The 57,671-nt window shown below is 68.6% G+C and carries 51 protein-coding genes and 4 tRNA genes (2 of these 55 running past the window's edge); 30 read left to right on the plus strand and 25 right to left on the minus strand.

The genetic code is table 11. From position 1 onward, the window contains the following. The 4 genes in view from fdh to ACWPOC_RS21250 are tightly spaced (at most 33 nt apart) and all read left to right on the plus strand, a layout consistent with a single transcriptional unit that may run on beyond the window. Window positions 1-2,784: the 3' portion of a formate dehydrogenase gene (fdh, locus tag ACWPOC_RS21235; protein WP_455409279.1), read on the plus strand. The gene continues 588 nt to the left of window position 1, outside the view; the window shows 2,784 of its 3,372 coding nt (coding positions 589-3,372); the start codon falls outside the window, past its left edge; its stop codon occupies window positions 2,782-2,784. After that, window positions 2,781-3,692, plus strand: coding sequence for a 4Fe-4S dicluster domain-containing protein (locus ACWPOC_RS21240; RefSeq protein WP_024100544.1), 912 nt, complete (start codon window positions 2,781-2,783; stop codon window positions 3,690-3,692). Before fdh ends, ACWPOC_RS21240 begins: the two co-directional genes overlap by 4 nt. Next, a complete protein-coding gene (gene nrfD / locus ACWPOC_RS21245; RefSeq protein WP_120282162.1) occupies window positions 3,692-4,711 on the plus strand; it encodes an NrfD/PsrC family molybdoenzyme membrane anchor subunit in 1,020 nt (339 codons plus the stop codon). The genes ACWPOC_RS21240 and nrfD overlap by 1 nt, the downstream gene beginning before the upstream one ends. Before the next feature lie 33 nt (window positions 4,712-4,744). Then, a complete protein-coding gene (locus tag ACWPOC_RS21250) occupies window positions 4,745-6,049 on the plus strand; it encodes an L-lactate MFS transporter (protein ID WP_120282161.1) in 1,305 nt (434 codons plus the stop codon). Between the two features lie 22 nt (window positions 6,050-6,071). Here ACWPOC_RS21250 and ACWPOC_RS21255 read toward each other — a convergent pair whose 3' ends face one another. After that, entirely contained in the window at window positions 6,072-8,456 is a 2,385-nt protein-coding gene (locus tag ACWPOC_RS21255; RefSeq protein WP_455409280.1) for an ATP-binding protein, read from the minus strand. 177 nt (window positions 8,457-8,633) lie between these two features. On the opposite strand from ACWPOC_RS21255, the gene ACWPOC_RS21260 reads away from it, so the two are divergent. Continuing rightward, window positions 8,634-10,277, plus strand: a complete 1,644-nt coding sequence (locus tag ACWPOC_RS21260) for a flavin-containing monooxygenase (RefSeq protein ID WP_455409281.1) — start codon at window positions 8,634-8,636, stop codon at window positions 10,275-10,277. Window positions 10,278-10,315: 38 nt separating this feature from the next. Continuing rightward, window positions 10,316-11,263 carry an alpha/beta hydrolase gene (locus ACWPOC_RS21265; protein WP_455409282.1) on the plus strand — a complete coding sequence of 316 codons (948 nt, stop codon included), beginning with the start codon at window positions 10,316-10,318 and terminating at the stop codon, window positions 11,261-11,263. Between the two features lie 25 nt (window positions 11,264-11,288). Here ACWPOC_RS21265 and ACWPOC_RS21270 read toward each other — a convergent pair whose 3' ends face one another. The 3 genes from ACWPOC_RS21270 to ACWPOC_RS21280 are packed head-to-tail and all read right to left on the minus strand — an operon-like array spanning window position 11,289 to window position 13,848. Further along, complete coding sequence (locus ACWPOC_RS21270; protein WP_120282158.1) at window positions 11,289-11,531, minus strand: hypothetical protein; 243 nt, start codon at window positions 11,529-11,531, stop codon at window positions 11,289-11,291. Then, complete coding sequence (locus ACWPOC_RS21275; protein ID WP_159418665.1) at window positions 11,509-12,765, minus strand: fatty acid desaturase family protein; 1,257 nt, start codon at window positions 12,763-12,765, stop codon at window positions 11,509-11,511. Before ACWPOC_RS21275 ends, ACWPOC_RS21270 begins: the two co-directional genes overlap by 23 nt. A 39-nt stretch (window positions 12,766-12,804) precedes the next feature. Beyond that, window positions 12,805-13,848, minus strand: coding sequence for a ferredoxin reductase (locus tag ACWPOC_RS21280; RefSeq protein WP_455409283.1), 1,044 nt, complete (start codon window positions 13,846-13,848; stop codon window positions 12,805-12,807). A 229-nt stretch (window positions 13,849-14,077) separates the two neighbouring features. Between ACWPOC_RS21280 and ACWPOC_RS21285 the strand changes: the two genes are divergently transcribed. Then, window positions 14,078-14,731, plus strand: coding sequence for a TetR family transcriptional regulator (locus ACWPOC_RS21285; RefSeq protein WP_455409284.1), 654 nt, complete (start codon window positions 14,078-14,080; stop codon window positions 14,729-14,731). Between the two features lie 78 nt (window positions 14,732-14,809). Continuing rightward, window positions 14,810-15,643, plus strand: coding sequence for an alpha/beta fold hydrolase (locus tag ACWPOC_RS21290; protein WP_455409285.1), 834 nt, complete (start codon window positions 14,810-14,812; stop codon window positions 15,641-15,643). Between the two features lie 23 nt (window positions 15,644-15,666). Here ACWPOC_RS21290 and ACWPOC_RS21295 read toward each other — a convergent pair whose 3' ends face one another. Then, the gene (locus tag ACWPOC_RS21295; RefSeq protein ID WP_120282155.1) at window positions 15,667-16,203 is read right to left on the minus strand and encodes a TetR/AcrR family transcriptional regulator; all 537 of its coding nucleotides are present in this window, start codon (window positions 16,201-16,203) and stop codon (window positions 15,667-15,669) included. A gap of 134 nt (window positions 16,204-16,337) precedes the next feature. On the opposite strand from ACWPOC_RS21295, the gene ACWPOC_RS21300 reads away from it, so the two are divergent. Then, window positions 16,338-17,159 (plus strand): acyl-CoA thioesterase, encoded by an 822-nt coding sequence (locus ACWPOC_RS21300; RefSeq protein WP_455409286.1) that lies wholly within the window; start codon window positions 16,338-16,340, stop codon window positions 17,157-17,159. An 87-nt stretch (window positions 17,160-17,246) separates the two neighbouring features. Continuing rightward, complete coding sequence (locus ACWPOC_RS21305) at window positions 17,247-18,137, plus strand: SGNH/GDSL hydrolase family protein (protein ID WP_455409287.1); 891 nt, start codon at window positions 17,247-17,249, stop codon at window positions 18,135-18,137. Between the two features lie 6 nt (window positions 18,138-18,143). Here ACWPOC_RS21305 and ACWPOC_RS21310 read toward each other — a convergent pair whose 3' ends face one another. Then, a complete protein-coding gene (locus ACWPOC_RS21310) occupies window positions 18,144-19,475 on the minus strand; it encodes an MFS transporter (protein WP_455409288.1) in 1,332 nt (443 codons plus the stop codon). A 132-nt stretch (window positions 19,476-19,607) separates the two neighbouring features. On the opposite strand from ACWPOC_RS21310, the gene cmrA reads away from it, so the two are divergent. Next, complete coding sequence (gene cmrA, locus ACWPOC_RS21315) at window positions 19,608-20,414, plus strand: mycolate reductase (protein WP_120282151.1); 807 nt, start codon at window positions 19,608-19,610, stop codon at window positions 20,412-20,414. Between the two features lie 27 nt (window positions 20,415-20,441). On the opposite strand, the gene ACWPOC_RS21320 is transcribed toward cmrA, so the two are convergent. Beyond that, window positions 20,442-21,983, minus strand: coding sequence for a helicase HerA-like domain-containing protein (locus tag ACWPOC_RS21320; RefSeq protein WP_455409289.1), 1,542 nt, complete (start codon window positions 21,981-21,983; stop codon window positions 20,442-20,444). Between the two features lie 273 nt (window positions 21,984-22,256). Between ACWPOC_RS21320 and ACWPOC_RS21325 the strand changes: the two genes are divergently transcribed. From ACWPOC_RS21325 to ACWPOC_RS21335, 3 genes are all read left to right on the plus strand, one after another. Next, the gene (locus tag ACWPOC_RS21325; RefSeq protein WP_455409290.1) at window positions 22,257-23,780 is read left to right on the plus strand and encodes a flavin-containing monooxygenase; all 1,524 of its coding nucleotides are present in this window, start codon (window positions 22,257-22,259) and stop codon (window positions 23,778-23,780) included. 72 nt (window positions 23,781-23,852) lie between these two features. After that, complete coding sequence (gene orn, locus ACWPOC_RS21330; RefSeq protein WP_024100533.1) at window positions 23,853-24,452, plus strand: oligoribonuclease; 600 nt, start codon at window positions 23,853-23,855, stop codon at window positions 24,450-24,452. An 86-nt stretch (window positions 24,453-24,538) separates the two neighbouring features. Continuing rightward, window positions 24,539-24,611 (plus strand) — tRNA-His (locus ACWPOC_RS21335). Window positions 24,612-24,772: 161 nt separating this feature from the next. Here ACWPOC_RS21335 and ACWPOC_RS21340 read toward each other — a convergent pair. Both ACWPOC_RS21340 and ACWPOC_RS21345 read right to left on the minus strand, forming a co-directional pair. Further along, window positions 24,773-25,918: a lipase family protein gene (locus tag ACWPOC_RS21340; RefSeq protein WP_120284146.1), complete on the minus strand. Its 1,146-nt coding sequence runs from the start codon at window positions 25,916-25,918 to the stop codon at window positions 24,773-24,775. A gap of 17 nt (window positions 25,919-25,935) precedes the next feature. Continuing rightward, on the minus strand, window positions 25,936-27,156 hold the full coding sequence (locus ACWPOC_RS21345; RefSeq protein ID WP_192378747.1) for a L,D-transpeptidase: 1,221 nt from the start codon (window positions 27,154-27,156) through the stop codon (window positions 25,936-25,938). Between the two features lie 258 nt (window positions 27,157-27,414). On the opposite strand from ACWPOC_RS21345, the gene ACWPOC_RS21350 reads away from it, so the two are divergent. Together ACWPOC_RS21350 and ACWPOC_RS21355 are read left to right on the plus strand one after the other, a co-directional pair. After that, window positions 27,415-27,487: transfer RNA gene (locus tag ACWPOC_RS21350), tRNA-Lys, on the plus strand. A gap of 96 nt (window positions 27,488-27,583) precedes the next feature. After that, a tRNA-Lys gene (locus ACWPOC_RS21355) sits at window positions 27,584-27,656 on the plus strand. A gap of 147 nt (window positions 27,657-27,803) precedes the next feature. Here ACWPOC_RS21355 and ACWPOC_RS21360 read toward each other — a convergent pair. After that, window positions 27,804-28,028 carry a DUF3618 domain-containing protein gene (locus ACWPOC_RS21360; protein WP_060651180.1) on the minus strand — a complete coding sequence of 75 codons (225 nt, stop codon included), beginning with the start codon at window positions 28,026-28,028 and terminating at the stop codon, window positions 27,804-27,806. Between the two features lie 89 nt (window positions 28,029-28,117). On the opposite strand from ACWPOC_RS21360, the gene bcp reads away from it, so the two are divergent. Then, window positions 28,118-28,591 (plus strand): thioredoxin-dependent thiol peroxidase, encoded by a 474-nt coding sequence (gene bcp, locus ACWPOC_RS21365; RefSeq protein ID WP_159418674.1) that lies wholly within the window; start codon window positions 28,118-28,120, stop codon window positions 28,589-28,591. Between the two features lie 24 nt (window positions 28,592-28,615). Here bcp and ACWPOC_RS21370 read toward each other — a convergent pair whose 3' ends face one another. After that, window positions 28,616-29,986, minus strand: coding sequence for a M20/M25/M40 family metallo-hydrolase (locus ACWPOC_RS21370; protein ID WP_455409291.1), 1,371 nt, complete (start codon window positions 29,984-29,986; stop codon window positions 28,616-28,618). Continuing rightward, window positions 29,983-30,744 carry a TetR/AcrR family transcriptional regulator gene (locus tag ACWPOC_RS21375; RefSeq protein WP_120282146.1) on the minus strand — a complete coding sequence of 254 codons (762 nt, stop codon included), beginning with the start codon at window positions 30,742-30,744 and terminating at the stop codon, window positions 29,983-29,985. Before ACWPOC_RS21375 ends, ACWPOC_RS21370 begins: the two co-directional genes overlap by 4 nt. 88 nt (window positions 30,745-30,832) lie before the next feature. On the opposite strand from ACWPOC_RS21375, the gene ACWPOC_RS21380 reads away from it, so the two are divergent. From ACWPOC_RS21380 to ACWPOC_RS21390, 3 genes are all read left to right on the plus strand, one after another. Then, window positions 30,833-31,780, plus strand: coding sequence for an ABC transporter ATP-binding protein (locus ACWPOC_RS21380; RefSeq protein WP_455409292.1), 948 nt, complete (start codon window positions 30,833-30,835; stop codon window positions 31,778-31,780). Next, window positions 31,777-32,562 (plus strand): ABC transporter permease, encoded by a 786-nt coding sequence (locus ACWPOC_RS21385; RefSeq protein ID WP_120282145.1) that lies wholly within the window; start codon window positions 31,777-31,779, stop codon window positions 32,560-32,562. Before ACWPOC_RS21380 ends, ACWPOC_RS21385 begins: the two co-directional genes overlap by 4 nt. A 79-nt stretch (window positions 32,563-32,641) precedes the next feature. Beyond that, window positions 32,642-33,442, plus strand: coding sequence for a TetR family transcriptional regulator (locus ACWPOC_RS21390; protein WP_120282144.1), 801 nt, complete (start codon window positions 32,642-32,644; stop codon window positions 33,440-33,442). Between the two features lie 10 nt (window positions 33,443-33,452). On the opposite strand, the gene acpS is transcribed toward ACWPOC_RS21390, so the two are convergent. After that, entirely contained in the window at window positions 33,453-33,860 is a 408-nt protein-coding gene (gene acpS, locus ACWPOC_RS21395) for a holo-ACP synthase AcpS (RefSeq protein ID WP_019288997.1), read from the minus strand. Between the two features lie 14 nt (window positions 33,861-33,874). Continuing rightward, complete coding sequence (locus tag ACWPOC_RS21400; RefSeq protein WP_455409293.1) at window positions 33,875-43,156, minus strand: fatty acid synthase subunit beta domain-containing protein; 9,282 nt, start codon at window positions 43,154-43,156, stop codon at window positions 33,875-33,877. Window positions 43,157-43,568: 412 nt separating this feature from the next. On the opposite strand from ACWPOC_RS21400, the gene ACWPOC_RS21405 reads away from it, so the two are divergent. From ACWPOC_RS21405 to ACWPOC_RS21425, 5 genes are all read left to right on the plus strand, one after another. Beyond that, complete coding sequence (locus ACWPOC_RS21405) at window positions 43,569-44,099, plus strand: HNH endonuclease signature motif containing protein (protein ID WP_006554755.1); 531 nt, start codon at window positions 43,569-43,571, stop codon at window positions 44,097-44,099. Beyond that, entirely contained in the window at window positions 44,096-44,593 is a 498-nt protein-coding gene (locus ACWPOC_RS21410) for an HNH endonuclease (protein WP_006554754.1), read from the plus strand. The genes ACWPOC_RS21405 and ACWPOC_RS21410 overlap by 4 nt, the downstream gene beginning before the upstream one ends. A gap of 17 nt (window positions 44,594-44,610) precedes the next feature. Beyond that, window positions 44,611-44,695: transfer RNA gene (locus ACWPOC_RS21415), tRNA-Leu, on the plus strand. 69 nt (window positions 44,696-44,764) lie between these two features. Further along, complete coding sequence (locus ACWPOC_RS21420) at window positions 44,765-45,181, plus strand: transcriptional regulator (protein WP_120284141.1); 417 nt, start codon at window positions 44,765-44,767, stop codon at window positions 45,179-45,181. Beyond that, on the plus strand, window positions 45,178-45,555 hold the full coding sequence (locus ACWPOC_RS21425; protein ID WP_006554752.1) for a DUF3817 domain-containing protein: 378 nt from the start codon (window positions 45,178-45,180) through the stop codon (window positions 45,553-45,555). The genes ACWPOC_RS21420 and ACWPOC_RS21425 overlap by 4 nt, the downstream gene beginning before the upstream one ends. Before the next feature lie 78 nt (window positions 45,556-45,633). Here ACWPOC_RS21425 and ACWPOC_RS21430 read toward each other — a convergent pair whose 3' ends face one another. From ACWPOC_RS21430 to ACWPOC_RS21440, 3 genes are all read right to left on the minus strand, one after another. Further along, window positions 45,634-46,074 (minus strand): response regulator, encoded by a 441-nt coding sequence (locus tag ACWPOC_RS21430; protein ID WP_016693400.1) that lies wholly within the window; start codon window positions 46,072-46,074, stop codon window positions 45,634-45,636. Continuing rightward, window positions 46,071-47,636 (minus strand): sensor histidine kinase, encoded by a 1,566-nt coding sequence (locus ACWPOC_RS21435; protein WP_120282142.1) that lies wholly within the window; start codon window positions 47,634-47,636, stop codon window positions 46,071-46,073. Before ACWPOC_RS21435 ends, ACWPOC_RS21430 begins: the two co-directional genes overlap by 4 nt. A 70-nt stretch (window positions 47,637-47,706) precedes the next feature. After that, the gene (locus tag ACWPOC_RS21440; RefSeq protein WP_225623817.1) at window positions 47,707-48,891 is read right to left on the minus strand and encodes a PP2C family protein-serine/threonine phosphatase; all 1,185 of its coding nucleotides are present in this window, start codon (window positions 48,889-48,891) and stop codon (window positions 47,707-47,709) included. Between the two features lie 158 nt (window positions 48,892-49,049). Here ACWPOC_RS21440 and ACWPOC_RS21445 point away from each other — a divergent pair, with 158 nt between their 5' ends. Further along, window positions 49,050-49,424, plus strand: coding sequence for an STAS domain-containing protein (locus ACWPOC_RS21445; protein ID WP_174247056.1), 375 nt, complete (start codon window positions 49,050-49,052; stop codon window positions 49,422-49,424). Window positions 49,425-49,479: 55 nt separating this feature from the next. Continuing rightward, a complete protein-coding gene (locus ACWPOC_RS21450; RefSeq protein ID WP_120282139.1) occupies window positions 49,480-49,947 on the plus strand; it encodes an ATP-binding protein in 468 nt (155 codons plus the stop codon). Window positions 49,948-50,031: 84 nt separating this feature from the next. On the opposite strand, the gene ACWPOC_RS21455 is transcribed toward ACWPOC_RS21450, so the two are convergent. Further along, window positions 50,032-51,273: an oxygenase MpaB family protein gene (locus tag ACWPOC_RS21455; protein WP_120282138.1), complete on the minus strand. Its 1,242-nt coding sequence runs from the start codon at window positions 51,271-51,273 to the stop codon at window positions 50,032-50,034. Window positions 51,274-51,329: 56 nt separating this feature from the next. On the opposite strand from ACWPOC_RS21455, the gene ACWPOC_RS21460 reads away from it, so the two are divergent. Beyond that, window positions 51,330-51,953: a TetR/AcrR family transcriptional regulator gene (locus tag ACWPOC_RS21460; protein ID WP_230787769.1), complete on the plus strand. Its 624-nt coding sequence runs from the start codon at window positions 51,330-51,332 to the stop codon at window positions 51,951-51,953. A 140-nt stretch (window positions 51,954-52,093) separates the two neighbouring features. Further along, complete coding sequence (locus ACWPOC_RS21465) at window positions 52,094-52,459, plus strand: DUF3349 domain-containing protein (protein WP_225623760.1); 366 nt, start codon at window positions 52,094-52,096, stop codon at window positions 52,457-52,459. Here ACWPOC_RS21465 and rdgB read toward each other — a convergent pair. The 7 genes from rdgB to clpS form a co-directional block, all read right to left on the minus strand. Beyond that, window positions 52,456-53,067, minus strand: a complete 612-nt coding sequence (gene rdgB / locus ACWPOC_RS21470) for an RdgB/HAM1 family non-canonical purine NTP pyrophosphatase (protein WP_268655740.1) — start codon at window positions 53,065-53,067, stop codon at window positions 52,456-52,458. The two genes, ACWPOC_RS21465 and rdgB, sit on opposite strands and share 4 nt — an antisense overlap. A 7-nt stretch (window positions 53,068-53,074) precedes the next feature. After that, entirely contained in the window at window positions 53,075-53,863 is a 789-nt protein-coding gene (rph, locus tag ACWPOC_RS21475; RefSeq protein ID WP_159418679.1) for a ribonuclease PH, read from the minus strand. A 34-nt stretch (window positions 53,864-53,897) separates the two neighbouring features. Continuing rightward, window positions 53,898-54,659, minus strand: a complete 762-nt coding sequence (locus tag ACWPOC_RS21480; RefSeq protein ID WP_088897424.1) for a cyclic nucleotide-degrading phosphodiesterase — start codon at window positions 54,657-54,659, stop codon at window positions 53,898-53,900. 143 nt (window positions 54,660-54,802) lie between these two features. Further along, the gene (locus ACWPOC_RS21485) at window positions 54,803-55,429 is read right to left on the minus strand and encodes a rhomboid family intramembrane serine protease (RefSeq protein ID WP_159418680.1); all 627 of its coding nucleotides are present in this window, start codon (window positions 55,427-55,429) and stop codon (window positions 54,803-54,805) included. Window positions 55,430-55,455: 26 nt separating this feature from the next. After that, window positions 55,456-56,550 (minus strand): P1 family peptidase, encoded by a 1,095-nt coding sequence (locus ACWPOC_RS21490; protein ID WP_455409294.1) that lies wholly within the window; start codon window positions 56,548-56,550, stop codon window positions 55,456-55,458. Next, window positions 56,547-57,125 carry an oxidative stress transcriptional regulator AosR gene (gene aosR, locus ACWPOC_RS21495; RefSeq protein WP_120282132.1) on the minus strand — a complete coding sequence of 193 codons (579 nt, stop codon included), beginning with the start codon at window positions 57,123-57,125 and terminating at the stop codon, window positions 56,547-56,549. The genes ACWPOC_RS21490 and aosR overlap by 4 nt, the downstream gene beginning before the upstream one ends. Before the next feature lie 24 nt (window positions 57,126-57,149). Further along, on the minus strand, window positions 57,150-57,506 hold the full coding sequence (gene clpS / locus ACWPOC_RS21500) for an ATP-dependent Clp protease adapter ClpS (RefSeq protein WP_159418683.1): 357 nt from the start codon (window positions 57,504-57,506) through the stop codon (window positions 57,150-57,152). 69 nt (window positions 57,507-57,575) lie between these two features. Here clpS and ACWPOC_RS21505 point away from each other — a divergent pair, with 69 nt between their 5' ends. Beyond that, on the plus strand, window positions 57,576-57,671 hold the 5' portion of the coding sequence (locus ACWPOC_RS21505; protein WP_455409295.1) for a nicotinate phosphoribosyltransferase. The gene runs 1,236 nt beyond the window's last position; only the first 96 of its 1,332 coding nucleotides appear in the window; the start codon lies at window positions 57,576-57,578; its stop codon lies beyond the right edge, outside the window.

Below are 57,671 nucleotides of genomic sequence, written 5' to 3' on the forward strand. Positions count from 1 at the left end.
GGTCTGGGGACCAGCTTCGGACGCGGCGGCGCCACCGGCTACACGGCCGACCTTGCAAACGCTGACTGCATCATCATCCAGGGTTCCAACATGGCCGAGGCCCACCCGGTGGGCTTCCAGTGGGTCGTGGAGGCCCAGAAGCGTGGTGCCCGCGTCATCCACATCGATCCGCGCTTCACCCGTACCAGCGCAGTGGCGGACAAGCACGTCCCGATCCGGGTAGGCAGCGACATCGCCTTCCTCGGAGGCATCGTCAACTACGTCCTGAGCAACGAGCTGGACTTCCGCGAGTACATGGTCAACTACACGAACGCCGCGGTGCTCGTCAGCGACAAGTTCGAGGACACCGACGATCTCGACGGGCTCTTCTCGGGCTTCGACCCCGAGAAGCGGACCTACGATCCGACGAGCTGGCAGTACGACGTGGAGGACGAATCCGGCGACCTGCACAAGTCGCAGGCCAACGGCTCCGACGAGCACGCCGAGCACCGGGAGACCGCCGCGGGCCTGCAGAACGAGTCCCACGGCATGCAGACGTCGAGTCATCCGAGGCGCGACGAGACGCTGCAGCACCCGCGGTGCGTCTACCAGGTGCTCAAGCGGCACTTCGCCCGCTACACCCCCGAGGTGGTCGAGCAGGTGTGCGGCGTCTCGCAGGAGGACTTCCTCGACGTCTGCCGCGCGTGGACCGAGAACTCCGGCCGGGAGCGGACGACGGCGCTCGTCTACAGCGTGGGCTGGACCCAGCACAGTGTCGGTGTGCAGTACATCCGCACCGGCGCGATCCTGCAGCTGCTGCTCGGCAACATGGGCCGCCCCGGCGGAGGCATCATGGCGCTGCGTGGTCACGCCAGCATCCAGGGCTCGACCGACATCCCGACGCTGTTCAACCTGTTGCCCGGCTACCTGCCGATGCCCGACGCGAACAAGCACCACTCGTTCACGGACTGGGTCGACAGCGTGCGCAACCCGGGCAGCAAGGGTTTCTGGTCGAAGGCCGACGCCTACGCGGTGAACCTGCTCAAGGCCTACTGGGGCGACGCGGCGACCGCCGACAACGACTACTGCTTCGACTACATGCCGAAGATCACCGGCGACCACGGCACCTACCGTTCGGTGCTCGACATGATCGACGGAGAGGTCAAGGGCTACTTCCTCCTCGGGCAGAACCCGGCCGTCGGCTCCGCCCACGGGCGCGCCCAGCGGCTCGGGATGGCGAACCTCGACTGGCTCGTGGTGCGCGACCTGTTCGAGATCGAGAGCGCCAACTTCTGGAAGGACTCCCCGGAAATCGAGACCGGTGAGATCGTGACCGAGGAGTGCCCCACCGAGGTGTTCCTCTTCCCGGCGGCCTCCTACGCCGAGAAGGAAGGCACCTTCACGCAGACCCAACGGATGCTGCAGTGGCGGGAGAAGGCCGTCGAACCACCGGAGGACTGCCGCTCGGAACTGTGGTTCTTCTACCACCTCGGCCGCATGATGCGGGAGCGTCTGGCCGAGTCGACCGACGAGCGCGACCGGCCGCTGCTCGACCTGGCGTGGGACTACCCCGTGCACGGCGAGTACGACGAGCCCAGTGCCGACGCGGTGCTCATGGAGATCAACGGCTACGACGTCGCGACCCGCCGGCCGCTGTCGTCGTTCACCGAGATGAAGAACGACGGCTCCACCCTCGGTGGCTGCTGGATCTACACCGGGGTCTACGCCGACGGCGTCAACCAGGCCAACCGGCGCAAGTCCCGGCACGAGCAGTCGTTCGTGGCTCCCGAGTGGGGCTGGGCGTGGCCGATGAACCGCCGCATTCTCTACAACCGGGCCTCCGCCGACCCCGAGGGCCGGCCGTGGAGCGAACGCAAGGCCTACGTGTGGTGGGACGACGACGCGCAGCAGTGGACGGGTGCGGATGTTCCGGACTTCGAGAAGACGAAGCCGCCGAACTACCGCTCCCCCGAAGGCGCCGACGGTGTCGAGGCGCTCGAAGGGATCGACCCGTTCATCATGCAGGGCGACGGCAAGGGCGCCCTCTACGTGCCGCAGGGGCTCGTCGACGGTCCGATGCCGACGCACTACGAACCGGTGGAGTCGCCGTTCCGCAACCCGCTCTACGCGCAGCAGGCCAACCCGACGCGCAAGGAGTACCGGCGTGACGACAACCCGATGAACCCGGCGCCGCCGGAGGACCACGTCGACGTGTTCCCCTTCGTGTTCACGACGAGCCGTCTCACCGAGCACCACACCGCGGGCGGGATGAGCCGCTATCTCGAACATCTCGCCGAACTGCAACCGGAGATGTTCGTGGAGGTCTCCCCTGCCCTGGCGGCCGAACGCGGACTCGAGCACATGGGCTGGTGCCACGTCGTCACCGCCCGCTCCGCGATCGAGGGCCGGGTGCTGGTGACCGAGCGGTTGCGCCCGCTGAAGGTGGAGGGACGGACCGTCCACCAGGTGTGGATGCCCTATCACTGGGGCAGCGGCGGCATGGTGACCGGCGACTCGACCAACGATCTGTTCGGCATCACGTTGGACCCCAACGTGCTCATCCAGGAGACCAAGGTCGGTACGTGCGACGTCCGGGCAGGACGCCGACCGTCCGGAACGGCACTGCGGGAGTACGTCGAGGGATATGCGCGGCGGGCCGGGGTAACCGACCACGTGTACCCACCCATCGTGACCGTCCCGGACGGTGATACGGCCGCGGACGACCCACGTGCCCCGGAGGCCTCGGACGACCCACGTGCCCCGGAGGCCTCGGACGACCCACGTGCCCCGGAGGAGGACGAGTGACCGGCCCCAACAGCTTCTTCGGACCGATCGACCCGGCACCCGATGCCGGGTACGAGGATCCGCCGGCTCGCAAGGGCTTCTTCACCGACACCAGTGTGTGCATCGGGTGCAAGGCCTGCGAGGTGGCCTGCAAGGAGTGGAACGACGTCCCCGAGAACGCATTCGCGATGCTCGGTACCTCGTACGACAACAGTCATTCGCTCAACGCCAACCAGTGGCGGCACGTCGCCTTCATCGAGCGCCCTGCGGAGTCGAAACCCCCGGTCTCGCTGGGGATGCCGACCGTCGGCGCGACCCCGACGGAACTTCCGGAGGAGGAGAAGCCGGACTTCCGCTGGTTGATGTCCTCGGACGTGTGCAAGCACTGCACCCACGCGGCGTGCCTCGACGTGTGCCCGACCGGGTCGCTGTTCCGCAGCGAGTTCGGCACGGTGGTCGTGCAGGACGACATCTGCAACGGCTGCGGATACTGCGTGGCCGCCTGCCCGTACGGCGTCATCGACCGCCGCAAGGGTCCGGAGGGCGACCCGAAGGTCGGTATCGCCCAGAAGTGCACGCTGTGCTACGACCGGCTCACCGACGGCCAGACCCCGTCCTGCGCGCAGGCGTGCCCCACGGAGTCTATCCAGTACGGCGACGTCGAGGAACTGCGCGCTCGCGCCGAGGAACGGCTGGCTGCCCTGCACGAGCGCGGCGTGAGCGAGGCACGGCTCTACGGCAACGATCCCGAGGACGGGGTCGGCGGGACCGGCGCCTTCTTCCTGCTCCTCGACGAACCGGAGGTCTACGGCCTGCCGCCGGATCCGGTGGTGACGACCAAGGATCTGCCGGAGATGTGGACCCGCGCCGCCGTGGCAGCGGTCGCGATGCTGGCGGGCGCCGCCGCGTCCTTCCTGAGGAGGCGCTGATGACCCAGGTGCAGCACGGCGGCAGCCCGGGCAACCCCCGCCGGTCCGGAGGTGGTCGCGGCGGCGACCGGGTGATGGTGCCGGAGGCCGACTTCGAGTCCTATTACGGACGCCAGATCGTGAAACCGGCTCCGTGGGAACACGACATCGCGATCTATCTGTTCACCGGCGGCGTGGCCGCAGGCAGTTCGCTGCTCGCTGCGGGTGCCGATCTCACGGGGCGGCCCGCCCTCCGTCGCGTCGCCCGATTCGGTTCGCTCACATCGCTGCTCGTCAGTGTCGGTGCGCTGGTCCACGATCTCGGCAAACCGAGCCGCTTCCTCAACATGCTGCGGGTCGCCAAACCGACCTCCCCGATGTCGGTCGGGACGTGGATCCTGTCGCTGCACGGTCCGTTCGCGGGCGTCGCGGCGGTCGCAGAGATCGCCGAGATGCTCCCCGCCCGATGGAAGCGCGGACCGGTGCGCCTGCTGCTCGCCCTCGGCCGGCCGGCCGGGATCGTGGGTGCGCTGACGGCACCGCCGGTCGCCGCCTACACCGGAGTCCTGTTGTCCGACACCGCAACCCCTGCCTGGCACTCCGCCTACAAGGAAATCCCCTTCGTGTTCTGCGGGTCGGCGGCGGCCGCATCGGGTGGTCTCGGACTGCTGGGTGCGCCGGTCGCCGAGGCCGGGCCGGCGCGCGCCTTCGCCGTCGGCGGTGCGCTCGTCGAACTCGCGACCGAGCAGCAGATGGAGAAGTCGATGGGCCTGTCGGCCGAGACGCTCCACCAGGGCCGCCCCGGGCGACTGATGAAGGCCAGTAAGGCATTGACGGTAGCCGGCGCGCTCGGCGCACTCGTCGGCCGCCGCAATCGGATGGTGTCGGCAGTGTCCGGTGCCGCACTCATGGTCGGTTCGCTGTGCACGCGAGTCGGAGTCTACGAGGCCGGCATCGCGTCGGCGAAGGATCCCAAGTACACCGTCGTTCCCCAGCGTGAACGAGTCGATCGCGGGGAACCCGTTCGTTACCGCAGCTGAGATCCGGCTCGCGGGTAGGACGAAGGAGAACGCATGGACTCCGGCAAGCCCACGCGCGAACCACACGGCGACGCCGCGACGGCACAGCCTCCGGGCAGCTTCCGCTGGCTCCTCGTCGCCGGGGGTCTGTTGCTGCAGTTCTCGATCGGCGCGGTCTACGCGTGGTCGGTCTTCGGCGGAGCCCTCGAGAGCGCCGACTCCTGGCAACTGAGCACGGTCCGGGCCTCACTGCCGTTCACCGTCACCATCGGCATGATCTTCATCGGCACCTATCTCGGTGGCCGACTGCAGGACCTGAAAGGTCCCCGGGTCGTCGCGTTGATCGGCGGCATCATCTACGCGCTCGGCATCCTCCTCGCCTCGTTCACCGACGGAGCCGACGACTACTGGCTGCTCATCCTCGGGTACGGCATCATCAGCGGTTTCGGGCTGGGCTTCGCGTACATCGTCCCGATCGCCATGCTGCAGAAGTGGTTCCCCGACAAGACCGGTCTCATCACCGGACTCGCGGTGGGCGGCTTCGGGTTCGGCGCCGTGCTCACCTCGCCGGTCGCGCAGTGGCTCATCGACCGGAATCCGGACGATCCCACGAGCGCCTTCCTGCCCTTGGGTATCGCCTACCTCGTGATGTCGCTGGCCGGTGCGGCACTCTTCCGCAACCCGCCCGAGGGGTACACCGTGCCGGGCTTCGACCCCGTCGGCCGCGACGGCGGCGGAGCGGACCGCGGCAAGGAGTACACCCAGGGCGAGGCCCTCCGCACGCCCCAGTGGTACCTCCTGACCGCCATCCTCACCCTGTGCGTGACCGCCGGCATCTCCCTGATCTCGCAGGCGAAGCCGAGTGCGTCCGACATCGCCGGTTTCAGCGCCTCCGGCGCGGCGGCCCTCGTGGGCGTGCTCGCGATCTTCAACGGCGCCGGCCGGATCGTGTGGGCGGCGATCTCCGACCGCATCGGCCGGATGAAGACCTTCACTGCCCTGTTGGTACTGCAGGGCGTGTGCCTGATCGTGCTGCCGCATGCCACCGGCGTGGTGTTGTTCTCGATCCTGGCCGCGATCATCTATCTCTGCTACGGCGGCGCATTCGGCACCATGCCCGCCACTGCGGGCGACTTCTTCGGGGTCCGCAACGCCGGCGCCATCTACGGCCTGATGCTCATCGGGTGGAGCATCGGCGGCATCATCGGCCCGATCATCGCGTCCACGCTCCTCGGTGACGACAAGGCCTACACCCTCGCCTACACCACCATCGGCATCATCGCGCTCGTATCGGTCGTGCTCACGATGATCACGAAGGTACCCGCAGCACGCCGGGAGTCGGCCTCGGCCCGGTCCTGATCCGGATCGCCGCCCTGCTCGCTCACACTCGGGGCGCTTCGTGGCCGTGCAACCACGAGACGACCTGTGTGCGGGAGTGCACGCCGAGTTTGTCGAGTATCCGTTCGACGTGACCGTCGACGGTCCGGCGTGAGATCACGAGCCGGTCGGCGATCGCGCGATTGCTCAGACCTCCGGCGACGAGTCCCGCGATCTCCTGCTCCCTCTTCGTCAGTGGGGATGTCCGGGAGGCGGACTCGCCTCCACCGCGGTGCCGCCGTTCGGAGACCGGAGCACGCGAGGCCCGTCTCCCCGAGGACTTCCTCGGCTCCAGCGCGCTGTCCACGAGATCGACGATGGTCGTGCCGGACTGCGGGTGAGGCGATCCGACGGAGTCCGTCTCGCCCACCTTGTCCCGGAGGCGACGTTCCGCTGCGATCGAGTCCTGCTCGATATGCGGTCCGAATGCTGCGATCGTCGTACCGAGGAGCTGCCACACCGTCCGTGCGGCCCCGAACAGCCGTGCCGCCTTCTCCGGATCGTCTTCGGCGCCCGCCGACCAGGCCAGCAACTCGAGCGACAGCGCCGTGCAGATCTTGTCCTCGAAGTCGCGCTGTACGGCCAGGGCACCGTTCGCCGCGTCGACCGCGGAGTCGAGGCGCCCGAGACGGAAATGGGCGAGTCCCGAGACCCACAGCGCATAGGCCTTGTTCCACCGCTCGCCGTGCTGATCCGCCATCTCGACGACACGAGCGCACGTCTCCAGGGCGTCGTCGAGTCGCCCGTCGTAGGTCTGCGCCATCGCCAGCTGGAACAGGCAGGTCAGGTGGGCGGCGTGGTCGCCGTGCGCACGATGCACCCGGGCCGCACGGAGGTAGAGGTCGATCGCCTCGGCCGTCGCCCCGCAGAACAGTGCGTGCAGAGCGCTCCAGTGATCGCAATGAGCCCGCAACCGTACGTCGCCGGATTCGTCTGCGATCGAACGACACTCGTCGAGGTGGACCGCCGCTCCGTCGCGATCTCCCTGGATGAGAGCCGTCCACGCGGTCACCCACAGCACGTTGCCGCGCTCGCTGCTCGAGAGCGGAAGTCGTTGCAGGAGTCGTTCGAGCCGGGCCCGCCCGGTGGACAGGTAGCCGCCCGCGATCCAGTGATAGCGCAGCGCGACGGCGAGTGCCGCCCCTGTGGCGAGTTCCTCGTCGTTCCGGATCGACCGGTCGAGCGCGGCCATGAAATCCGCGTGGTCGGCGCGCATCGACGACAGCAGGGCGGATTGTCTCGGCCCGTACCAGCTCTCGGCGCAGCGGCGGGCACGGTCGAGATAGTGCTCGCAATGCCGCCGGTACAGCTGCTCGCGTTCCCCGCGGGCGTCGAGCAGTTCGTGTCCGTACTCGCGCACGGTCACCAATTGCGAGTATCTCAACACCGACGACGAACGATCGACACCCACAAGCGATTTCGCGATCAACCTGTCGAGCAGGTCGATGACCTGCTCGCTCGGCAGATCGTCGTCGGCGCAGACGGTCTCCGCGGCTTCGAGGTCGAAACTGCCGGTGAACACCGACAACCGCGCCCACAGCGTCCGCTCGGCGTCGGAGCACAGTTCGTAACTCCAGTCGATCAGGGCGCGCAACGTCTGCTGCCGTGGCACCGCCACGCGACTGCCTCCGGTGAGCAGTGCGAAACGACGATCGAGTCGGTCGACGAGTTGTGCCGGAGACAACGAACGCAGCCGGGTGGCCGCGAGTTCGAGAGCGAGCGGCACGCCGTCGAGCGCGATGCACAGTTGCGCCACGGCATCGGCATTGTCATCGGTCACCTCGAAGTCCGGGACCACCTGCCGAGCCCGTTCCGCAAGCAGACCCACCGCTTCGAACCGCTCGAGATCGGCCGCCCGGTTCCCCGTCGATCCCTCCGGTGTCGTCAGAGGTGGAAGCACATACTCCGTCTCCCCTGCCACCGCGAGCGGCTCACGACTCGTTGCGAGGATCCGCACCTCCGGTGCATCACCGAGGACGGCAGCGACGAAGTCGGCCACGGTCGCGATCAGGTGTTCGCAGTTGTCGACCACGATCAGCATGTGCTGGTCGCGGAGACGATCGATGATCTTGTCCATCACGGGTCTGGTGGACTGGTCGGTCACGCCCAGAGCGGCCGCCGCAGCCGAGGGAACGGACTCCGGATCCCGCACCACCGCCAGATCGATCCAGCGGAACGAATCACGGAACGCGCGCGAGGTACGCACCGCCAGTTCCTCGGCCACCCGGGTCTTCCCCACTCCGCCCGGACCGAGGATCGTCAGCAGCCGGGTCCGCTGGAGACACGACCGGGCCTCGTCGATCTCGCGACGGCGACCGACGAAGGTCGTCACCGAACGGGTGGGCCCCGCGGTGCGGGGTGGTGCAGATTCCGGCAGGGCAGATTCCATCGTCACGCTTCTCAGAGATAGTGGGCCCAACATACCCGGGTGGTCGTGTGACGGCCAACACAGGTATCGAATGGGGTAATTCACCCCGAGTCCATGAGTGTGATCCAAGTCATCGTCGATGCAGACCTTCGGTTCACCCGCCGGAGCCACATCCCCGATACCGAGGAGCCAGGACAGATGACCACTTCCTCCATCACCCCCGACACCGACGTCGTCGTCGTAGGAGCCGGTTTCGCCGGCCTGTACGCGCTGCACAGATTGCGCGACCGGATGAACATGTCCGTGCGGGTCTTCGAGGCCGGCGACGATGTGGGTGGCACCTGGTACTGGAACCGCTATCCCGGCGCCCGCTGCGACATCGAGTCGATCCACTACTCGTACTCGTTCGACGAGGACCTGCAGCAGGAATGGCAGTGGAGCGAGAAGTTCGCCGGGCAACCGGAGATCCTCCGCTACCTGAACCATGTGGCCGACCGCTTCGACCTGCGGAAGACGATCACGTTCGGCACGCGGGTGATCGGTGTGCATTGGGACGACGACAATTCGTGGTGGACGGTCCGTACCGACACCGGCGAGACCGTGACGGCCCGGTGGTTCATCTCCGGCGCCGGCAACCTCTCGGTCCCCAAGAAGCCCGAGTTCGGAGGCATCGACAACTTCCGCGGACAGGTGCTGCTGACCGGTAACTGGCCGCACGAACCCGTCGACTTCACCGGCAGGCGCGTCGCGATCATCGGCACCGGCGCCAGTGGGATCCAGGCAATCCCTCTGATCGCGCAACAGGCCGCGGAACTGGTGGTCTTCCAGCGCACACCGCAGTTCGCCACCCCACTCGGGAACGGCCCGCTCGACCCGCAGGTGCTCGACGACGCCAAGAAGGTCTACCCCGAACTGCGAGAGGCCGCACGCAACCACTTCCTGGGTGTTCCGTTCGACCAGGTGCAGCCGTCGGCGCTCGCCGTCGATGCCGAGGAGCGTCGGCGGGTGTTCGACGAACGCTGGAACGCGGGCGGGTTCCGCCTGTTCATCGACAGCTTCCAGGACATCCTCTTCGACAAGAAGGCCAACGACACCGCCGCCGAGTACATCCGCGAACGGATCCGCGAGCGGGTGCAGGACCCTGCCACGGCAGACACGCTCGCACCCCGGGGCTACGCCTACGCCACGAAACGTCCCCCGCTCGAGACGAACTACTACGAGGCCTACAACCGCGACAACGTGCACCTCGTCGACGTGAAGAGCACCCCGATCAGCGAGATCACCGAAACCGGTGTGCGCGTCGGCGACCACACCTACGAGGTCGACACCATCGTGCTCGCGACCGGCTTCGACGCGATGACCGGACCGCTCATGGCCATGGACATCCGCGGCCGCAACGGTGTGCGCCTGGCCGACAGGTGGGCACACGGGCCCCGCACCTATCTCGGCATCATGAGCAACGAGTTCCCCAACCTGTTCACGATCACCGGACCTCAGTCGCCCTCGGTGCTCTACAACATGCCGCTGGCGATCGAGGACCACGTCGATTTCGCGACCGACGCGATCGCGTATCTGCGCGCACACGATCTCGACGTCATCGAACCCACCCCCGACGCCGAAGCCGACTGGGTGCGCACCACCACCGAGATCGCCGAGCAGACGCTGCTGCCGCAGACCGACTCGTGGTACATGGGCGCGAACATCCCCGGCAAACCGCGTGCCTGCATGGTCTACCTCGGTGGTGCCCCGACCTACCGGCAGGTCTGCGCCGAGGTCGTCGACGGCGGTTACGTCGGCTTCGACCTCGCCCCCGCACGAGCCACCGTCCCGGCCGCCTCGTAGAGCACCGAATTCCCCCACCTCCCGGAAGGAAACCACCCATGGCACTCGACGACCACGCCGCCGGCCTCATCGCAGGACTTCGGCAGCAAGGATTCACGTCGTTCTCGCAGATGACGGTCGATCAGGTCCGCGCGACGATCGCGACCTTCACCGACCTCCAACTCCCACCGCAGGACGTCGAGCGTGTGGACGAGACCCACTACGAGAGCGACGGCACCCGTCTCCCCCTCCGGATCTACACCCCCGGGGCCGACACCGGGCCGCGTCCGGTGGTGCTCTACTTCCACGGCGGCGGGTTCGTCGCGGGTGACCTCACCGTCGTGGACGAACCGGCGCGGGCGGTCGCCCGCGCGACCGGGGCCACCGTCGTGACCGCGGGATACCGCCTGGCGCCGGAACATCCGTTCCCCGCAGCGGCCGACGACGCGTGGGCTGCGTTGCAGTGGGTCACCGCGCACATCGCCGAGCACGGCGGCGACCCGCACAACCTGGTGGTGATGGGCGACAGCGCCGGTGGCAACCTCGCAGCCGGAGTCGCGTTGCGGGCCCGTGACGAAGGCGCACCGGCGCTGCGCGGACAGGTATTGATCTACCCGGCGCTGGACCGCGCTGCCGACCTGCCCTCGCGCCACGAGTTCGCTGAGGGGTACATCGTCACGGCAGCCGACATGGACTGGTTCCTCGACCGGTACTTCACCTCACCCGAGGACGCAGATACTCCGTATGCGCTTCCCGCACGCGCGGCCGGTGTCGACGGCCTGCCACCGACCCTGGTGATCACCACCGAGAACGAGGTGCTCCGCGACGAAGGTGAGCTCTACGGACGACGGCTACGCGAGGCCGGCGTGGACGTGGCGATCCGCCGGTTCGACGGGCTCGTGCACGGCGCCTTCTGGATGTCGGGTGCGGTGCCGCGCAGCGGCGAGATGCGCGACGAGGTGGCCGGGTTCGTCACCCGCGCCACCTCGAGCGTCCCCGCGCGGTAGGAACTCGATCCGCTGTTCCGATCCGCTATTCCGTGGGAGGGGCCGAGCGACGATCCGACGTCGCCGGCCCTTCTCCGCGTTCCTCGTCGTCGCGCGCCGCGCGAGCAGCCTCCCGCATCTCGATCGCGTCGGTGATCAGTTCACCGATCTCACGGGTGACATCGCGGACCGCTCCGGTGATGATCCCCGCAATTGCGCCGACGTGGGTGGCCGCCGACTCGGTGACCTCCTGGATCGTGTCCTTGTTACGCTCGAATCTTCCCACCATGGTCGACCCCCTCGATCGTGTCGTCCGCGAGGGTACCCGCATCGTCGAGCCGGCGATCGGTGGAGCGACGACGTTGGATGATCACCTGCGACTCGGGTTCGGGCGCGAACCAGCCGGGCGGGAGAGCAAGCGTGAAGATCTTCTTCCACACCGACGTCACCTGGGCGGTGAGGCCACCGGTGTTGTACGGAAGTCCGTGCTTGTCGCACAGTTCCCTGACCTTCGGGGCGAGCTCCGGATAGCGGTGCGCCGGCAGGTCGGGGAACAGGTGGTGCTCGATCTGGTGCGACAGGTTGCCGGACATGATGTGGAACAGCGGGGAACCGGTGATGTTCGCGCTGCCCAGCATCTGCCGGACGTACCACTCACCACGGGTCTCGTCGGCGGTCTCCTCCTCGGTGAAGGACTGCACGCCGGACGGGAAGTGGCCGCAGAAGATGATCGAGTACGCCCACACGTTGCGCACCACGTTGGCGGTGACGTTGCCCAGCAGGGTCGGGACGAACATCGGGCCGCTCAGCAGTGGGAACGCGATGTAGTCCTTGATCACCTGACGGCGGGCCTTGCGCCACCATCCCTTCGCGATCGGGATCACGTCGCGCCACGACCGCTTGCCGGCGACGATCCGGTCGACCTCCGCGTCGTGCATCATCACGCCCCACTCGAACAGGAACATGAGGGCGGTCGCGTAGACCGGGTTGCCGAGATAGTAGGGATGCCACTTCTGGGCCGGGTCCATGCGCAGGATCCCGTATCCGATGTCGCGGTCCTGGCCCAGGATGTTGGTGTAGGTGTGGTGCACGTAGTTGTGCGAGTGTCGCCACTGGTCCGACGGGCACACCGTGTCCCATTCGAAGACACGGGAATTCAGCGACGGTTCCCGCATCCAGTCGTACTGACCGTGCATGACGTTGTGCCCGATCTCCATGTTGTCGAGGATCTTCGACACGCTCAGCGCCGCGACACCGGCGACCCATGCGGGCGGGAGGAATCCGACGAAGAGCAGACCGCGACCGGCGATCTCGAATCCGCGCTGCGCCCTGATGATCCGGTAGAGGTACTCGCGGTCCTCGTCACCGAGTGATGCGAGCGTCTGCTCCCGCAGCGCGTCGAGTTCGCGGCCGATCTCCTCGACACTGTCGTGGTCGAGGACGAGCGGTTCGTTCTCGACCGCAGAACTGCGGCCGGACAGGAAGGGCAGGAAGGGGACAGTGGGTAGGGACAATCCGAACATGATGTCCTCCAATGGTTTCGGTGGTGTCGACCGGTCGGTTCAGAGTTCGACGGCGACGTCGCCGACCGGGGCGTTGACACAGATCCGGATGCGGCGGCCGGGTTCCGAATCGACGTCGCCGGTACGCACGTCGCGCGTGCACCCCGACAGCCGGACGGCGGTGCAACTGTGGCAGATGCCCATGCGGCATCCGTGTTCGGGCGTGAGCCCGGCCGCTTCGGCCTGCTCGAGCAGCGTCGACCCGGTGTTCTCGGCAACGACTCCGGATTCGGAGAATGAGATCTCACCGCCGGCATCGTCCGTCGACACGACCGGAGGCGCGAGGACGAATTCCTCGGTGTTCACCATCGTCTCGGCGCCCCGCTCGGCGTAGGCCTCGCGAATGCTCGTGACCATCTCCGCCGGACCGCACACGAAGGCGGGTGTGTCGGCGTACCAGGGTGCGACGGCCGCGAGGTGGCTGCGGTCGAACCGCCCCTGCAGCATCCCGTCGTCGGAGCGGGTGTGGGCGTGGACGATCTCGATGTTGGGCCGGTCGGCGAGCGCCTCGAGTTCGGCGCGGCGCGGAACGTGTCCGGGGGTGCGGGTGTAGTAGAGCAGCACGGCGGACCCGTCGTACCCCTCGGCGACGAGACCGGACAGCATCGACAGCACCGGCGTCAGCCCGGAGCCCGCGGCGACGAACAGCAGGCGTCGGGGACGCGGACTCGGCAGCACGAACTCGCCTACGGGAGAACCGAGTTCGACGACGTCTCCGACCTGCGCACGGTCGTGGAGGTGGCGCGAGACGGTGCCCTCGGGATGCCTGCCGATGGTGAACCGCAGATCGGGCCGGCGCTTCGACCCCGCGTCGACGAGCGTCGGCGAGTAGCAGCGCGTGTGCCGCACGCCGTCGACGCGGACCGACACGGTCACGTACTGCCCGGGAAGGGGTCGGCACGGCTGCGCGGGGCGCACCGTGACCGTGAGCGAATCGGTGGCACTTCGGTCCACATCTGTAATCCGGGCATAATTCGCCGACGTGACGAGAAGCGGGTCGGCGAGTTCCAGGTAGCGGTCCGGGTGATGCGGATAGGACAGCATTCCAAGCGCCTCTACCAGCAGTTTTCGCAACGAACCTGGGCGCGGGACGGGTGTCGGACGGTCGCGCACGATCATGTCTGTCCGCCTTTCGGTAGACCTCTGCGTGCTCAGTGAACGAATGTGCACTGAAATCAGTGTGACAGCCGGACACACCTGCCTGTCAACCCCGATGTGACTGCCGACACAGATGTACGGACACCGCGCGGAACGTCGTGCCTAGACTCGGGGGGTGTCCACCGCTTCCGTACCTCCGCCGACCACACGCGCCGAACGCAAGGAACGCACACGTCAGGCGCTTCTCGACGCCGCCCTCGACCTGTCCGCCGACCGGGGACTCGGCGGGCTGAGCCTGAGGGAGGTGGCCCGTTACGCGGGCATCGTGCCCACGGCGTTCTACCGGCACTTCTCGTCCATGGACGAGCTCGGTGTCGCCCTTGCCGCGGACACGATGCGGGTGCTGCGGCGCCTGCTGCGCGACGCGCGTCGCACACCCGGCCCGGCAGGTGCGCGGCAATCCCTCGACGTGCTGGTCCAGCAGGTACGGGCACACAAAGCGGCCTTCCGGTTCCTGGCACGCGAACGCCACGGCGGCGTTCCCGAGGTCGCCGCCGCGATCTCCGTCGAAGTGCGCCTGCTGACCAGCGAGCTCGCCGCCGACCTGGGTCGCTCCCCGGGACTCGAAGACTGGGATTTCGACGATCTCGAGATGGCCGCCGACCTGCTGGTGACCGCGATGCTCGATTTCGTCCTCGACCTGCTCGCCGTCGAACGTCCCGGCAGCGCGCAGGAATCGGAGGTGGTCACGCGCGCGGAGAAACAGATGCGTCTGATCCTGCTGGGCGCGGCGGCGTGGCGGCCGCGACGGACGTCCGGCGACCGGTGACGGGTCGGGGTGACGCCGGTTCGTCGAGGTGGACAGGAAATCCTGTCGCAGACACTCCCCTTCCGTAACGTGGTTCCCATGGCATCGACCGGACCCGCCACCTACGACGACCTGACCTTCGACGTGCGTGTGGCGGGTCCGAGGGACGGCACACCCGTCGTGCTCCTGCACGGCTTCCCCGAGACGTCACGCAGCTGGACGCCGGTGGCGCGCCTGCTCGTCGAGCGCGGTTTCCGCGTGATCGCCCCCGACCAGCGCGGATACTCCCCCGGTGCCCGGCCGACCGGCGTCGAGCACTACGGGGTGCCGGCACTCGCCGGCGACGTCCTCGGCCTGCTCGACGAGTTCGAGCTCGATCGCGTCCACCTCGTCGGGCACGACTGGGGCGCCGCTGTGGCGTGGTACTTCGCCGCCCACAATCCCGACCGCGTCTCGGCGTTGACCGCGGTCTCGGTCCCCCACCTCGCTGCCTACGGCTGGGCGTTGCGGGAGGACGCCGACCAGCGCGAACGCTCCTCCTACATCGGGCTCTTCCGCGAGGAGGGCAAGGCGGAGGACCTCCTCCTCGCCGACGACGCGCGGCGCCTGCGGGCGATGTTCACCTCCGCCGTCGACCACGACTCGGTCGACCACTACGTCGCCGCCATGTCCGCGCCGGGCGCTCTCACCGCCGCCCTGAACTGGTATCGCGCCATGACGCGGGATCTCGATTCGACTCCCCCGGTCCGCGTCCCGACGACCTACATCTGGAGCACCGCCGACATCGCGATCGGCCGCGCCGGCGCCGAACGGTGCGGCGAGTTCGTAGACGCCGAGTACGACTTCGTGGTCCTGCCCGACGTCTCGCACTGGATTCCGGAGGAGGCCCCGGACGAGATCGCGAACGCGATCACGCGGCGGCGGAACGGCTGAGAGCCCGCCCACCGCGGCTTCCGTCAGCCCACGACCGGGGCGAGCAGCACCTCGAGTTCGGCGACGACCGCATCGAGCGGAGCCGGACTGCGCTGCGCCTGGGCCACCACCAGTGCGCCCTCCAGAGCTGCGATGACCAGGTTCGCCAACGACCGCGCACGCTCCGCGCCGACGCCGTCGGCCACCAGGGACCGCGCGACGACGTCGACGAAGGTGTCGAAGGCCTCCGCTGCTCGTGCGCGCGCCCGCGGTTCGGTCCCGAGACCTGCGGCCACCACCGGGCATCCCGCGACGTAGTCGGTGGCCACGAGACCCTCGCGCCACAGGTCGACGACGGCGCGCACCGTCTCCACCACGCCGAGACCGTCGACCTTCGCCGTCAGCGACCGCTCGATCCGGGTTGCGGCCTGGTCTGTGGCCTCTTCGACGAGTTGGGCCTTGCCGCCGGGAAAGTGGTGGTAGATGGAGCCGCGCGGCGCCCCGCTGTGCTCGAGCACGTCCCGGAACGATGTGGCCGCGACACCTCGTTCGCTCATCAGCGCGATCGCGCTGGCGATCATCGCAGCGCGCGGTCCGTCCCGCCGTTCTGCAGCGCTCACCCGTTCCTCCGGCAGTGGTGGTTGTCACCCATATTCTATGTATGTAGTCGTACAGATCCGACGCTGGGCGACACCATTTTCGAGGAGACCCTGCCATGACCGACGTCTCGGTGACCACTCATGTCTTCGACGCTGCCGTCGACCTGTTCGAGGTCCGGGACGATCGCACCGAAGGGCACACGCACCCCGCCTACGCGAACATGGTCGGTCCGTTCGGTGGCATCACCGCCGCGACTCTCCTCCGAGCGGTCGAACGACACCCGGACGTCCTCGGCATGCCGCTGTCCCTGACGATCAACTACGCCGGTCCCATCGCCGACGGACCGTTCGACATCGCGGTGCGACCGGTGCGCACGAACCGGACCACCCAGCACTGGTCGATCGAACTGTCGCAGGACGGCGAGGTCGCCACCACCGCGACGGCCGTCTTCGGTCTCCGTCGCCCCACCTGGTCGTCGACCGAACTGCAGGCGCCGGCCGCCCCTGCACCCGACTCGCTCGAGCCGACACCGCTGCCCGACTTCATCGCGTGGGCACGCAACTACGAGATGCGGTACACCGCGGGAGTCGTTCCCGAGGAGGGCAGCACGGAGGTCGCCGACTCCACGTCGACGCTGTGGGTCCGCGACGTCCCGCCGCGCCCTCTCGACTTCGCCTCGCTCACCGCGATGTGCGACATCTTCTACCCCCGCGCCTTCCTTCGTCTGGGTCGGGCGCTGCCGGCCGGCACGGTCTCGATGACCGTCTACTTCCACGCGGACCCGGAGACCGTTGCCGCGCAATCCGACAACCCCGTACTCGCGACCGCACGCGCGAATCGTTTCGAACAGGGCTTCTTCGACCAGAGCGCACAACTGTGGGGACGCGACGGCGTTCTCCTCGCGACCTCGCACCAGATCGTCTACTTCAAGGCCTGACCCGAGCGGCCGCGTTCGGCGCCCGTCCCGGTCACCGGCACACCTGTAGCCTCGAGAACATCTGCTCACCCGATTGCGAGGTCCACTGTGACGATGCCGAGACTCCTCCGACGGTCGGGTGTCATCGCCTGCGCCGCAATCGCGTTCACGACCGTGGGCACGGTCGCCTGCGCCGACACGCAGGACATACCCCCGGCTGCGGACTACGCGTCGTACGTCGCCCTGGGAGACTCGTTCACCTCCGGGCCCGGCATCCCGCCGCAGACCGAAGGTGATCCGTGCGGGCGGTCGGCGAGCAACTACCCCACCCTCGTCGCGACCGATCTCGGTATCGAGGACTTCGTCGACGCGTCGTGCGGTGCCGCCACCTCCCTCGACTTCGCGATGCCGCAGACCACCTTCCGTGGCGCGACGGTGCCACCGCAGTACGACGCGCTGCGCCCCGACACCGAACTCGTCACCGTCGGTATCGGCGGCAACGACATCGGTCTCGTCCAACTGGCGTTGGGGTGCGTCAATCTCTCGGCACCGCCCGACGGCACGTCGTGCGCGATCACGAACGCACCGGACGGCGCCGACCGTGTCGACGCCGCCATCGACGCCTTCGCGCCCGTCTACACCACGGTGATCGACGAGATCCGCCGGCGCTCCCCGGAGGCACGCATCGTGCTCGTCGGCTACCCCACCGGGATCCGCGACGGCGGATGCTTCCCCGAACAGCGGATGTGGCCCGAGGACGCGACCTATCTGCAGGCGAAGATCGACCGGTTGAACACCGTCATGCGTGAACAGGCCGAGGCCGCGGAGGCGGACTACGTCGACCTGCGTGAGTCGAGCCGCGACCACGACGCGTGCGCCGACCCGGAGACCCGGTGGATGGCCGGCCTGCAGCCGACCGCCGGATCGATCCCGCTGCATCCGAACGCGGCCGGGCACCGCAACGCCGCCGACCAGGTGCTGGCCACGATCACCGACTGAGCGGGTTCACACCGTCTCGGACGTCTCGGGAGCCCGCACGGCGAGCAACGCCACCAAGCCCGCGCCGAGCACGATCAGCAATCCCACGATGCCTGCCCGGTCGGTGCCGAACCACCACGCGAAGAACCCGAACAGCGTCGGTGCCAGGAACGACACCGCGCGACCCGTCGTCGCGTAGAGACCGAACATCTGCCCTTCCCGGCCCGGTGGAGTGAGTCGCGCCAGGAAGGTGCGCGCCGACGACTGGGCGGGACCGACGAACAGGCACAGCACCAGACCGAAGATCCAGAACATCGTCGGGCCCGAGACCACGAGCAGGACGATGCCCGTCGCGATCATGGCGACCAGCGAGCCCACGATCACCACCTTGGGTCCGACCCGGTCGTCGACGCGTCCGGCCACCAGTGCACCCACTGCGGATACGACGTTCGCGGCGACACCGAAAATGAGCACGTCGCCCGCTCCGATCCCGTAGACCGTGACGGCGAGGACCGCGCCGAAGGTGAAGACACCGGCGAGGCCGTCCCGGAACAACGCCGACGCCCCGAGGTACCAGATGGTGCGACGATCCGCCCGCCACAACTCCGTCAGGTCGCGCCACAGCACGCGATAGGACTCGACCAAACCGGCGCGGCGGGCGACGTCGCCACGCGCGACCGGTTTCTCCGGGACGGCGAGGAGCACGGGCACGGCGAACACCGCGAACCACACGGCCGCGAACAGCGCGACGAGCCGGATGTTGGTGCCGTCCTCGGTGGGCACCCCGAGGAAACCGCGGGTGTCGCCGTCGCCGGCGATGAACCCGGTGTAGCACAGCAGCAGGAGCACGATGCCACCGAAATAGCCCATCGCCCAACCGAAACCCGACACCCGTCCGATGTCGTCCGGCGTCGACACCTGACGCAACATCGAGTTGTAGGGCACCTGCGCGAGCTCGGCCATCACGGACGCCACACCGAGCAGGACCAGACCGAGCCACAGATAGTGGTAGTCGTCGCGCACGAAGTACATCGCCGCCATCGCCGCGACGGTGACCGCGGTGAGGATGCCCAGCGACCACTTCCGCCGCCCGGCGGCGTCGTACCGCTGACCCGACACCGGCGCGGTCACAGCGATGACGAACCCGGCGATACCGAGCGACCATCCGAGCCAGGTGCTCGCCGAGATCCCGCCCGGCAGGTCGTCGCCGACCGCGTCGGTGAGATAGACGGAGAACACGAACGTCAGGATCACGGCGTTGAACGCCGCGGAACCCCAGTCCCACAGACCCCACGAGACGACCTGACGACGTGTCGCGGCCTCCCCGGCCCCGCTCGCCGTGTCCGTGAACGCATTCATGCCCCGGAGCCTAGGCTTCCGGAGCTGCCGTGGCACCGAACGACTCCGTCGCGTGGCACCGAACGACTCGGCCGCACGACCGGAAGGCGGGCCCGGTCGCCGCTCCTGTGCCTGCCGCTACGCTGACCCACTGTGACTCTGCCGAATCCCCATCCCGATGCCCGTGCCGTCGTCACCGGAGCGTCCTCCGGCATCGGCGAGGCCCTCGCAACCGAACTCGCCGCCCGCGGCCACTCACTGATCCTGGTCGCCCGTCGCGGAGAGGTGATGGAGGCCCTCGCCGAGACCCTGCGCGCGAAGCACGGCGTGACCGTCGAGGTGCGCGCGTGCGATCTGTCCGACCGCGACGCACGGACACCGCTCGTCGACGAACTCGGACGTCGGCGCATCAGCATCCTGTGCAACAACGCCGGTATCGCCACCTTCGGTGCGGTCGCCGAACTCGACGCGGCCTACGAGCGGGCACAGGTCGAGCTCAACGCCGTCGCCGTGCACGACCTCACCCTCGCGGTGCTGCCGCAGATGGTCGAGCGGAACTCCGGCGCCATCCTCATGGTGGGTTCGGCCGCCGGCAACATGCCGATCCCGAACAACGCCACCTACGCCGCGACGAAGGCGTTCGTCAACACCTTCTCCGAGTCGCTGCGCGGCGAACTCAAGGGCACCGGCGTGCATGTCACGCTGCTCGCCCCCGGCCCGGTCCGCACCGAGGAACCCGACCCGGCCGAGGCGTCGATCGTCGACAAGCTGGTTCCGGACTTCCTGTGGATCTCGAGCGAGCACACCGCGAAGGTCTCGCTCGACGCGCTCGCCGCGAACCGGATGCGCATCGTGCCCGGCGTGATCAGCAAGGCCATGTCGGCCGCCGGTCAGTTCTCGCCGCGGTCGATCTCGGCCCCGATCGCCGGCGCCTTCTACAAGAAGCTCGGCGGCAACTGACGGGCCACCGCCTGCTGAAGCAGTCCTTCACCGCCGTCGGCGGCGTCCCGTGCCGAAGAGGCTCCGGCCGATCTCCCGACCGGCCGCGGACGCCGCCGACCGGATGAAACTGCGCACCGCCGCACTGCCGAGCACCTGCTCCACGACCGACACCCCGGCATCGTCCGACGCCTGCAGCGGCACGTCCGGGACGGGTTCGACGTCGGTCGCCCCGACCACCGACGCGGTGAGCTTCTCGTAGGCCGATTCACGATCGATGGTGCGGCCGTACTTCCCGTAGAGGGGGTTCGCCTGCGCCGACGCACGCATCGCGCTCTCCCCCACCGTGCCCATCAGCGAATGCGGCGGTCGCAGGCGCGTCCAGGCGACGGGCGTGGGCGCGCCCAGCTCGGACAGGACCGTCACGATCGCCTCACCGGTCCCCAGGCCGGTCAGAGCGTCGGCGAGGTCGTAGGCGTCGGTCTTCGGGAAGGTGCGCACGACCTCCGCGAGCGCGGCCTCGTCCTCGGGCGTGAAGGCGCGCAGCGCGTGCTGGATCCGCGCTCCGACCTGCGACAGCACACTCCGGGGGATATCGGTGGGCGACCGCGTGCAGAAGACCACGCCGACGCCCTTGGACCGGATGAGTTTCACGGTCTGTTCGATCTGCTGCAGGAACGCCTTCGACGCATCGGTGAAGAGCAGATGCGCCTCGTCGAAGAAGAACACGAGCCGCGGCGTGTCGACGTCGCCGACCTCCGGAAGCGACTGGAACAGGTCGGCGAGCAACCACATCAGGAACGTCGAGAACAGGGCGGGGCGGGTGGCCTCGTCGCCGAACTCGAACAGGTTGATCGTGCCCTGACCGTCGATCACCCGCAGCAGGTCCTCGACCTCCAGTTCGGGTTCGCCGAAGAATCCGTCTCCGCCCGCGTTCTCGAGGTCGACGACCGCACGGAGGATGACCCCCGCGGTCGCCGGCGGCACGGCGCCGAGGTCGTCGAGTGCGCCGCGCCCTTCGTCGCTCGCCAGGTGCCGGATCACCTGCCGCAGGTCGGCGAGATCGAGCAGCGGCAGGCCGTTGCGGTCGGCCCAGTGGAAGATCAGCCCGAGAGTGGATTCCTGAGTAGCGTTGAGCCCCAGGACCTTCGAGAGCAGGAGCGGCCCGAACGAGGTGACGGTGACGCGGACGGGGATACCGACCCCGTCGGTGCCGAGCGAGTAGAAGGCCACGGGATGTCCTGTGGGCGTCCAGTCCTCGTCGCCGGTGTCGGCCGCACGGGTGATCACCGCATCGTCCGGCTCACCGGCGGCCGACAGACCCGACAGGTCGGACTTCATGTCGGCCATCACCACCGGAACCCCCGCCGCCGACAGCTGTTCCGCCATGACCTGCAGCGTCTTGGTCTTGCCCGTGCCGGTCGCACCGGCGACCAGCACGTGACGATCGAGTGTGGCGAGCGGGATACGCACCGGCGCCTCGGGATCGGCGACGCCGTCGAGCACGACGGCGCCCAGTTCCAGCGCCTCGCCGATCACCTCGTACCCGGCCGCGATGGTCGCGGCAGTGTTCTCCGGCTTGTCGGTCATGCTCGCCCCCTCCGGCCTCGACCTCGCCCACCGCGACGGTACCGGGCCGTCGAACCCACGGAAGGACCATTTCTATCGGGCGCCAGAATTGTCGCATTACAGTGATTCCGATCACAACAGCGGCGACGAGGTTTGCCGCTTCGCGAACCGTGCTGACCTGCGATTTCTCCGAGAGAATCCTCGTCGTCGACGACGCGAGGATCGTTCGCAAAAACAACGACGTGTGCTAGCAACGAACTACGCGACATATTCGACGAACACAGGAGAAACACATTGACGCCCAAGATCGCCATTCTCGGAGCAGGTCCCAGTGGACTCGCGCAGCTGCGCGCTTTCGAAGCAGCCCGAAAGGCCGGTCTGGAGCAGATCCCCGACATCGTCTGTTACGAGAAGCAGTCCGACTGGGGAGGAATGTGGAACTACACCTGGCGTACGGGACTCGACGAGAACGGTGAGCCCGTCCACGGGAGCATGTACCGCTACCTGTGGTCCAACGGCCCGAAGGAATGCCTCGAGTTCGCCGACTACTCCTTCGAGGAGCATTTCGGACGTCCCATCCCGTCGTACCCGCCGCGGGCCGTCCTGCTCGACTACATCATGGGTCGCGTCGAGAAGAGCGACGTGCGCAAGTACATCCGGTTCAACACCGCTGTGCGGTGGGTCGAGTGGTCCGACGAGACACAGAAGTTCACCGTGACGGTGATGAACCACGACCGGGGCGCGCTGGAATCCGACGAGTTCGACTACGTCGTCGTCGCCACCGGACACTTCTCCACCCCGCACGTTCCCCACTTCGACGGCCTCGACCGGTTCCCGGGACGCGTGCTGCACGCCCACGACTTCCGCGACGCCCGCGAGTTCGCCGGCAAGCGACTGCTGCTCGTCGGCAGCAGCTACTCGGCCGAGGACATCGGAACGCAGTGCATCAAGTACGGCGCCGAACAGGTCACCTTCAGCTACCGCAGCGCACCGATGGGTCACGACTGGCCCGAGCAGTTCTCCGAGGTGCCGTTGCTCACCCACGTCGACGGCAAGGTCGCCCACTTCCGTGACGGCAGCACCCGCGAGGTCGACGCCATCGTGCTGTGCACGGGGTACAAGCACCACTACCCGTTCCTGCCCGACGAACTCGCACTGCGCACCGGCAACCGGCTCTACCCGCGCGACATCTACAAGGGCATCTTCTTCCAGCGCAACCCGAAGCTGATGTACCTCGGCGCGCAGGACCAGTACTTCACGTTCAACATGTTCGACGCGCAGGCCTGGTACGCACGCGACTTCATGCTCGGCCGCGTCGCCCTGCCCGACTTCGACGCCCGCGAGCAGGACATCGATCATTGGCGGGCTCGCGAGGAGAAGCTGTCGTCGCCGGTGGAGGACATCGACTTCCAGGCCGCCTACATTCGCGATCTCGTCGACCGCACCGACTACCCCGAGTTCCACGTCGAACGCCAGGGCGAGGTGTTCAAGCAGTGGAAGCAGGACAAGAAGCGCGACATCATGGGCTACCGCAACAACAGCTATGCCTCGACGCTGACCGGCACCGTCGCTCCGCCGTTGCCGGCACCGTGGATGGAGATCGTCGACGACTCCCCCGAGTCCTTCCTGAGCCACGACTTCACCGCCCCGGAAGTGACCGCCGAGGGGCGGTTCACCGTCCCGGAAGTGACCCCGGAGGGGCGGTTCACCGCCCCGGACGTGACCTCGGAGGGCCGAACCCTCGAGCGGCAGCACACTCCGGCGGCACGTCGTCCCGCCCGCCCGGCCGCGCCGCGCACCGTCGCCGTGAAGGCGTGACGGTGCACATTTCGTCCCGGACCGTCGACGCCGCGCCTCGTGGGTGCGGCGTCGGTGGATAGTCTGTCTGTCGTGCAGGACAAACTCGTATGGATCGACTGTGAGATGACAGGGCTGCGTCTCGGCAGCGACAAACTGATCGAGATCGCGGCTCTGGTCACCGACAGTGATCTCAACGTGCTCGGCGAGGGCGTGGACATCGTGATCCACGCCGATGACGACGCCCTCGCCGACATGCCGGAGGTCGTGCAGCAGATGCACGAGCGGTCCGGCCTCACCGAAGAGGTGCGCCGCTCGACGGTGAGCCTCGCCGAAGCAGAGAAACAGGTCCTCGCGTACATCCGCGAGCACGTCACCGAGGCGGGCACGGCGCCGCTGGCCGGCAACTCCATCGCGACCGACCGCGCGTTCATCACCCGCGACATGCCCGAGCTCGACAACTACCTGCACTACCGCATGGTGGACGTCAGCTCGATCAAGGAGCTGTGCCGGCGCTGGTATCCGCGCATCTACTTCGGTCAGCCGGAGAAGGGGCTGTCGCACCGGGCGCTCGCGGACATCAAGGAGTCGATCCGCGAACTGCGCTACTACCGGCGCACGGCCTTCGTGGCGCCTCCCGGCCCCACTCCCGCCGACCTCGCGGCCGTCGTGAAGGACCTGGGACCGGCCTGACCAGCCGATTCGTCTTTTTCGTCTTCGTCAGGCTAGTATCTGTACCGCAGGCGCAAGCGACCGAGAGGTTGCCGGCGAATGCGATGGTGAGTGTAGTTCAGTTGGTAGAGCACCAGGTTGTGATCCTGGCTGTCGCGGGTTCGAGTCCCGTCACTCACCCCGAAGAGAACCCCCGATCGGATTTCCGATCGGGGGTTTTCTCGTTCCCGGAGAATCCTCACGCACGGCGGTTCCTCACGCACAGCGGCTCCTCGCGCGCCGAACCGGGGTTCGCCGCCGATGCAGCGCGCGCAAGGCCCGGTTCGGGGCGCGAGGCCGGCCTATTCGAACGAGCGCGTCACGAAGGCGTCGACGTCGACCCGGGAGCGCTCCACCGTCGTGTAGTGCCCGGCCATGTAGACGCGGTAGTCGACGTCCGCCCCTGCGGCCTTCATCTCGGCGGCGAGCGCCGCGGACAGCGGCAACGGGACCATCACGTCGTGGATGCCGTGCGCGAGGAAGACCGGCCGGTCGTAGCCGTCCGTCGGCGCGGCGAGATAGTCGGCCAGCAGCGCCGGCATCGGGCCCTCGGCCAGCGGGCGCGCGAGCAGCTCCCCGACCGGGATGTCGCGCACCGATTCCTCGAGATCGTCGTAGCAGAGCTCTTCGGCCCGATCGACGACCTCACGGCCGATCGGGGTCAGGTAGCCCTCGACGTCGGCCTCGGGGTAGGCGTCGCGCAGCCCGGCGAAGATATACCCGCTGAAGCTGACCAGGCCCCACAGGCCCGGATCGGGGAAGCCCGGGACACCGATCGTGAAGGCCCGCTCGAGGTTCGCCGGGGCGCCTGTGGCGACCGTTCCGCGGAAGTCGAGTTCGGGAGCGCGGGAGGTCGCGATCGCGGCGGTGTGCAGCGCCGCGTGCCCTCCCTGCGACTGCCCCATCACGATCCAGCGCTCCGACAGCGGCGCCCCGCTGTCGCGGGCGGCCCGGACGATGTCGACGATGCTGTTCGCAGCGCTGGGGCCGTCGAGATAGCGGTGGAGCCCCTCGGAGCCCAGACCCGGGAAGTCGGCGGAGACCACCGCGTACCCGGAATCGAGCCAGTGCTGCAGATAGGTCCGCTCGAGATCGGAACGCGGCGTGCGGGTCGTGAGTGCGCAGTCGTCGCCCACGCCGGTCGTGCCGTGTGCCCATGCGATGACGGGCCAGCCACCCTCGGGGGCGTCGCCCTCGGGCAGGAACAACGCGCCCGTGGCGACGGTCGGCTCACCCGACCGCCACTCGGTGGAGTATTCGAGCTTGGTGGCCGTCGCGGCACCGGGCACCGACAGTTCGTCGGGCAGCGGCTGTTGCGAGACCACCGAACCCGGTGCGGGTGCGGTCGACGACGCGACCGGCGAGGCCGCGGCCCCCGTCGGTGTCAGGGCTGCGAGCAGTACGGCACCGCAGCAGGCAGCGCGCAACCATCTCCCCCGAACGGTCATCGATCCCCCTTCACCCGTCACGCCGCAGCGTTGCCGGCCTTCCACGTCGACCACGGGATGTTCCAGTCACCGAGTCCGTCCGTTCCGGGGAGAGTACCGCCCACGGTGTTGCGGACCACGACGATGTCGCCGCGCTTGGTGTTGTCGAAGATCCACTTGGCGTTGGCGGGGCTGAGGTTCAGGCAGCCGTGGCTGACGTTGCGCACACCCTGGTCGCCGAGCGACCACGGCGCGGAGTGGAAGAAGATGCCGCTGTAGGACATCCGCGTCGCCCACTCGACCGGCGTGCGGTAACCCTGCGCCGAGTCGGAAGGCACACCGTAGGTGGACGAATCCATGATCATGGACTCGAACCGGTCGCCGATGATGTAGACGCCGTTGGGCGTGGGCGTGGAGTCCTTGCCGAAGGAGGTCGGCATCGTGATGACGTCGACGCCGTTGCGGGTGACGGTGACCTGCTTGGTCGCGTCGTCCGCTGTGATGACCACCGCGTCGCCGATGGTGAAGGACGAGTGGACGTCGGACTGACCGAAGAGGCCGTCGCCGAGATCCTTGCCGTAGACGTTCACGTCGACGGTGATGGCGGTGCCGGGCACCCAGTAGTTCTCCGGGCGCCACCGCACCTCGCGGTTGTTGACCCAGTAGAAGGCGCCCTCGACGGGCGGGTTCGTGGTGACGGTGATGGCCGCCTCGGCCGCGAGCCGATCCGGGATGTTCTCGTCGAACTGCACGGCGATCGGCTGACCGATGCCCACGATCGAACCCTCACCGGGCAGCACGTAGGGCTGGGTGAGGTTGGCCGGGGACGACGTGGTGAACGACGCCGTCGAGGTGGTCGCGCCACCGAGCCCGTACGCGACGGTCTCGAGCGTGTAGGAGCGGTTGTAGCCGAGCGGTTCGGTGTTCACCCAGGTGAGTCCGTCCGCGGCGAGTTCGCCCTGCACCGGCTCGCCTGCGGGATTGAGCAGGGTCACCGAGTCGAGCTTGCCATTGACCACCGAGACCGTCACCGGATCAATCGGTGAGAAGCCGACCGAGCCGTCGGCGACACTCGACGACACCGTCGGCTTGATCAGCGCGGCCACGGGATTGGAATCGATGGGCACCTCCTCGGCGCCCGTTCCCGAACCGCCGGCGCATCCCGTGACGAACGCAACAACGCCGACGACGACCACTCCGAGGATTCCCCGTACTCGACGACCCCGGGGGTTCCCCGCACTCGATTCCGCCACTTCCATACTCCGATCCCGCCTCCCCCAAGGCACCGAAAACGCATGTCACAACACCGGACACGATGATGCCAGCCCCTCCTGCGGCCGACCCGACGCGACTCCCCCGTACGTCGGTAACGTTCGAATGACAATCGCTCCGACCGTCCGATCCGTTACATCGACGACCTTACAGAAAACATCCTGACCAGGCGATTTGGCGCGTCGCGCGACGGTGTGTAATGTTCTCTTCGTTGCTGGGACGGCATCCCGGGAACAGATCGTCAAGCGCCATTAGCTCAATTGGCAGAGCAGCTGACTCTTAATCAGCGGGTTCGGGGTTCGAGTCCCTGATGGCGCACAACACGAAGGCCGGACACCCAGTGTCCGGCCTTCGTTCTGGCGGTGACACCGTCCTCCACGTCGCCCGGACGGCGACCGGGAGACACATCGCCACGCGCCATTAGCTCAATTGGCAGAGCAGCTGACTCTTAATCAGCGGGTTCGGGGTTCGAGTCCCTGATGGCGCACAACACGAAGGCCGGACACCGGAAACGGTGTCCGGCCTTCGTCGTTCACGGCCGACGACGCTCTCGCGGCGGCTCCGTCCCCGGAACGAGGAACACCCACGCCGAGTCGACGTGGGTGCCCTCCTGTCACGCGGTGGAGCGGATGGGTCAGCGCAGGATCCTGCGCAGCACCAGCAATCCGACCACCGTGCCGGCCGCGATCGCTGCGTACTTCTTCACCTGCGGCTGGTTCACCTTCGCGATGAGGGTCTGCTTCGTGCTCGCCACCAGATTCTTCGGGTTGGCGCGGACGCTCAGTTCGTCGAGTGTGCTCGCGAGCTGATTGCGGGCTTTCTCGATCTCCCGCTCGATGTCCTCGGTGTCCCTAGCCACGTGTCCTCCAGAAGGTCGCTGCAGTGTGCTGCGACCACGGTAATGGACGCGCACCGGGAATGGCTGCACGGTCCACTACTGTCGCCTTCATGACCGAGAACAGCAGACTCGCCCCCGGTGATCCCGCACCCGATTTCACCCTTCCCGATGCCGACGGCAACGAGGTGTCACTGTCGGACTATCGCGGACGCAAGGTCATCGTGTACTTCTACCCCGCCGCGAGCACCCCGGGATGCACGAAGCAGGCGTGCGACTTCCGCGACAGTCTCGCCGAACTGAACGAAGCGGGCCTCGAGGTGATCGGCGTCTCGCCCGACAAGCCGGCCAAGCTCGCGAAGTTCCGCGACGCCGAAGAGCTGACGTTCCCGCTGCTGTCGGATCCCGAGAAGACCACCCTCCAGGCGTGGGGCGCCTTCGGCGAGAAGAAGATGTACGGCAAGACCGTCACCGGCGTCATCCGCTCGACCTTCCTCGTCGACGAGGACGGGAAGATCGAGGTCGCGCAGTACAACGTCCGCGCGACCGGGCACGTGGCGAAGCTGCGCCGCGACCTGTCCGTCTGACGCCCGGCAGCCCGGCCGGCGGCGTTACCGCGGCGCCAGCGAGGTCAGCAGCAACGCCTCGGCCACGGCGAGATTCTCGATCTCGGAGGGATCGACGCTCTCGTTCGGCGCGTGGATGACGCAGCGCGGTTCCTCGACGCCGATCAGGGCGATCTCGGCCCGCGGCACGGCGCGTTGCAGCGCGGTGCACAGCGGGATCGAGCCGCCCTGCCCGGCGGTCCCGACCTCCCGGCCGTAGGCGGTCTCGAGCGCGGTGCGCAGCGCGGCGTAACCGGGACCGTCCGTGGCCGCCCGGAAGGGTTCGCCGAGGACGTCGCGGTCGATGCGCAGATGCGCTCCCCACGGCACGTGGGCCTCGAGATGGGCGACGAGCGCGTCCTGGGCGGTGCGGGCGTCGATGCCGGGCGGCACGCGCAGGTTCAGGCGCGCGGACGCACGCGGCACGACCGCCGCGGCCGATCCGACCACGGGCGGGGCGTCGATCCCGAGGACGGTCAGTGCCGGTCGCGCCCACACCGCGTCGGCGACGGTGCCGGAGGTGGGCAGCGAGACACCGTCGAGCACGCCCGCGTCGGTGCGGAAACGGTCTTCGGGATAGGGCACGCCGTCCCAGGTCGCGGTGCAGTCCAGTCCGTCGACGACGGTGTTGCCGTGCTCGTCGCGCAAGGTGCCGAGCAGATGGATCAGCGCGGCCAGCGCGTCGGGTGCCGCTCCCCCGTACATCCCGGAGTGGATTTCGCCCCTCAGCGTCTCGATGTGGACGTCGACGTTCGCGATGCCGCGCAGCGTCGTGGTGAGGGTGGGACGGCCGACCTCGGCGTTGCCGCTGTCGCCGATGACGATGAGATCGGCGTCGAACAGTTCAGGTCGTTCGGCGACGAGGTGGTCGAGGCCGGCGCCGCCCATCTCCTCCGAGCCCTCGATGACGATGCGGACACCGACGGGCAGCGGGCCGTCCGCGCGCAGGGCCCGCAGCGCGAGCAGGTGCATGACGACGTTGCCCTTGCAATCCGCGGCGCCGCGGCCGTACCAGCGGCCGTCCCGCTCGGTGAGCGTGAACGGTTCGCTGTGCCAGAGCGATTCGTCGCCGGGCGGCTGAACGTCGTAGTGGCTGTAGAGCAGAACCGTCGGGGCGCCCTCGGGTGCGGGTGCGTGGCCCAGCACCGCGAGCGAGCCGTCGGCGGTCTCGACCGTCTCGACGTTCTCGATCCCCGCCTCGGCGAAGGCATCCCGCACCCAGTTCGCCGCACCGACGCATTCCTCCACCGGGAACTGGCGCGGATCCGCGACGGAGCGGATCGCGACGAGCTGCGCGAGGTCGTCGCGCGCGGCGGGCATCGCCTCCCGGATCCGTTCCCGGATGCGCTGTGTCGCGTCGGTGTCTGTCGCTGTCATGATCCGTCCTCCGCACGTCGGATGAGTACGTCGATTCCGTCCAGCAGTCGTTCGAGACCGAAACGGAAGTCCTGTTCGTGCCATACTGCCTCGTCGTCGGCGTCACTCTCGTCGGGGTCGAACGCGCCGCCCTCGACCGCCGCCAGCACCGAGGGGTACTTCCCCGGGTCGAGGATGCGCCGCAGCATCGCCGGGGCGTCGGTCGGGTCGTCCGCAGCATCGCTTCCGAGCTCCCACGAGAAGCGTGCGCGACCGATGGCGTAGAGCGAGATCATGGTCACCACTTGCACTTTCGCAGGTTCGTCGAGCGGCGTGGCGGACAGCGCGTCGAGTCCGGCGTCGAGCCAGAGCAGGTTGTTGGGATAGTACGGCGCCGTGCGGATCGGGTACTGCGTCAACCACTTGTGCGCGCGCAGACTCCGGTACTCGGCCATCGCCCACGCGTCGAGCCGTTCCCGCCACTCGCCTACGGCCGGTAGTTCGGGAGGCGGTCCGATCGCGCGGTCCCACGCGAGTTCGACGAGCTGGTCCTTGTTGCTCACGTAGCGGTACAGCGACATGGTGGTGAAACCCAGATGCTTGGCGACCCGGCTCATCGAGAGCGCGTCGAGCCCTTCGGCGCCCGCCACCTCGATCGCCGCGTCGAGGACCTGCTCGAGGGTGAGCCCCCGTCGCGGACCGCGGGTGCCACTGTCGCTCAAACCCCATGCCAGCTGCACACTCTGCGGCAGCGGATCGCCGGGCTCGGGACTGCTCATGCTCCTCCAGAATTCGGGTCTTGCCGCCATCCTAAAACTGTGTACGCTATACACATTGGTATATGTCATACACAGTTAGGGAGATGTCATGTCTCGTCCCGTTCCTGCCATCGACGTCCGGGGTCTACGCAAGTCGTTCGGCCCGACCACCGTTCTCGACGGTGTCGACCTCCGGGTCGAGCCCGGATCCGTCTTCGCACTACTCGGCGCGAACGGCGCCGGCAAGTCCACCACCGTCCGCGTCCTGACCACCCTGCTGCGCCCCGACGCAGGCACCGTCACGGTGGTCGGCCTGCCCCTGCCTGCCCGCGCCCACGCCGCGCGCGAGAACATCGCGCTCACCGGCCAGTACGCCGCGATCGACGACGTCCTCACCGGCACGGAGAACCTCCGTCTCGCTGCGCGCCTCGCGCACCTGCCGTCGGCCGCGATTCCCGGCCGCGTCCGCGACCTGATCGAACGCTTCGATCTCGGGCACGTCGCCGACCGTCGCGCCGGCACGTACTCGGGTGGCACGATGCGACGCCTCGACATCGCCATGAGCCTCGTCGCATCCCCGCAGGTACTGTTCCTCGACGAACCCACGACCGGCCTCGACCCGCGCAGCCGCCTGGTGATGTGGGAGGCGATCCGCGAACTCGCCGACGACGGCGTCACGATCTTCCTGACCACCCAGTACCTCGAGGAGGCCGACCGGCTCGCCGACCGCATCGCCGTCCTCGACGGCGGCCGGATCGTCGCCGAGGGCACACCCGACGAACTCAAGTCGCTCGTGCGCGGCGGCTACCTCGAACTGCGCTTCGCCACCGGCGCCGACCTCGCCCACGCCGCGTCGGTCCTCGACGGCGAGATCGACCGGGCCGCACTGACACTGCAGGTCCATACCGACGGCGACCTACCCCACGTCGCCGCCCTGCTCGAGCGCCTCGCCGCCGAAGCGGTGCCCGTCGAGAAGCTCGGGCTGCACTCCCCCACCCTCGACGACGTCTTCCTCACCCTCACCGGCTCCACCGACGAAACGAAGGTCGTCCGATGACACTCCTCGCGCACCCCACCCCGCTCCGCTTCGCCGCGCGCGACCACGCCGTCGTGACCGGCAGGAACCTGCGACGGATGCTCCGCAGCCCCGACGCGCTGCTCATGGGACTCGCGTTGCCGGTCCTGCTGCTCGTGCTGTTCGTCTACGTCTTCGGCGGCGCGATCGACACCGGCACCGACTATCCGAACTACGTCGTGCCCGGCATCGTGCTGCTGTCGGCGTCCTTCGGGGCGGCGCAGACGGCCGTCGCGGTCGCCTCCGACATGCACCGCGGCATCGTCGACCGGTTCAGGTCCATGCCCATCGCCCGTTCGGCCGTGCTCACCGGGCACGTCGTCGCGAGCCTGGTCCGCAATCTCGCCAGTACCGTCGTGGTGTTCGTGGTGGCCGCGCTCATGGGATTCCGGCCCGACGCCGGTCTCGTCGAATGGGTGGCCGCCGTGGGCGTCATCGCGTTGTTCGTCCTCGCGATCTCCGCCGTCTCGGCCGCACTGGGGATGCTCGCAGGCAACGAGGAGGCCGCGAGCGGGTTCACCTTCTTCCTGCTCTTCCTCCCCTACGTGAGCAGCGCGTTCGTCCCGCCCGAGACGATGCCCGGATGGCTGCGCGGTTTCGCCGAGCATCAGCCGGTCACCCCGGTGATCGAGACCGTCCGGGGGCTGCTCACCGGCACCGGGATCGGGTCGTCCGCGATCGTCGCGGTCGGGTGGTGCGCGGCGTTCACCGCGATCGGCCTGGTCGCCGCCACCGCACTGTTCCGGCATCGAACCGCGCGGTGACCTGTGGCTGCCCGGTTTGTGACACTCTGACTCACATCAAGTATTCGGGAAAGCACGGACGTCCGGCTAGCCTGGGCGCGTGGAGTCAGCAACGAACGGCCGCCGCGCCCCGCGCCGGATCGATCCGGCGCTCGAGGTTCAGGCCGAGCCCCAGGAGCTCGTGCCGCGTCGGCGGCCCACCCAGGAGCGGAGCCGCCGCAAGTTCGACGCCCTGTTGGCCGCCTCGCGTGAACTGCTCACCGAAGTCGGCTTCGAGTCGTTCACCTGTGAGGAGGTCGCATCCCGCGCAGACGTCCCCATCGGCACCCTCTACCAGTTCTTTGCCAACAAGTACGTGATCGTGTGCGAGCTCAACCGGCAGGACCTCGTCGGCGTCCAGAGCGAGCTCGCCCAGTTCAACGGCAAGATCCCGTCCGTCGACTGGTTGCGCTTCCTCAACAGCTTCGTCGACCACCTCGCCGGACTGTGGACCACCGATCCGTCCCGCCGCGAGGTGTGGCTCGCGATGCAGTCCACCCCGTCCACCCGGGCCACCGGCGCCATCCACGAACGCGAGTTCGCCGAGCAGGTCGCGCGGATGCTGGCACCGCTCACCCCGGACACCCCGCGACCGCGCCGCAAGCTCATGGCCGAGGTGCTCGTCCACATCGTGTACTCGATGCTCAACTTCTCGGTGCAGGACGACCAGACCCATGCCGACGCCGTCGTCGAACTCAAGCGCATCATGGTCGCCTATCTGCAGATCGCCGAACAGGACTCACGCGCTCAGGCCAAGCGACGCCAACGCCGTGAGGAACGCGAGGGATCCGTACGCGAACAGGCCGACCGGCGGGACACCGAAACGGATCAGGCCGAGGAAGCTCGCGCTCCCTCGGCCTGATTCCCCACATCTACGTACGTCGGCCGTCGACCTCGTCGAGGACGACGAACGCGCCGGCCATGTCACCGTCGTGGGTCAACGACACATGGATCCGGACGCCGGTCAGCTTCTCGGCGACCTGCCGGTGCAGCCGGATGCTCGGGCGACCCCACGCGTCCGAGACCACTTCGATCTGCTGATGGATCGTCTCCGGTAGCACCGGTGGGCTGCCGAACAGCGACGCCGACCACGCCTTGATCACCGCCTCCTTCGCCGCCCACCGGGCGGCGAAGTGACGGGCGGGATCGGAGCTGCGGGTGTTCGCGTCGCGACGCTCACCCGGTGTGAAGTTCGCCAGCATCGTCGTTCCCGTCCGACTCAGCTGTTCCGCGAACTCCGGCACCGACACGAGGTCGAACCCGACACCCGCAACTCCCATCCCGAGACCCGTGCCTACTTGCAGCCGGGCAGACCGGAGCGGTACACGTCGTCCTCACCGAGGCGGGCCTCCGGCGAGAGCAGCATGTCCGCCTCGAGCTGACGCGTGGCCGAAGCCGGCACGTGATCGTCACCGAGACGACGATCCGCAGGCCGCTGGTAGAGCGACGCTCCACCGGTCATCGCGTCCACCAGGCGACGCTTGCCGGCGACGGTGCGCTCGGCAGCCTTCGCCAGGTAGGCCTCCCGGCGCTCGGCCGGGATCGCCTCGACGAACGCCTGCGGATGGACCACCGCGATCAGACCCGACACGTGCCCGAAGCCGAGGCTCGTGAGCAGACCCGCCTTGAGCGGGAGCTGCTCGCCGAACCGGATCGGCGTGCGCGGCCACACGAGGTGCTCGAACTCCGCCATCTTCTCGTCGACACAGTCGAGGCTGCGGTTCGGCGGAACCACACCCTGCGCGAGGACCTGGCACAGGCCGATCAGCTGGAAGGCGGCGGCGCCGCCCTTGGCGTGACCGGTCAGCGACTTCTGCGAGACCACGAACATCGGGTTGCCCTCGCTGCGGCCCAGCGCACCGGCCAGACGCTCGTGCAGCTCGGCCTCGTTCGGGTCGTTCGCGGCGGTCGAGGTGTCGTGCTTGGAGATCACCGCGATGTCGTCGGCCGTGAGACCGAGCTTGCGCAGTTCCTTCGCCAGACCCGACTCGCGTCCACCGCGACCCGCACCGAGCGCACCGATGCCGGGCGCCGGGATCGAGGTGTGCACACCGTCGGCGAACGATCCGGCCCAGGCGACCACACCGAGCACCGGCAGGCCCATCTCGAGCGCGACATCGCCGCGGGCGAGCAGGACGGTGCCGCCACCGGCCGACTCGACGAATCCACCGCGACGACGGTCGTTGGCGCGGGAGAAGCGACGATCGCTGATGCCCTTGGCCTGCATGTCCTCCGACTTGGCGGTCGCGGACATGTCACCGAAGCCGACGATGCCCTCGATACCGAGATCGTCGAAGCCACCGGCGACGACCAGGTCGGCCTTGCCGAGCTTGATCTTGTCCACGCCCTCCTCGACGGAGACCGCAGCCGTAGCGCACGCCGCGACCGGGTGCACCATCGCGCCGTAGCCACCGACGTACGACTGGACGACGTGCGCGGCGATGACGTTCGGCAGAGCCTCCTGCAGGATGTCGTTCGCCCGCGACTCGCCGAGCAGCGTGTCGATGTACAGCGACCGCATCGAGGACATGCCACCCATGCCGGTGCCCTGCGTGTTGGCGACCATCGACGGGTGCACCCAGCGGAGCAGCTCGGACGGGGTGAAGCCACCGGTGAGGAAGGCGTCGACCGTGGTGACGATGTTCCACAGACCCACCCGGTCCACCGAGTCCGCCATGTCGGCGGGGATGCCCCACTTGGTGACGTCGAAGCCGGTCGGGATCTGGCCGCCGACCGTGCGGGTCAGCTTCGCCTTGCGCGGCACGCGGATCTCGGTGCCGGCCTTGCGGGTGACCGTCCAGTCGCCCGACTCGGCGTCGACCGACGCAACCGTGTTCTCCGGATCGGAGTCGACGAACGCGCGGGCTTCGGCCTCGGAACCGACGACGAAGGACAGGTCCTTGTCGAGGAAGACCGAGGTCAGCAGCGGAGCCGTGTTGTCGATCATCGCACCGTCGTCGCCGTAGCGGCGGATGCCGCAGCGCTCGACCACCGCGTCGTGGTAGCGGTCGGCGATCTCCGCCTCGGGCACCAGCTCACCGGTCTCGGTGTCGTAGAAGCCCGGCTTGGGATCGTTCTCCCAGCCGATCAGGCCCGTGACCCACGCCAGCTCGAGCACACCGGCGGCCGACAGTTCCTCGTCGACCTCCATCTCGAAGCGGGTGCGAGCGGAGCCGTAGGGGCCGAGCTCACCGGCACCGACGATGACGACCGTGTCGGCGAGGTCGGCGGTGACCGTGCCCCACTCGGGGGTCGGCAGCTCCTCGGCACGCGGAGGCTCGGGCAGCGCCGCGATGGTCGCGGTGTCGTCCTCGTCCTCCTCGACGGCGTCGGCCGCCTCCTGCGCCTGCTTCGCGAGCGCCGGCAGGTCGACGTCCACCTCGGACAGCCCACCGGTCAGGTCCGCGACGAGCGGAGCCTCGGCAGCGAGACGCGTGGCCTCCGGTCCGACCAGCTTCAGCAGCTCGCCGGCCATCTCGTCGGTCGACCAGGTGCGGACACCGGCGGCCTCGACAGCCTCGACCAGCGGGTCGTTGCCGCCCATCAGGCCCGTGCCGCGCACCCAGCCGATGAGGGCGTGGGCGAGGGTGACGCGCTCGGCCCAGGTGCGCTCGGCGCTCCACCGGTTGATGATCGCGTCGAGTGCGGCCTTGGCCTCACCGTAGGCACCGTCGCCACCGAACTTGCCGCGGTTCGGCGAACCGGGCAGCACCACGTGCAGGTGGGTGTCGACGTCGCGGTCGTACCCGATCTTCGACAGTCCGGCGATCAGTCGCTCGACCGACCACAACAGCACCCGCATCTCCATCTCGGCGCGCGCACCGGCGTCGGCGAGCGAACCCGCCACGCGCGGCGCGGCGAACGGGAAGAGCAGCGTCGGGGTGAGCGCGTCCTTGATCAGCTTCTTCGCGCCACCGGCGACCTCGACGGTCTCGGTGCCGATCCACTCGATCAGGGCGTCGACGTCGCTGTAGGACGCCATGTTCGCGGGAACCACCCACAGGGCCGCACCGGCGCGAGCGTTGCGTGCGTACAGCTCCTTGTAGAAGCCCAGGCGGCTGTCGTTCAGCGAGGACGTGGTGACGACGACCGTCGCGCCGCCGGCGAGCAGCTTCGCGGCGACGGCTGCGCCGATACCGCCCTTGCTGGCGCCGGTGACCACGGCGACCTCGTCCGCGTACTCGGCACCCTCGGTGACGACGGCGGTCTCGGCGATCGCGGCGTAGGTCTGCGCGAGTTCCGTACGACCGGCCTCGGTGGCCTTGCGGCCCCAGAACTCGGCGTGCGCAGCCACGGTCCGCCCTGCACCGGTGAAGCGCTCGACCTCGAGCTGCTCCCCGAGCCAGACGCGCGCCAGGTCCTCGCGGGCGGTGGCCCAGCGATCGTCGATCAGGACGGCCTTGCGCTCGTCGAATGCCGGAGCGACCAGACGCGGCCAGTCGGAGCCGAGCTCGGCGGAGACCAGGTCGACGAGTTCGTCGTCGGCCTTGTCGGCCAGGCCCGAGACCTGCTCGGTGTGGCCGAGCTGCTCGAGCACGAGACGGGCGGCACTGGCGAGAACCCCGTCGCGACCGGTGATCTGCTCGGCGAACTCGCCGAGGGCAGCGGCGTCGACCGTCGCTCCCCCGCCGCCCCCGGCGGACGGCATCGACACGGCGATTCCGCGACGCGAGGCCACCGACTGCACGGCGGCGTCGATCAGCTTGTCGACCGAAGCAGCATCCGCGAGGGCACCGTCGCTCAGGCCGCCCAGGTCACCGCCGCGGACGGACGAACCGTCGCGGCTACCGAGAGCAGCTTCGGCGGTGACGTGCGACGCCCAGCCCTCGCCCAGACCCCACACCTTGGTGACGCGGTCGGCGACGTAGGCGGGACGCTTGCCCGACGGACCGAACACCTTGCGCAGATGATCGTTGATCGAGTCCGACAGCACCGGGCCGAAGGGTCGGTAGGTGCGGGCGAGACGGTCGACCGTGCCGGCGAGGGCACCCATGTCGGCGTCGGCGGCACCGTCGATCGCACCGAGCGAAAGCTCGGAACCGAGGTCGACGAGCAGCTGGTTGCGGCGCGAGGACACGCCGTCGCACAGCGCCTCGATCGTGTCGGCGGGACCGATCTGATCCGGGCGCAGCTTCGTCCACAGGGCGATGAGCACCTTGGTGGCGTCGGCGGCCTTGAACGCGATGTCGTCCGGGGTCGGGCCACCGGCCGGCGCAGCGGGAGCCGCGGCGGGTGCCGGGGCCGCAGCAGCGGCAGGCGCGGCGTCGGCGGCCGGTGCGGCCGGCTCGTCGTCCTCGACCGGAGCGGGATCGGTGTCGGTCGAGTACACGATCGACGCCTCGCGCTCGATATTGAGCACCTCGACGGGCTGACCGAAACGACCGGGCAGCTTCAGCGTCTGCGACGCGAGGTTCGCGACGGTGGGCGCGCCACCGAGGCCGACCTCGACGAACCGCTCGACACCGAGACCACCGTCGGCCTCGCCGGCGAACAGCAGGTCCTGCGTCTCGATCCAGCGCACCGGCGACGCGAACTGCCAGGCCAGCAGCTCGGCGAGCACCACGCGGGTGAGCTCGACCGGCTTGGCCGACCAGCTGTCGAAGTCCGCGAGGACGTCGGCGAGCGGCTGCGACGGCACCAGGTCGGCGATCTCCTGGATGAACTCGCGGCCCAGGTTGAACGGCTTGGGCACGAGGTTCGGGATGTACCGGCCGATGAGGATGTTCGGGTCGATCTCCTGCGGCAGCAGGGCGAGCAGACGCTCGCGGAAGTCGTCGACACCGCCGCGCAGCACGGTCGAGTGGAACGGCACGTCGATGCCCGGGACCAGGATGAACGCGCGCTTGCCACCGAACTCGGCGACCTTGCGCTCGATCACGGACTCGAGGGCTTCGAGGCCGGCGACCGTACCGGCGATCGCGTACTGCGAGCCGCGCAGGTTGAGGTTGACGATCTCCAGGAATTCCCCGGTCTCCTCGGCGACACCGGCGACGAAGGCCTGCAGGTCCGCATCGTCCACACCGAACTGCGACGGCCGGATCGCGGCCATGCGGTAGTTCGAGCGGCCGTGCTCGTCGCGCGGCACGAGGGCGTGCATCGCGGAGCCGCGCTGGAAGACCACCTCGAGGACGGCCTCGAGCGGCAGCACACCGGCGACCGCGGCGAGCGCGTTGTACTCACCCACCGAGTGACCGGCCAGGAAGGCGTCGTCGACGAACGCGCCCGCCTCCTTGAGCTCGGCGATCTGCGCGACACCGAGGGTCGCCATCGCGACCTGCGTGAACTGGGTCAGGTGCAGCACGCCGTCGGGGTGCTTGTGGGTGACACCGCGAGCCTTGAGAACCGTCGGGTTGTCGCGGACCACGGCCAGGATCGAGAAGCCGAGCGCCTCGCGGGTGTGCTTGTCGGCGCGCTCCCAGATCTCGCGGGCGGCCTTCGAGCGGGCACGGGCGTCGAGGCCCATGCCGGGACGCTGGATGCCCTGGCCCGGGAAGGCGTAGACGGTCTTCGGCGCGGCGATACGGCCGGTCGCGACCATCACCAGATCACCGTCGACGCGGCAGCCGACCTCGACGACCTCGGCTCCACCGTCGGTGGCGATGCGGTCGACGCGCACGTCGATCTTCGCGCCCGGACGGACCATGCCCAGGAAGCGGGTGGTCCACGCCGTCAGGCGACGGACCGGCAGCTTCGCGTCCTGCTCGATCGCGGTGACGACCTGCTGGGCCGCGGCCGACAGCCACATGCCGTGGACGATCGGGCTTCCGAGACCGGCGAGCAGCGCGGCATTGTCGGAGGTGTGGATCGGGTTGTGGTCGCCGGAGACCTTCGCGAAGGCGCTCATGTCGGTCGGCGCGACGATCACGGCGTCGCGGCGGCGGCGACGCGGGGTGTCGGCGACGGCCTCGGTGAGAGCGCCACCGGCGCGAACCGGATCGGCGAGATCGGCGGTGCCGGTGCGGCCGCGGATCGCGAACCGCTCGGCCAGGGTGGCGACCACCCGGTCGCCCGAGCCGTCACCGCTGTCGGCGGTGATGACCACGTCGACCTCGACGACGCGACCCAGGTCGGTGTCGGAAACACCGGTGACCTCGGCCTTGACGCCCAGGAAGGCCGGATCGGTGGGCAGACCGTTCTTGACGTCGATCGCGTGGTCCAGGTGAACCAGGTCGAGCATGCCCTCGATGACCGAGAGATCGGTCTCGGTGCGGGCGGCGCCGAGCGCGGCGAAGACGGCCGGCCAGCAGGCACCGACGAGCACGTCGGGCACACCGTTGCCGCTCGGCGTCAGGGTCGCGGGCAGACCCGAACCGGTGACACCGGCGTGGTCGGCGATCTTCTCCGGGAGCCAGCCCAGAGTGATACGGGCAGCGCCCTTCTTGACCTCGGGCAGTTCCTGACCGGCGGCGACACCGAGCAGAGCCGACATCGACGCGTCGGCGTCGGCCTCGGTGACGACGGGCGCGCCACCGGAGACGACCGAGGCGGGCACGGTCAGGCGGATCTCGACGGCCTTGTCGCGCACCAGCGGAACCCGCAGGCCGACGTGCTCGTCGTCGAGGATCGTCAGGGTCGCACCCGTCGGGGCGTGCGAGGCAGCGGTCTCCGACTCGACGGTCCACTCGTCCAGATCACCGAGACGGTGGATCGGGTTGCGGGTCTGGCGACCCGCCCACGAGACGTCGGACGAGGACAGCACGGCGTCGAGCAGACCCGGCGCGATGTCGCGGTGGCGACGCGCGGGAAGCTCGACGGGCTCCGCTCCCTCGGCGACGAGCTCGTCGGCCGTGGCCTTCTCGAAGCGGTCGAGGAGTTCACCGACCGGCTCGTCGACGCGGGTGATGCCGGCGACGGCGACGGTGCCGGGGATGACGCAGACCTGGTCGGCGGAGTAACGCGGATCGTGGGCCTGCCACAGCGAATCCGAACGCCACCAGCGACGCACGTCCTGGTCGACGACCGGAACGAAGTTCACGGGCTTGCCGGGCGTGCGGCACAGCGACACGAAGAACGGCACGTCGGCGGGGTGCAGCACGACGTCGCCCGCGTCGGGGTACTGCGCGAGCAGAGACTTGATCGCGGCGTACGGGCGCTCGAGCACCGCGTCGTCGTCGAACAGCGTCGGGATCGGGCCCCGGCAGACGGGGTGCAGGCGGGCCTCGGCGCGCTGCAGCATGTCGCGGAAACGCTCACGCCACGACACGTCCAGCCACGGGCTGGTGTGCGCCTCGGCGAGGACGTCCGCCAGATCGGTGCCGCAGTCGAACTCGGCACCGTTGTCCGCGCCGACGGCCAGCTCGAGGTAACGCTCGAGCCACTGCAGGTAGGTCATGGTGTCGAGGTCACCGAAGTACGGCTTGGCCGTTCCGTTCAGGGCCTCGATGATCTCGTCGCGGCGTGCGGCCACGGCGTCGGCGTCACCGGCGACCTCGTCGAGGAGTCGACCCGTGCGCGATGCGGCGTTGTCGATCTCGTGGATGTCGGCGCCGAGCTGGCTGCGGCCGGAGGCCATACCGCCGGTCGCGGTGCCGGCGGCGACCCAATCGGGGGTGCCGGGGGTATCGACGAGCAGCTGCTTGACCTCGGGAGCCGTGGTGGCCTCGAGAGTCGCCATCGCGGCGGTGCCGACGAGGATGCCGTCGAGCGGCATGGCCGGGAAGCCGTAGACGGTCGACCAGCGACCGGTCAGGTACTCGGCGGCCTTCTCCGGCGTGCCGATGCCACCGCCGACGCACAGCACCAGGTTCGGGCGCGTGCGCAGCTCGGCGTAGGTGTCGAGGAGCAGGTCGTCGAGGTCCTCCCACGAGTGGTGACCACCGGCGCGGCCGCCCTCGATGTGGGCGATGACCGGGTAGTCCGGAACCTCGTTGGCGATACGGATCACCGAACGGATCTGCGCGACCGTGCCCGGCTTGAAGGCGACGTGCTCGATGCCGGCCTCACGCAGGTCGGAGATGATCTGCACGGCCTCGTCGAGCTCCGGGATACCGGCGGTGACGACGACACCGTCGAAGGGCGCACCGGCCGCGCGGGCCTTGGGCACGAGACGCTTGCCGCCGACGTGCAGCTTCCACAGGTAGGGGTCCAGGAACATCGAGTTGAACTGGACGGCGCGACCCGGCTCGAGCAGCTCGGTGAGCTCGGCGACGTGGTCGGCGAAGATCTGCTCGGTGACCTGGCCACCACCGGCGAGCTCGGCCCAGTGGCCGGCGTTCGCGGCGGCGGCGACGATCTTCGGATCGACGGTCGTGGGGGTCATGCCCGCGAGCAGGATCGGCGAGCGGCCCGTCAGGCGGGTGAAGGCCGTCTCGACGGCGATGCGGCCGTCGGGCAGCGCGACCGGCTTCGGAGCGAACTCCGACCAGGCACGCGGAACCTCGGGCTCGGCGCCCGGGGTGAGGAGGTTGCGCTGACCGCCGCGGGTCGCGGCGGCGATGATGCCGACACCCTGACCACGCAGGCCCGAGCTGGTCATGCGGGTGAGGAGCTCACCCGGACCGAGGTCGAGGATCCACGAGGCGCCGGATGCGACGGCGGAGTCGACCTGCTCGACCCAGTCGATCGGGGCGACGAGGATGGCCTGCGCGAGGCTGCGCGCAAGCTCGGCGTCGAGCTCGCAACGGGCGGCCCAGTCGGCGACCTGCTCCACGGCGTCCGCGAAGGCGGGGTGATGGAAGCCGACCTCGGCCGCGACGGGCTCGAAGGTCGGGGAGAACACGGCGCCACCGCGCTTCTTGGCCTCACGCTCGCGGGTCTCTGCGGCGGAGATCTGCTCGCAGCGCTGCTGCACGCGCTCGAGAGCGGCGGGCGGGCCCGACAGCACGACGCGACGGCGTGCGTTGCGGATCGCGACGACGGCGCTGCGCTCGGGGTCCTGGCCCTCGAAGACCTCGGCGACGATCGCGCGCAGGCGCTCGGGGTCGACGTTGGCGACGGCGAGCATCGGGTACTTGCCGGCGCCGGAGATCAGGCCGCGGCGGCGACCGACGAGGGTCGCGGCGGCACCGATGAGCTGAGCGATGGCGAGGATCTCGGCATCCTTGCGGCCGGCGGCGGCGACGGACTCGACGGCGAGGACGCCCTGCGAGTGGCCGATGACCGAGCTCGGCGCGACGGAGTCGACGTCGAGGCCCTGGTTCGCGAGCGCGCGCAGCGCGGCGACCTGGGTGAGGAAGACGCCGGGAAGCGACACGGCGGCAGAGGTGAGAGCTGCTTCGGAGGGGCCGGCGGGCGCGTCGTCCTCGTCGGCGAGTTCGGCCTCGAGGATCCACGCGACGGGGTCGAAGCCCGTCGGGCGGACCACGACGAGGTCGCTCGCGACCGGGGCGAGGTGCGCGGTGGCGCGGTTGACCAGGTCGGTGAGGACCGGTTCGAGTCCGTTGTCGCGGCTGAGCTCCTCGAGCGAGGTGAGCCAGGGGGCACCCTGGCCACCGAATGCGAGCGCGTAGGGCTCACCCGCGAGGAGCTTGTCGACCAGAGCACGGGCCGGAGCGGCTGCCGTGGACCGATCGGTGGTGCGTCGTGATGCCTTCGAGTTCCGTCCGTTGTCGCCTGGTGTGGTCTCGTCGATCGTCACGCGTGTGGTTCCTCTCCTGAACACCCCGGCGTCGAGGCTTCGTGTGTCAGCGCTGCGCGCCGGTGTGCTGCTGGACTAGTGGTCCGCTGTTCGGGCACGCCAAGGTTCGCACAAAATCATGAGGGGTTCCTCATGTTTTGTTTCACGCAGTTTGCCCGGCACCCCTCCCACCAGTGATTTCGCTCACACGCTCGCTCGAAAGTAACTGGTCGGTAACCCGAATCACTCCTGGCTGCGCCGATGCGTGGACGTCCATGAACCCGAGGAATCCCTCACGTTTTTCGTTATCGAATCGTTACCTGTTGACGGGCGTCGCGGATCGTGCATCGCAAGATCGACAACGTGTCGGACCCCCGCGATAGCTTCGGGACAATCGAACAAATATTCGACAGGGGGCACGGTGGGGAGAAGGGTGAAGTACACGCGGGAGGTCCTCGAAGAGGCGGTCGCGAAGGCGACCAGCGTCGCGGGCGTGTTGAGGCAATTCGGATTACGGGAAGACGGCGGCAACCATGCCAACATCAGCCGACGAATCAAGCTCTATGGAATCGACACGTCCCACTTCCGGGGTATGGCCCACCAGAAGGGGATACCGCCCCGGAACCGCCTGCACTGGTCGGAGGTGCTCACGGTCTCACCGGCCGGCTCCAACCGTAGAGAAGCTGCCCGCCTCAGACGAGCGCTCATCGAATCCGGGCGGTCGCACAGGTGCGAGAACTGCGGCACCGGTCCGGAATGGCGGAAATCGCCGCTCGCACTGCACGTCGACCACATCGACGGCAATCCGAACGATTCCCGTCCGGAGAACCTCCGCTTCCTGTGCCCCAACTGCCACAGCCAGACACCTACCTGGGGCAGGAGGATCCGGCACAACCGACCCATCCGAGCCCTCGACGCGGCTCCAGCCGAGTCGAGCATCGAGGCGGAAGCGGGGACACGGTGACACGACCGGTCAAGTACACGAAGGAGATGCTTGAAGAGGCAGTTCGCAGCTGCGTCAACTTCGCCGACGTCATGCGGTACTTCGGTCTCAAACCCAACGGAGGACATCACACGCATCTGACCCGCAGGATCAGGGCACTCGGTATCGATACGTCCCACTTCACCGGCCGCCCTCCCGTACAGGGTGGGCCTGTGGTGAAGCGGCACTGGACCACGATCCTGGTCGAGACACCGGCAGGCTCGCCACGAACCAAACCTCATCTGCTGCGTCGGGCTCTCATCGAGTCCGGTCGCCCACACGAATGCGAGGGTTGCGGCACGGAGCCACATTGGTACGGCCAGCCGTTGGTCTTCCACGTCGACCACATCGACGGAAATCCCAACGATTCGAGACCCGACAACGTCCGGTTTCTGTGCCCCAACTGCCACACCCAGACATCGACCTGGGCCGGGCGACGCCGCTTCACCTTCCGTAGGGAAGAGCCGTCCTCGTGACGTATTGTGTCCGTGACGCGCGAGTGGCGGAACGGCAGACGCGCTGCGCTTAGGACGCAGTGTCCATAGGACGTGGGGGTTCGAGTCCCCCCTCGCGCACCACGTGACCTCACCCACGGTGCACCGACCGGTCTTGGCAGGTCGGTGCACCGTTCGGGTACCGTCGAGGGCGTGTCCGAGCATCGCCCTCCCCGCCGGTTGGCCCTGATCATCCTGGTCCTGGTGGCCGCGGCCGGATGCCTCGGCCTCGGTTACTGGCAGTGGACCGCCTTCGAAGCGGTGGGCGGCACCTACCAGAATCTCGGCTACGCGCTCCAGTGGCCTGCCTTCGCATTCTTCTGCGTCTACGCCTATCGACGCTTCGTGCGCCTCGAAGCGGAGGAGCAGGAAGCCGAGAGCACCGGCGGACGACGTCCGTCCGAGCCGGACGGGCCCACCGAGATCCCCGAGGATCTTCTCCCCACCCGTCCGCGCACGCTCGCCGAGGCACGCGAGCAGGAAACCGCGGATCCCGACGCACGACAGATCAACGAGTACAACGAGTACCTCGCGCAACTCGCGCGCAGGTCCGATAGGAGCGCTCAGTGAGCACGACCCCCGAGCAGGCGTCCGGCCAAGCCACCACGCCGCGCGTCGTCAGTGAGGCCGACCGGAAGAAGATCCGGTCCGCCCTGCTGCGTTACCGCGTGCTCGCCTACGCGACCGGTATCTGGCTGCTGATCCTCACCGGTGAGATGGTCGCCAAGTACATCATCGGTGTCGAGAACGTGCCGGCCTGGATCGCGATCGTGCACGGCTGGGTGTACGCGGTGTACCTGGTCCTCACCTTCGACCTGTCGATCAAGGTGCGCTGGCCGATCGCCCGGACGGTGTGGACGCTCCTGGCGGGTACCATCCCGTTCCTGTCCTTCTTCGTCGAGCACAAGCGCACTCAGCAGGTGAAGGCCGACTTCGGCGTCTGAGCCGGCAACCTCCACGAACACGAATCGGGCGGATCCTTTCGAAGGATCCGCCCGATTTCGTTGTGCCCGTGTGCGCGCTCAGCGTCGCGGCAGGCGCACCACCTGGACGAAGAACTCGTCGATCTGGCGCACCGCGCGGATGAACTGGTCGAGGTCGACCGGCTTCGTCACGTACGCGTTGGCGTGCAGCTTGTAGCTGCGGAGGATGTCCTCCTCCGCTGCCGAGGTGGTAAGGACGACGACGGGGATGTCGGTGAGGTCGGTGTCGGACTTGACCTGCTCGAGGACCTGCCGCCCGTCGTACTTGGGCAGGTTCAGATCGAGGAGGATCAGGTCGGGCCGAGGGGCGTTCTCGTACTCCCCGCGCCGGTAGAGGAAGTCGAGTGCCTCCTCGCCGTCGCGGACCACGTGAAGGGTGTTTCCGATCTTGTTGTCCTCGAACGCTTCGCGCGTCATCAATTCGTCGCCGGGGTCGTCCTCGACTAGGAGGACGTCGATCGGCCGCCCGGAAACGCTCATGCAGATGCCCCTTTCAGAGCGACTTCGGTTGCAGACATGTCGTCGCCTGCCTTGGGAATCGTAAAGCAGAATCGACTGCCTTCCCGATACTGCGGGTCGAGCCAGATCTCTCCACCGTGGTATTCGACGATCTTCCGGCAGATCGCCAGGCCGATGCCGGTGCCGGTGTAGACGTCCCGGCCGTGCAGCCTCTGAAAGATCACGAAGACCTTGTCGGCGAACTCCTCCGCGATACCGATGCCGTTGTCCTGCACGGAGAATCGCCAGAACTCGTCGTCCCCGTCGACGATCTCCTCGCAGTCGACCCGGATCTCCACGGGACGGTCCTCATGGCGGAACTTGATCGCGTTGCCGATCAGGTTCTGCCACAACATGATCATCAGTGTGGGATCGCCCACGATCGTCGGCAGGGACTCGGGCCGCGTGATCGTCGCCCCGGATTCGTCGACCGCCTGCGAGATGTTCGTCAAGGCCGCGTCGAGGGTCACGTCCAGTTCGGTGCGGACGTGCGCGTCGCTGACGCGTCCGACGCGGGAGAAGGTCAGCAGATCGTTGATGAGCACCTGCATACGCTTCGCGCCGTCGACCGCGAAGGCGATGTACTGGGTGCCGCGTTCGTCGAGCTTGTCGCCGTAGCGCTTCTCGAGGAGTTGGCAGAAGGACGCGACCTTACGCAGCGGCTCCTGCAGGTCGTGGGAGGCGACGTAGGCGAACTGTTCGAGTTCGGAGTTCGAGCGCCGCAGTTCCGTCGTCTGGTTCTCGAGTTGCTCCTCACGCTCGTGCGCGACCTGCAGTTCGCGCACGATCCGCTCGCGCATGTCCTCGACGTCGCGGCCCAACGCATAGATGTCGGCGGGGCCCTGCGGCACGATTTCGCGCTCGAAGTTCTGCCCCGCGACGACGCTGCGCGACGCCTGCCGCAGACGTTGGATCGGGCGTACCACGATCGTCTGGAGCAGGACGGCCAGACCGACACCGGTGAGGAGGAACACCACCACCATGCCGGCGAGGATGCGATCGCGCGTGGTGCGGGTGTCCTCGAGAGTTGCGATGCCGTCCTCTCGGGCCTGTGTGAGGTCGGCGTTCTGGACGTCCAACGCCGTCCGGATCCGGTCGAATGCGTCCCGGCCGGCTGCGACGACCGCGGGGTCGACGAACTGCGGTTCCCCCGGCACGACGGTGGAGATGAGCGGCTCGGCGTACACGCGTCGCCACTCCGCCGCATGCGCTTCGATCGCTTCGAGGTCCGCCATCAGCTTCTCCTCGTCGCCGACGAGGGCTCGCAGCTCGGCGGCCGCGGCTTCCTCCTCACGTCGCCCCTCCTCGTAGGGCATGAGGAAATCGGGATCGGCGGCGAGGATGTAGCCCCGCGCGCCGGTCTCCTGGTTGATCAGTGCCGATTGCAACCGGTATGCCTCGACGCGAGCGGGCTGGATCCGGTCGCGCACGTAGTTGGAGTATTCGGTCGTCTCACGGAGGAAGTGACTGCCGACCACGGTGCCGACGACGACCAGCACACCCATCACGCCGAGTACGAGCAGGAACCATGCCTGGACCGTCATCCTGCGAGACGGAGGGCGACGCACGTCCCCCGTCTCCGCCGTTGCGTCGCTGTTCGTCATGCGGTGGTGATCACTTCCTGTTCCATTGCACGTGGACGACTGCCACGTCGTCGGACAGTCCTCCCCGACTGTCCGCGAGTTTCTCGGCACCGTCGATGAGCGAGTCGGTGAAGTCGGCGGCCGGCAGATGGGCGCGTTCGCGCGCGAGCTCGAGGAGTCCTTCCTCACCGAGTCGTTCCGGGCCGTCGCCCCGATGGCCCTCGAACAATCCGTCGGTGAACAGCACGATCGCGCCGTCCTCGGGCAGATCCAACTCGTGAACGGGCCAGGTGGCCCCTCCCGGCAGCAGGCCGAGGGCGGGACCACCGGGCGCTTCGACCCAGTCGATGGTTCCGCCGTGGCGGAGCAGCAGCCCGGGATGACCGGCGCGCATGACCTCGACGGTGCTGCGGTCGGCACACATCGTGAGGTTCGTCATCGACGCGAAGAAGCGGCTCTCCGTGCGCTCGGCGACGAGCAGTTCCTCGAGTTGGTGCAAGCGGCGGGGGCCGTCGACCCCGCTGAGCACGAGCGTGCGCCACGCGATGCGTAGGCCCACGCCGAGGGCTGCCTCGTCGGGACCGTGACCGGAGACGTCGCCGATGAGGACGTGGACGGTTCCGTCGCCGGTCTGCACGACGTCGTAGAAGTCGCCGCCGAGAAGAGCCGACGACCGGCCGGGTCGGTAACGGGCGACGACGTCGAAGTCCTGCCCGTCGCGCAGGAGCGGGGACGGGAGCAGGCCGCGTTCGAGTCGGGCGTTCTCCTGCGCGTGAAGCTGACTCGCCTGGAGTTCCGCCGCCGCGATCTCGGTCTGCTTTCGCTGGATGGCGTAGCGGACAGCGCGGCCGAACAGATCGGGTTCGACGCGTCCCTTGACGAGATAGTCCTGGGCGCCCACGGACAGCGCGGCGAGGCCGGTCTGTTCCTCCGCGAGGCCGGTGAGGACGACGATGGGGACGGAATCGGTGATCTCCTGGATGCGGGCGACGGCTTCGAGGCCGCTCGCATCGGGCAGGTGGAGGTCGAGAAGTACGCAGTCGGGAGCCGATGTGGCGAGTTCGTCGCGGGCCTGCGCGAGTGTCTGCACCCACACGACGGTCATCTCGGGGGCACTGTCGACGACGAGTTCCTCCACGATGAGCGCGTCACCCGGATCGTCCTCGATGAGGAGCAACGACGGTGGTTCGACCGACTCGCTCTGCGCTCGGTGCATGTCCACTCGGCGCCCCTCCCTCCCTGCTCGAAAGGGAACATTACAGACTCGACGACAGCATGGTCACAGGGTGGTCACGGCGGGTCGCGGCCGCGGCCGATGGACCGTTGTGTGCATCTATCGGCACGATCTTGCATGATGGCAAGGTGAACGATCCCATGACCGCGCATCCGCATATGACTCTTTCCACGACCCGTAACGGCTCCGTGGCCGTGCTGTCCGTCAACGGCGAAGTCGACATGACGAGTGCCCCGCTCCTCGAGCAGGAAGCCCTCGCGCTCCTCGACTCCGACATCTCCGGACTGATCGTCGATCTCAGCGGGGTTGATTTCCTCGCTTCGATGGGTATCGCTCTGTTGGTCGAGTTGTCCAAGCGAGCCGCCGACAGCACCGGTTTCGCCGTCGTGGCACACGGCAGTGCCACGGCACGCCCGCTCGAACTCCTCGGCCTCGGAGAGGTCCTGGCGATCCATCCGAAGCTCGACGACGCGCTCGTCGGCCTCGGTGCCTCGCCGGAAGGCGTCTCCGAGTAGACCGCCGTACCCGTCGAACCGAGGAGCCATGTCGTCTGCGCCCGAGGAGTCAGCTTTGCTCTTTCCCGACGAGATCCGTTCGTCGGGTGTGCGAGCCGACCCGACCGAGATTGCAGGCCTGCGGGTCGTCACGAGGCGGTGGCTGGCGAAGCTCCCCCTCAGCGAGGACCAACGACAGGACATACTGCTCGCGAGCTACGAAGCGCTCGCGAATGCCGTCGAGCACGCCTATGCGCCGGACGATGCGCACGGCACGCTCGACTACGAGGCGACGTATCTACCCGACGAGGGTGAGGTGGTCGTGCGGGTCGTCGACCACGGCTCCTGGCACGACGCCGTCGACAGCGACGCCCGACGTTCACGCGGTCACGGGCTGACGCTGATCCGCAATCTGGCCAGCGACGTCCGGGTCTCGGCCGGCCCGAAGGGCACGATCGTCGAGATGCGGTGGGTCCTCGACGAAACGGACAGGGCTGAGGACGACAGGGCCGGGGACGAACTCTCGTCCCACGACGCGAGCTGATCTGCGCGGTAGGCGCGCGTCGCGAGTTCCCCGATTCGAAGCGGCCGTGGGAGGAGCACGATGCTCCTCCCACGGCCGCTTTCGTCATACCTGCAGGGCGCCCACGTCCGGCTTCGCAGAACCGAACTTCAGTTCCAGTTCGCGGCGTGCCGCACGGTCGCCGAGGTGCTCGAGCAGCCGACGTCCGGGAACGCATCTCTTCAGCACCTGGGACTTGACGATGTTCGTCGCAAGGACCGGGACGACCGCCCAGGGCGGAGTGACCGGCAGCCCCAGATCGTGGAGTCCCTGCTCCCCGAGGAAGAAGCGCAGCATGCTGAGCAACCGCAGTCGCTCGTAGGCACCCCGGAGCCGGGAGAAACGCCCGTAGTCGAGCGTGCGCTGGCCGTCGACGAGTGCACGGGACAGGTCGGCGCCCGCCGGCGTGACATCGTCCTGCACGAGCACCACGTGGTAGTTGAAGCGGTGCTGCTCGCGTTCGGAGTCGAACAGCCACTCCTCGTCCACGCCCATGAGCCAGCCGACGTACTTCCACAGGTGCATCACGGCGCGGGATTCGTCGCGGCTCACGGTGTAACCGAGTGCGCGGACGCCCAGGAGGAGGGTGCCGTTGAACAGTCCGAGGGTCGCGGCCTGGTCGGTCTGATTGATCGGCAGTCCCCAGTGCTCGATATCCCATCGGCCGTTGTTCTCGAACCGATCGTTGACGAGTGCGTGCATGGCGCGCACGTGCACGGTGAGCTTGAAGCCGTCCCCGTTCCGGCGCATGCCACCGGGTTCACCGACGGCGGTGCCCCACTTCTGGGTCTCGCCGAGGCGGCGCATGGCGGTGAATCCGGTGAGTCCGCCGGTCTCCACGAGGAGGTCCGGAGGTCCGCCGAAGCGGTAGCCGCCGATGAGCGACAGCTGGAGCAGCACGTCGTTACGGGTGCGGCCCATACGGCGAAAGGCCCGTGCGCCCTGCTCGAGCAGGTTCCAGTCCACCCAGTCGGGGACGGTGTCGACGACGGCGAAGAACTCGCGCAGCGCGGCGGGAGCGTCGGGTACGGACTCGATGCCGTGTTCCAGTGCCCGGTGGAACTGCTTCATGGTGACGCGTTGCGGGTCGTCCCGGTCGCGGCGCATACCGTGGACGAGCGCGGCCCCCACCTCGTCGCGTGCGAACATCCTGCGGCCGATGCGGTCGAGCAAGCGCTGATCCACCTCGTGGATCCGGGCGAACTTCTTCAGCGGTCTCCCGATGCGCTCGTTGCGGGGCCGATTGCCCTCGTACCGCGTGGGGTACGGGCGCGTGCTCTCGTCCCGTAGCAACTCCTGTGTCACCATGAGGCGATGTTCACACGAGCTGTTACTCGCGTTCAATTCGCATTTCCGGTGCGGCGATGAGCCCGAGCGACCGGCGTCGGCGCCGCGCGCCGCAACAGGAACGCTCCCGCGCGATGGTCGAGCGGATCATCGCCGCGGGACGCACGGTTCTGCTGGACAACGGCTACGAGGGAGCTTCGACGAACCGCATCGCGCGCGTGGCGGGGATCAGTCCGGGCTCGCTGTACCAGTACTTCCCGGACAAGGACGCCATCGTCGCCGAGGTGGTGGACCGTTGGACGGATGCGATGCATGCTCGCATTTCGCGCGTGTTCGCGGACGCACTGGAAGGCCCACCCACCCCTGTGTCGGTGCGTGACACGATGGGTGAGTTGCTCGATGCGCTCGCCGAGAATCCGCGTCTGCTGCGGGTGCTCATCGAGGAACTGCCGCGCTCCCCCGACAGCCGGCTCGCCGCCTTCGAACGGCGGATCGACGACCTGCTCACCATGTGGCTGCGTTTCCATCTCCGCGGACGCGGCGACCGTCCGGTGGAGGCGATCGCGTGGATTCTCGTGCGCACGGTCGAGAACGTGGCCGTCTCCTACGTTCTCGACCGTCCCCCGATGGAACGGGACGTCGTGGCCGACGAACTCACTGCCATGGTCACGGCGTATCTGCAGGACATGTCACTGCCCTGAAAGGGGACATTCACTGCCCTGACGGGGCGGATCAGGTGTTCCTCGCTATCGTGGCGGGAACCCTGTGACCCTGACAGGGGGTTTCCGCCGGACCCTTCGGTTCGAAGGGTCCGTGCGGGACGGTGAGTGAGGAGGCGACGATGGCGCGTTGGAATCCACGGGTGGTACTGGACTGGTTGCGTGCGGGATATCCCGAGGGGATCCCGGCGAAGGATCACTTCGCGTTGCTCGCCGTGCTCAAGCGTCGTCTCACCGACGAGGAACTCCTCGAGGCGATCGAGACGGCAGCGGCGACCGCGTCCGAGCACCCGGAGCGGCAGGTCGACCACGACACCCTGCGGAAGATCGTGGCAGGGGTGATCCACGAGGAACCGGACCCGCAGGACGTCGAGCGCGTCCGTGAACAGCTGGTCGCTGCGGGCTGGCCCGTCGTGGGCGGTGAACTCTCCCGCGGCGACGAGCCGACCGTACCCGCCGAACCGGGAACGCAGGCCGGCGCGCGCTAGCGGCTCGCGGCGAGCGCAGCGAGGGCGGGCACGAGCTGGGCGAGTGCCCGTCCTCGATGCGACTGTGCGTCCTTCTCCTCCGCGGACAGTTCCGCCGCGGTGCGTTCCTCACCTTCGGGGAGGAAGACCGGGTCGTAGCCGAAGCCGTTCTCGCCGCGCGGCTCGCGCACGATGCTGCCGCGCCATTCGCCGCGCACGACGGTCGTGACGAATCCGTCGTCCGACGGCACCACGAGCGCGCAGGCCGATACGAATGCCGCGCCGCGCCGCTCGTCCGGCACGTCCTGCATTTGGCCGAGCAACAGTGCGGTGTTCGCCTCGTCGTCGCCGTGGCGTCCGCTCCAGCGCGCCGAGAGCACGCCGGGCATGCCGCGCAGGGCGTCGACCTCGAGACCGGAGTCGTCGGCGACGCAGGGCATCCCCGTGGCGACGGCGCCGTCGCGGGCCTTGGCTCCGGCGTTCGCCTCGAAGGTCTCCCCCGTCTCGGGTGCCTCCGGGTAGGGCGGGACGGTGTCGAGGCCTACGAGTTCGATGCCCTCGATCCCGGCGCGGTCGAGCACGCGCTGCAGTTCGCGCAGTTTCTTCGCGTTGCGACTTGCGACCAGCACCCGCACGTCAGACTCCGAACTTCTTCTTGACGACCCCCGCCTCGACCGGCTCGGGCAGGGTGCCCGGGTACGGCTCGGCGAGCACCTCGCGCTGGATCCGGCACAGTTCCTCGATGCCGGCGAGCGAGGAATCGAGCATCGCGTCGAGCGTGGAGCGCGGGAAGGTCGCGCCTTCGCCGGTGCCCTGGACCTCGACGAGGGTGCCCGTCTCGGTGGCGACGACGTTCATGTCGACCTCGGCGCGCACGTCCTCCTCGTAGGGCAGGTCGAGGCGGACGCGGCCGTCGACCACGCCGACGCTGACGGCGGCGATCTGGCACGAGATGGGTTGCGGGTCGGCGAGGCTGCCCGCGGCACGCAGGTAGGTCACCGCGTCGCACAGCGCGACGTAGGCGCCGGTGATCGCCGCGGTGCGGGTGCCTCCGTCGGCCTGCAGCACGTCGCAGTCGATCGCGATGGTGTTCTCACCGAGCGCGGCGAGGTCGATGCACGCGCGCAGCGACCGGCCGACGAGCCGGCTGATCTCCTGGGTGCGGCCGCCGAGCTTGCCTTTGACCGATTCGCGTCCGCTGCGGGTGTGGGTGGCGGCGGGGAGCATTGCGTACTCGGCGGTGAGCCAGCCGAGACCGGAGCCCCGGCGCCACCGGGGGACGCCTTCCTCGACGCTGGCGGTGCACATCACGCGGGTCTGTCCGAATTCGACGAGCACCGAGCCCGCCGGGTGGTTGGTGAAACCCCGGGTGATGCGAATGTTCCGGAGTTCGTCGTCCGCTCTGCCGTCTTCTCGTGTCGTCACTCGTCCGAGCCTAGGCGATCCGGGGACGGGCCTTTCAGATGCGGTACACGTCTCCGGCGGTGACGGCGTGGACCGGTCCGGAGTACTCGGCCTTGGCCTCGGCGATGACGTCCTCGCGGGAGGTCCACGGCGGGATGTGGGTCAGGAGGAGTTCGCCGACACCGGCGAGGGCTGCGACGCGTCCGGCTTCGGTGCCCGAGAGGTGCACGCCCTCGGGGCGTTCCCCCGGCGCGTGGGTCCACGATGCCTCGGCGAGCAGCACGTCGGCGCCGCGGGCGAGTTCGACGACCGAATCGCACATGCCGGTGTCGCCGGTGTAGACGAGGGTGCGGCCGGAGTCACTGGTGATGCGGAAGCCGTAGGCCTCCGGCGGGTGATGGACGCGACCGGGGCAGATGGTCAGGCTCCCGAACCGGATCTGCTCGCCGTCGCCGAGCATCCGGACGTCGAGGGTGTCGCTGACGTCGTCGACCTCGCCGGGGATCTCCGCGGACGCCACGCCGATGCGGTGGGCGGTGCCGGCGGGACCGTAGGTGAGGACGCGGCCCTGCGGCGGGGACGGCGAGTAGCGGCGCCAGACCAGCAGACCGGGCAGGTCGAGGCAGTGATCGGCGTGCAGATGGGACAGCAGGATCGACACTTCACCGGGGTCGGCGTGGCGCTGGAGCGCGCCGAGGACGCCGGGACCGAAGTCGATGACCAGCGGCGGGGTGTCCGGTGCCGTCAGCAGATAGCCGGAGGCTGCGGAATCCGGCCCGGCCACACTGCCCGAGCACCCCAGAACGGTCATGCGCATATCAGCCATGCTGCCATGCCGAAGGTCCCTCGATGAAGCCAACGCGCGTATTGCGGCGCAGACTCACAGTGGCCGGGAAGGTGTGACGCGCGGATCGTTCGGCCACTTCGCGCGGCCGATCGGTGGGTTGTCGGCGCGGGTGGTCAGCGCGGCACGACGGAGGTGGTGGTGCGGCGGGCGCGACGCGCGTCCGCGGACAGCGCCCACGCCGCGAGGACGCCGCCGACGGCACCGAAGAAGTGCCCTTCCCAGGAGATCCACGGTTCGCTCGGCAGCACGCCCCACAGCATGCCGCCGTAGAGGAACAGCACCACGACTCCCAGCAGGATCTGCCCGGCCTTGCGGGTGAACACGCCGCGCACGATCAGATAGGTGAGCCACCCGAAGATCAGGCTCGACGCTCCGATGTGGGTCTCGCCCGAGCCCGCGATCAGCCACGTCCCCACTCCTGCGACAACCCAGATGATCGCGGTGGCGGCCAGGCCGCGCCCGATGCCGGAGAGCAGCACCAGGAAGCCGAGGACGAGCGCGGGCACGGTGTTGGCGGTGAGGTGGGCCCAGTCGGCGTGCAGGATCGGCGCGAACAGCACGCCCCACAGCCCGTCGGCGGTGCGGGGTTCGACACCGGCCGCGTCGAGATCGGCGGGGAGCACCGCATCGACGGTCTCGATGCCGTAGAGCATCGCGACGAACCCACCGATCCACAGTCCGGCACGTTGCCAGATCGGCCGGATTCGGGTGTCGGCGCCGGTACCGCTGGGAATGGTCATGGCACCATTCTGCCGTCACGTACCGGTCAGCGGCCGAAGACCGAGGGCAGCACGTCGCGATAGGCGGGGATGTCGGCCACGGAGGTCGCGGACAGGATCGCGTCGACGATCGCGCGTTCGACCACCACCGCCGCGGCTTCGCACACCGCGGCGAGGATCGGCAGTTCGGGGGCGAAGGCCGGGATCGACGGGGCGTCGCGGAGTGCGTCGGAGACGTCGGCGGTGCCGGTCGAGAGGGCGAAGATCGTGTCGCCGTCGAGCGGGGAGTGCGCGGGACGGATCGCGCGGCCGATACCGTCGTGTCCGGTGACCGCGACGCGACGGCACGCCGCCTTCGACAGCGGTGCGTCGGTGGCGACCACACCGATCGTGGTGTTGAGGACGGTGCCCTTGTCGCCGAGCGCGCGGGCCGCGGCGAGATCCGACGCCGACGGCGACGACAGTCCGAGTTCCTCGGCTCGCGCGGCGTCGACGCCCCAGGGCAGGCCGGTCACGGGGTCGAACACCGAACCGACAGGGTTGGCAACCATCAACGCCGCCACGGTCACCCCGGCTGCGGGACCGTCCGTGATCCGCACGCTCGCCGATCCGATGCCGCCCTTGAGCGCCCCGGCGCGGGCACCGGTGCCGGCGCCGGCGCTGCCGCGGTCGAAGTGCGTGGAACTGGCGGCGGCGGCGGCGGTGCAGCCGGAATCGGCGGTCGGGCGCGCGGACCACTGCCCCACCGGCAGGTCGAAGATGACGGCACCGGGGACGATCGGGACGACCGCGCCGGGCGCGCCCATCGGGATCCCCTTGCCGTTCTTCTCGAGATAACGCATCACGCCGTCGGCGGCGGCCAGCCCGTACGCACTGCCACCGGTGAGGAGTACCGCGTCGACGCGCTGCACGGAGTGGCTCGGATCGAGCAGGTCGGTCTCCCGGGTGCCCGGTCCCCCGCCGCGCACGTCCACCGAGGCGACGGCGGACGGGTCGGCGAGCACGACGGTGCATCCCGTGGCGGCGCCCGTACCGGGAATGTCGGGGGTGCCGACGGTGACCTCGGGGTCGAGGCGCTGCCAGTGACCGACACTCAGACCCGCCACGTCGAGCAGCGAATCGGTCGGCCCCGGCACGATCACGGCTGCAGCGCCTGGACGAGGGAGTCCTGCATCCACGTCAGCCAGTGGTAGACGTCGAGATGCGGGGCCCGCGGATCGTCGTCGTCGAGGACGTCGGGGGTGTCGGCGTCGATGCCGAGGGTGGTGCCGAGCGCGAGCCGCACGTCGTTGAGTCCGTACAGCCAGGCTTCGGCCTGTTCGGGATTGAGCACCACCTTGCCGCCGCCTTCGGGCACGGTGCGCAGGATGACCGCGCCGGCGGCGAGCTTGGCGTCGATGATGCTCGGTTCGTGCAGGCTGCGCATCGCACCGTTGAGGTCGGCGGCGTCGTCGTCGACATCGGCGACGGCATCGGCGTCCGGGCGGTGGAAATCGGGCAGGAGGCGGCGCAGCGCCGGGATCTCGGGCGGGGTGGCGTTACCGGTGCGCAGACCCGTCAGCGCCGCGAGGTCGTCCTGCGGGGCCTGTCCGGCGCGTTCCTCGAGCATGCCCAGCACGGAGGACACGAGCGACCGCAGCACCGACGCTTCGTGGGCGTCCATCTCCGACCGGAGCTTGGGGCCGCTGAGCGAGTTCTTCCTGGTCCACTGCCGCACGTCGGTCGGGCCCTCCTGTGGGGATCATTCGTCGCGCTGCATCGTCGCCCACAGTCCGGCGGCGTGCAGACGCTGCACGTCGTGTTCCATCTTGTCACGCGAACCGCTCGACACGACGGCCTTGCCCTCGTTGTGGACCTTGAGCATGAGCTCGGTGGCCTTGGCCTTGCTGTACCCGAACAGCTTCTGGAAGATGAACGTCACGTAGTGCATGAGGTTGACGGGGTCGTCCCAGACCACGGTCACCCATGGCCTGTCGACCGCTTCGATCTCCTCGACGATTTCGGCTTCGGCGGGAACGGCCTGTCCTGCCATGACCGGAACGGCCTGGCCGGCCGTCGAGCGGACGTCGAGCGGAGTGGTCGTACTACACGGCGCCATGTTCCCAGGGTACGACTTCGGAGCACCGCGAAAAACCCGCCTCGGAGGCCGTGGCTCTACAGTGATCGGGTGCCCGAAGCCATTCACCCTGCCGGTCGTCCCGGCACCGCACTGTTCACGGACATGTACGAGTTGACCATGCTCGAGGCTGCCCTGGCGGACGGC

The sequence above is a fragment of the Rhodococcus sp. 5G237 genome (assembly GCF_053764735.1).

Coding starts and splice junctions, on each gene's coding strand:
- nrfD (WP_120282162.1), top strand. CDS start 3,692: ATGACCCAGGTGCAGCACGGCGGCAGCCCGGGCAACCCCCGCCGGTCC.
- ACWPOC_RS21250 (WP_120282161.1), top strand. CDS start 4,745: ATGGACTCCGGCAAGCCCACGCGCGAACCACACGGCGACGCCGCGACG.
- ACWPOC_RS21255 (WP_455409280.1), bottom strand. CDS start 8,456: ATGGAATCTGCCCTGCCGGAATCTGCACCACCCCGCACCGCGGGGCCC.
- ACWPOC_RS21260 (WP_455409281.1), top strand. CDS start 8,634: ATGACCACTTCCTCCATCACCCCCGACACCGACGTCGTCGTCGTAGGA.
- ACWPOC_RS21265 (WP_455409282.1), top strand. CDS start 10,316: ATGGCACTCGACGACCACGCCGCCGGCCTCATCGCAGGACTTCGGCAG.
- ACWPOC_RS21270 (WP_120282158.1), bottom strand. CDS start 11,531: ATGGTGGGAAGATTCGAGCGTAACAAGGACACGATCCAGGAGGTCACC.
- ACWPOC_RS21275 (WP_159418665.1), bottom strand. CDS start 12,765: ATGTTCGGATTGTCCCTACCCACTGTCCCCTTCCTGCCCTTCCTGTCC.
- ACWPOC_RS21280 (WP_455409283.1), bottom strand. CDS start 13,848: ATGCTGTCCTATCCGCATCACCCGGACCGCTACCTGGAACTCGCCGAC.
- ACWPOC_RS21290 (WP_455409285.1), top strand. CDS start 14,810: ATGGCATCGACCGGACCCGCCACCTACGACGACCTGACCTTCGACGTG.
- ACWPOC_RS21295 (WP_120282155.1), bottom strand. CDS start 16,203: ATGATCGCCAGCGCGATCGCGCTGATGAGCGAACGAGGTGTCGCGGCC.
- ACWPOC_RS21300 (WP_455409286.1), top strand. CDS start 16,338: ATGACCGACGTCTCGGTGACCACTCATGTCTTCGACGCTGCCGTCGAC.
- ACWPOC_RS21310 (WP_455409288.1), bottom strand. CDS start 19,475: ATGAATGCGTTCACGGACACGGCGAGCGGGGCCGGGGAGGCCGCGACA.
- ACWPOC_RS21320 (WP_455409289.1), bottom strand. CDS start 21,983: ATGACCGACAAGCCGGAGAACACTGCCGCGACCATCGCGGCCGGGTAC.
- ACWPOC_RS21340 (WP_120284146.1), bottom strand. CDS start 25,918: ATGACCGTTCGGGGGAGATGGTTGCGCGCTGCCTGCTGCGGTGCCGTA.
- ACWPOC_RS21345 (WP_192378747.1), bottom strand. CDS start 27,156: ATGGAAGTGGCGGAATCGAGTGCGGGGAACCCCCGGGGTCGTCGAGTA.
- bcp (WP_159418674.1), top strand. CDS start 28,118: ATGACCGAGAACAGCAGACTCGCCCCCGGTGATCCCGCACCCGATTTC.
- ACWPOC_RS21370 (WP_455409291.1), bottom strand. CDS start 29,986: ATGACAGCGACAGACACCGACGCGACACAGCGCATCCGGGAACGGATC.
- ACWPOC_RS21375 (WP_120282146.1), bottom strand. CDS start 30,744: ATGAGCAGTCCCGAGCCCGGCGATCCGCTGCCGCAGAGTGTGCAGCTG.
- ACWPOC_RS21380 (WP_455409292.1), top strand. CDS start 30,833: ATGTCTCGTCCCGTTCCTGCCATCGACGTCCGGGGTCTACGCAAGTCG.
- ACWPOC_RS21385 (WP_120282145.1), top strand. CDS start 31,777: ATGACACTCCTCGCGCACCCCACCCCGCTCCGCTTCGCCGCGCGCGAC.
- acpS (WP_019288997.1), bottom strand. CDS start 33,860: ATGGGAGTTGCGGGTGTCGGGTTCGACCTCGTGTCGGTGCCGGAGTTC.
- ACWPOC_RS21430 (WP_016693400.1), bottom strand. CDS start 46,074: ATGAGCGTTTCCGGGCGGCCGATCGACGTCCTCCTAGTCGAGGACGAC.
- ACWPOC_RS21435 (WP_120282142.1), bottom strand. CDS start 47,636: ATGACGGTCCAGGCATGGTTCCTGCTCGTACTCGGCGTGATGGGTGTG.
- ACWPOC_RS21440 (WP_225623817.1), bottom strand. CDS start 48,891: ATGCACCGAGCGCAGAGCGAGTCGGTCGAACCACCGTCGTTGCTCCTC.
- ACWPOC_RS21445 (WP_174247056.1), top strand. CDS start 49,050: ATGACCGCGCATCCGCATATGACTCTTTCCACGACCCGTAACGGCTCC.
- ACWPOC_RS21455 (WP_120282138.1), bottom strand. CDS start 51,273: ATGGTGACACAGGAGTTGCTACGGGACGAGAGCACGCGCCCGTACCCC.
- ACWPOC_RS21460 (WP_230787769.1), top strand. CDS start 51,330: ATGAGCCCGAGCGACCGGCGTCGGCGCCGCGCGCCGCAACAGGAACGC.
- ACWPOC_RS21465 (WP_225623760.1), top strand. CDS start 52,094: ATGGCGCGTTGGAATCCACGGGTGGTACTGGACTGGTTGCGTGCGGGA.
- ACWPOC_RS21480 (WP_088897424.1), bottom strand. CDS start 54,659: ATGCGCATGACCGTTCTGGGGTGCTCGGGCAGTGTGGCCGGGCCGGAT.
- ACWPOC_RS21485 (WP_159418680.1), bottom strand. CDS start 55,429: ATGACCATTCCCAGCGGTACCGGCGCCGACACCCGAATCCGGCCGATC.
- clpS (WP_159418683.1), bottom strand. CDS start 57,506: ATGGCGCCGTGTAGTACGACCACTCCGCTCGACGTCCGCTCGACGGCC.